The organism is Streptomyces sp. NRRL S-37, from assembly GCF_000721605.1.
Lineage (GTDB): Bacteria > Actinomycetota > Actinomycetes > Streptomycetales > Streptomycetaceae > Streptomyces.
The window spans coordinates 1-57,671 of the sequence record NZ_JOIZ01000028.1 but is presented as its reverse complement, the minus strand read 5'-3'; the positions used below and the strand labels follow the sequence as shown (position 1 = coordinate 57,671).

Here is a 57,671-nt window from a genome sequence, read left to right as displayed (position 1 = left end):
GGTGGCAGGAACTGTGGCGCCGCCACGCGCACATCACGACGCCGCTGCGAGCGCGCGGCCTGGAGTGCGACGTCGAGTTCGGTCACAGTGCCTACGTCGTGCGCGTCGCGCTCCCCGACGACAGCTACCTGCTCATCAGTCCGCCGCAGGAACCGTCTTCCGAGCGCCCGCCCGGAGATCCCGAGGGCTGGATCGTGACCCGCGAGCACCCCGACGACCAGACGCTGTTCGAGGTTCTCTACGACTCGGCCCCCACTGAGGACACCGGTACGCGCCAGCGCCCCGAAGCCGGCCACGGCGGCAGCGCCCCACCCCTGATCGAGGCGATCGACCAGCGCCTTGCCCAGCTCGGGCTGCTACCACGCCCCGCCCTGCCCCAGGAAAGCCCCCACGTGCACCCCGCTCGCACCACGGCTCAGCCCCACCCGGATGCCCCCGGCCCGCCTGACCGTGCCACCGTCTACGTCTACGGCGACGCGCTGCGCGCTCTGACCGACCGGCTCAACGGAGCCGAGTCCCACACGGATGCCGCTGCCCTGCTGCACCAAGTTCTGGATCCGATCAACGGCCTGCTGGCGCAGCTCGGCGACTTCTTCGAAGCAGCCGGGGAGAAGGCCAAGGAAGCCGAGGAGGACGACGGCTTCGACCTGTCCTACGACCTCGCCGATGCCGCCTCCGAAGTCCGCAACCTCGGGGAGGTCCTGCACGTGGCCGAGGACCGGATGCGGGCCCTCACCCCGCTCGCACCCGCGCCGCGGCTGTCCTCCACTCCGGCCCGTGCACCGTCCCTTCCGCCGCAAGCCCTCCCGCCGGCACCACCGCGGCACACGCGCTGACGTCCCGCCCCGCCGACCTCCAGGAACACATGCCCTCACCCCGCACCGACCTGGCCGCCTTCGCTACCAGTCTCGCCGACCGCCTGCCGGGCCTCTGGACCAGCGACTATCAGCGCCACGCGCAGCATGCGGACCAGTTCCCCCGAACCGAGCAGCTCTGGGACTCCGGTCACGTCGAGTACATCGTCAGCCAGTACGTCCTCACCCACGACGCCGTGCTCCACGGGCCGTCCGACCAGCGGCTGTACGTCACCGACCGGCCCCGCTACCCCCACCAGTTCGTCGTCGCGCCGCTCGCCCCCGCCCGCCCGCACATCAAGCCGCACCACTTCGCCACAGTCGAAGTACCCCACGGCATCGCGGTTCCCAGAGATCCCGTCCGGACGGCGGTACGAGTCGCCCGGCGATTGCTGCCCCGCTACGAGCATGCCCTTCAGCAAGTGCTCACGAACGCAGCCAACCAGCCCGAGCCTCCGCACCGACCCGGCCCGCCCCAGGTTGAACAGGTCCTCACCCTGACCCTGTACAGCGACGGAGCCCTCGGCGCACCGTACGAGAGCGTGCCGGTGGATGCACGTATGACGCTGTACGCCCACGGTTTCCAGTACCACCCGCACCAAGCGGCGCTTCTCCTTCCCACCGCGTACGGAGACAGCGGTCGCGCACTTCGCGTCCACGGCGTGGTCCAGCAGCTCACGGCCAAGGGCATCGGCGTCAACCTCCGCCACTCGGCGCCCACCACGCGCTCGGCCCTTCCGCCGACATCACCGAAGACCGCGTCCACGGCCAGCCGTACGCGCTGATCCCCCTTTCGCCCAGCAGATCCTTGGAGCCCCCTATCCGCACCGCCCGCCGTTCCCTGCCGCTGTTCACCGGCGCCGTCTGCCTGACCCTGGCCCTCACCGGCTGCGCCGGCGAAGACGCCCCCGCCCCGGCCCGTAAGACGCCCAGCGCCGACACTGCCGCGAAGCCCGTGCCCGCTCTCAGCGTCGCCCAGGCCCGCGACGTCATCACCCGCTATTCGAAGATCAACAACGAGGCCAACGCCGACCGGAACCGGCGCCTGCTCAACACGGTCGAAGACGGCCCGCTGTACGCGATGTCTGTCTCCGACTACACCTAGACCGAAGGGCTCCCCGCCAAGGACCGCGAGCCGTACAAGGCGTGGTCCTACGACGTAGCGAACGCCAAGCTGTACATCCCCCGCCTGGCTGCCGGGCAGGAACGCTGGTTCGCTGCCGCCCTCTCCAGCGAGAAGAGCAAGGCCCCCTCGCGGCTGGCTGTGTTCGCCGAACGGCCCCAGCACGAGCGCTGGGAGATGGTCTCGGTCGTCGACCTGGACAGCCAGAAGCTGCCCGACGTCGCCCTCGACCACGAGGGGTACGCGACGGCCGTCGCCGCCACCGACAACAAGCAGCTGGCCGCCGACGCCGACATGCTGCGTACTGCCGTGCTGGACAACTTCGCCACCGGAGGCACGAACACCGGGACGAAGGTGTTCGCGTCGACCGAGGCCAGCAAGCGGCAGATCAAGGTCCACAGCGATGCCGCTACACGCTTCGGCGACAAGGGCACCAGCGTCTTCGACGGAGCCGACAACCGCTTCACGGACGCCTACGCCCTCAAGACGGCAGACGGCGGCGCGCTGATTCTCTTCTCCCACACGCACACCCAGACCGACGCCGTCGCGCACTCCGGGTTGCAGATCAACCCCGGCAAGGGTGACCGGGCCTGGCTCCACGGCGTGCCCCGCACCTCCATCCGGTACACGTTCGTGTGCAACGACGCCGCCACCGTCCCCGCGAAGGCCGAACCTTCCCGCCTGATCGGCTACACCTGCGCCCGCACCGACGCCTCCGGCCCCCCGGTCGCCTCCTGGTCGCATCGCGCGTAGCCACACCCGCCGCCACTTCGACAGCCGCCGGACATCCCTCTGCTCGCTCCGGAGAACTCCCTGTCCACACACTCCTTCATCGCCCGACCCACCATCGGCACGGGGTACAGCGGCATCCACATCCAGCTCGACGGCGTGCCCAGCCATCACCTCCCGCTCCTCCTGGCCACCTACCAGTACAAGTTCGGGCGTGACGTCGAGGCCATGGCCCAGCACCTCATCGACGACATCGCCGTCGGCTGGGACGAACTCGGCACCGATCTCCTCGACGACGCCCCACTCGCGCTCGTGGCCGCGCTGACCGGCGGCGAACACTGGCCCAGCCGAACCCTCGATCACCTGGTCACTCCGGACGGCTCGCCCCCGGAACGCATGACGGTCACCGACACAACCGCAGGCGAACTGGGCATGCCGTGGGGCTACATCCTGCATCCGCAGGGCATCGAAGTGATCAGCATGGCTCACACAGGCACGGGCCCCCTCGTGGCCTGGGACACCGACCCCAGCACCCCCTTCAGCGATCACCGGCGCACTGGCCCGCCATCACCACATGCCGGACGCCCACCACCTCGCGCGCCACGCGCTCGCCGCGGCCCGCTGCCGGTGCAGCGCCGACCGGGCCCCGCACGGCTGCCCGCCGCTGACCCGTACCGCCCCTCATTGCCGGAGACTTCCCTGACAGCTCCCCTGATTACGGTCGTCATCGCCACCCGCCTGCGCGACGACCGCCTCGACTACCTGACCGCCATGCACGCCAGCCTCACTCGGCAGTCCGTGCCGTGGGAGGCCGTGATCGCGCTCGACGGCACCACACCCGAACGCCTGCCGGCCCCGCTCGCGCAGGACGCCCGCATCCGCACACTGACGCTGCCCCGGCCGGTCGGCGCCGCCTGCGCCAGGAACCTGGCCCTCACCCACGTGCGCACCCCCTACGTCAACTGGGCTGATGACGACGATGAGTTCACCGACAACGCCATGTCCGTACGGCTGAACACCCTGGAATCCACCGGGGTCGGCTGGTGCGCGGGCTGGAGCGAGGACCAGCACCCCGACGGCTCGACCACCCTGTGGCGCTGCCCTGCCCCGCCCGGCCGGCACGAGGCCGGCGACGTGTGGACCTATTGGAAGTCGCCGACGGACACGATCCCCATCGGGCCGACCACGATCCTCGCCCGCACCGACCTCGTGCGCGCCGCGCCGATGGGCGGTCTCGTCCAGGGCGAGGACTACTGCGCGGCCCTCGGCGTCACCGCGCTCGCGCCCGGAATCCTGCTGCCGCTGCCCGTGTACCGGTACCGCAAATGGGGCGGGCAGATGACAGCCCAGGTCGGATACGACCAGCTGGAAGCGGCGGCCCGGGAGCACGCCTGGGCCTACGGACGCAGCCTGCGCGCCCTCGCGCGCGGCGGCGGAGGGGCGGTCGATGGCTGAGGCACAGATCGTCCTGTCCCACAGCCGGGGATCGGGGATCGTCGCCATCGCGACGGGCGAGCAGTACCCCTGGGCGCACACCGCCCTCGCACAGAGCGGCTTCCAGCGAGACGACGACAGCGTCTGGCACCTGCCTGCGCACGCCCCGGAGACCACCGTGGTCGACCTGGTCACGTGCGCCAAGCGCCACCGCACCAGCGTGCACACAAGCAGCCGCCGGTTCATCGGCGACGCCGCCCGCGGCCTCGCGCGCCTCCTGCCTGGCCAGTGGCACACCTCGATCGAGATCTATGCGCACCCTGCCTGGCAGGAAGACCTGGTGCCCTGGATCTGGGACAGCGGCGAACTCGGCCGCATCCTCCAGAACGAGCGCGTTCCCTACGCTGCGACGCTCACCGACACGGTGCAGGGCACCACGCTGCTGTTCATCGAGCGCCCCGGCCGCCAACTCGACTACCTGTTGGGTGCCTTCGTTCCAAAGCAACTCGAAGAGGGCTACGGCGATACCCACGCCCCGCACAGCATCGTCCTGCCGCCGTTCGCCGGGCGCGCGGCCCAAGCCGTCACGGACCGGTACTTGCCTGCCTACGAGCAGGCGGTCCACGCCCGCCGGACCGCCGCCATCGCCGCCGCACTCGGGGACGTCCGCTCTGAGCACGACACTTGGCAGGCCATGATCACCTCCGGCCGCTACAGCGACGCCACCCCGCTGAATGCCGCCGCCCTTGGCTCCATGACCGAGGAGTTCCTCGACCACGCCTGGCGCCGTTTCCTCACCGTCGTCGACCACGCCCCGACGCTGATCGACCGGCCGACAGCCCGTGGCCTGAGGATGCGGCGGCACTCTCCCGCCTGGCCGATGCCCTGAGCGATGCCGAGACCCTGCTCGACGAGGAAGTCGACGGCAGTCCTGCGCCGACCCAGGAGCGCCGTGCCCGGGCGTGGCCGGCCATCGAGACCTGGCTCGCCGAGGACGAGATCTTCCTGCGCCAGGCCCGCGTGAGCGCGCCCCACCGCCGCCCGGCCCTGGCCATCTCCGCACCGGTCCGGCCCCTTACCGCGCACCGCAGCCACTGACCGCCCCGCCCCGACAACGTCAGGAGAACCCCTCCCCCTTGCAACCCGGCATCCACTTCTCCTTCGGCGACCACAAGGAACACGGCTTCGTCGCCTCCTTCACCTCCTCGATTCCCCAGCACCTCGCCCACTGGTTCCTGGAACGCGAGCAGTTCGAGCCCGTCCCCGGTGAACCCGGGCTGTACCGGCTCAGCGAGCCCGAGCGCGACGGTCCCCGCCGGACCCGCCAGGCTGTCCACGATCTGCGCCGCAGGGGCTATACCGTGCAGGCCGACATCCGCCTCAACTCGGCCGACACCGCCAGCCCACCACGCCCGGTCCGCCCGAACGGACTCCAGGAGCGCCGCAGCCGGCTCGCCCAGGCCGCCGTCGGCCGAACCACTCAGCGGGCCATACTCCCCACTACCTCCCCGCCTTCTGCCCGGCCGATCCCGCCGAAGCCCACCTACGCTCCCACCGTTCACCTGACGGCCGCGGCCGGCGGACGGTCCCGGTGACCCACAGCAGCAGTCCGGCCCCCGACAGCCCCTTGCCGACAGCACCCACACTGGCCAGCAAGGCACGCGACTTCCGGCTGCGGATGGCAGTCATCGACTGCGAGACCGATGCCGCCCTCAACATGACACGCGACCGCTACGGCCGCACCGTCCACGCAGACGCCGCCGCAGCCGCACGAGCCCACCGTGACAAGGCGGCGCTGGAGGCGTACGCCACCCACCTCGCTCCCCACGCCGAGGCCCTCCTCGATGCCGCCCGACTCGCGCTCGACGAGTTGCCGCCCGCCCGGCACCTGAGCGGGTGGCGGGCCGTCCTGGACGGCCTGGCTGCCTCCGCCGCCGAGATCCGCCGGGCCCTCGACCGGCCGGCCACGCCCGGCTCCCCCGCCGAACGCGCTCAGCACGCGGCCCTGTGGCCGCACCTCACCGCCTGGGCGGACCACAGCGCAATCGCCAGTAACCTCGCCGACCAGCGCGACGGCCAGCACCACCAGGCTCCGCTGAGCGACGAGGAACAGCAGCTGTGGACCGACAGGGCCCGGGCCGCACAGACGCGTGGCGAGCTGGAGCTGACCGAGTCGTGGTATGCCGCCGACGGACAGCCGATCACCCTCGCTTACCTGGTCGAAGACGACGACTCCACGGTGGTCGCGCTGCGCGGCGACCCGAGCGTACCGGGCTGGCAGGTGATCGGGCATTTCGCCCACGAGTACGAGGCGGGCAAGGCCCTGCCCGCTCCAGTCCCGCCCGGCGTGCTGCGCTCGGACATCTCCCGGTTCAACCGGCCGGCACCGGCCCCGGAGCTGTCCCTGCAGGACCTCATCCGCGACGTCGTCGAAGGCCACAGTGCCGGTGACGCCTCGAACGCTCTCCTGGGAGCCGTCCAGCGCGGCTACGCCGCCGGCCCGATGGTCCGCCTGCAGGAACTTCTGGAGACGAGCAGCCAGTTCGCCAGCGCCCTTGAGACCGTGCAAGGCCGCCAGATCGCCGCCCGCCTCTCAGCGCTGGGCCGGCAGATCGAGTTCCTCACCCGCGAAGTCGAAGAGGCAGCCGAAGACCTCGGGGCGACCGTCGCCGTCCTGCCCCCGCACCGCACCCCCGTGCTGCGCACCCGCCCGCGCCCGGCCGTGGACACCACACCGCCCGCGCCGCCGCCCCGCGCCAGCATGACCGCCCGCCACCGCTAGGAGATCCGCTTTGTCCGAAGCACCAGCAGAGCCGTTCATGACGATCCGGCACACCATCACCGGCGAGATCACCACCACCGGCTACAACGCCGCCGCCCGGCGGATCCTGCTCCAGGCCGGCTTCGAAGAGACGCCAGGCTGTGCCTGCCGAGCGACGGAACCCGGTACGGAGCGGACGCACGGGCCTGCTCGGCAGCCAGCGAGCTGCTCGTTGCCGGCCATCCCGTGCACCTGGACCGAGCCCACGGTCGGCCGGTGAGCGCCGACGGTACGCCCCGGTTGGCCCGGTCGCCGATGTCGGCACAGTCCGTGATCCGCTCCGAGAGCAGCCAGCCTCTCCAGCGCATCGCCCACCCCGTCCCCACCCACACCTGTTGAAGGGGTCTCGTTTTGACCACACCCGGGCCTACCAGACCAGCGCGCACCAAGGGCGGTGAACTACGGGCCAAGGTGGCCCGACTGCTGGCCGACCGGCCGGCGGACAAGCTCACCATCGGGGACATGGCCAGGCAGCTGGGCCACTCCCACGGCGCCGTCCGCAACGCCGCCCTCACTCTGGTGCGACGCGGCGAGGCCGAGCAAAGCGGAACCGGACAACCGGAGTTCCGCGCGAACGCGAAAACCGCCGCAGCCGCGCAGACCGCTGTGATCAGCCCACCGGGCACCCACTCTCCCCGCGCCCAGGTGGCCACGGCCCGTACGACCTACACCGCCGCAGCCGCGCCCAGGCAGAGCGGCCCGATCCGCCGCGCGGGGGGCCAGCTCTACCACCCCCGGGAGCTGGCCGATCTGCCTGACGTCGAGGCGTTGAATCGCTTGCGCGACGCCGACGTGCCGGTGCTGCTCTACGGCCCTCCGGGCACCGGCAAGACGAGTCTGGTCGAGGCGGCGTTCCCGGACCTGCTCACGGTCGCCGGTGACGGCGACACCACGGTCGGCGACTTGATCGGCGAGTACACACAGGACGACGCGGGAGCCTACGTCTTCCAGTACGGTCCGCTGGTCACCGCGATGACCGAGGGCCGCGCCCTGCTGATCGATGATGCCACCTTGATCTCACCGAAGGTCCTGGCGGCGCTGTATCCCGCGATGGACGGGCGCAGGCAGATCCAGGTCAAGGCCCACAAGGGCGAGACCATCAAGGCCGAGCCGGGCTTCTACGTGGTGGCGGGCCACAATCCCGGCGTCCACGGAGCGGTTTTGACGGAGGCGCTATCGAGCCGGTTCAGCGTGCAGATCCAGATCGGCACGGACTATGACCTCGCCCTGGCCTTGAGGATCGATGCCCGGGTGGTCCGGGTCGCCCGACACCTCTCCCGCCAGGTCGAACTCGGCGAGCTGGGCTGGGCCCCCCAACTGCGGGAACTGCTCAGCTACCAGAAGACCGAGGCCGTCCTCGGCACCAAAGCCGCGCTCGCGAACCTCGTCGGCATCGCTCCTGTGGAGGATCGCGACGCCGTCGCCGCCGCCGTCATCAAGGCTGTCGGCGTCAAGGAGGTCGCGCCCCTCACCCTCGGCAAGCAGCTTTCCGCCTCGGCCGTCCGGCAACCCCCGGGCAGCACCGGCTCCGCACACCGGGGCCGCTCGCGATGAGCGCCCACCACCACGTCCAGTTGCCCGCCACCACGCCGGACGACGACGCCGACCTCGCGCGCTGGGACGACGACGGCGCCCCGCCCGCGCAACCCCGCTCCTCCCCGACCGCGTGGCTGCGCGTGGGAGCCGAACTCGGCGATCGGCTGGTCGACCTCTCCGGCCGCCAGGACCTCCTCGTCACCTGCCGCCCCGGCACGCGCAGCGGCGCACCGGCCGCGTTCTTCCCCACTCTGGGCGAGGTCGAGTTCGACGCCGGCCTGTTCGCCCCGCTCCAGCCCCACGAGATCCATCCGCGGATCGTGGGCGACGAGGAGCGGTATCCCGCCGCCTGGGGAGTGTTCGTCCACGAGGCCGCGCACGCGGCCCACTCCGTCTGGACACAGACGGCCGGAGCGAACCCCCGTGTCGTCGAGGCCGCGCTCCTGCTGGAGGAGAGCCGCGTCGAAGGCGCACACCTGATCACGCGACCCACGGACCGCACGTACCTGCGCACCAGTGCCCGAACCCTGGTCATGCCCGACATCGCCCACCCCACCCTCCAGGGCATCGAGCAGGCCGCCGCCGTGGCGGCCCTGATCCTCGGCCGCCGTGACGTCGGCATCCTGGACGCCGGCGAGACCCGGGCCGTCGCCGATCTGTGCGAAAAGGTGCTGGGCGCAGACCTGCTGACCACCCTCACCCGCATCTGGACCGCAGCTCACCAGTGCGCCGACCACGACGCCACGACCATGCTCGCACGCGGTCAAGAATGGTGCGACGCTCTGGACGCCGCGGCCCCCGCCCTGCCCGTGCCGGAGGGCCTCTCCGATCTGCTGTCCGGCGCGGTGGGGGTCGTCATGGACAGCACGGCAGCCACCGACGCGGCCGACCTCGCGGCACAGGACGCAGCGGCCAACGCCATGGCGTCACGGTCCAAGGCGCAGGCTCAGGACCGCGCCCAGCGAGTCGCTCAGCGACGCAAAGCCGCCGCCACCGCCAAGTCGGTGTTCAACGCCCGTAGCACCACCGTCAACCCCGACGGCACACCGGCGCCCTCCGGCAACCCGGTTACCGGCACCCGCAGGCCCACCGCCGCCGAGCAGAGCGCCGCCGCGCGCCTGAGCCGCGCCCTGCGTGCCGCCGCCTACCGTGAGCGGACCGAGGAGCGGACCACCAGCCCCACCCCGCCCGGCCGCCTCAACATGCGCGCGGCCCTCGCCCGCGACGCTCAGCGCGCGGCCGGGTCGGTCCCCACCGCAGAACCGTTCACCCACACCCGCCGCCGGAACTCCCCCACCCCACCACTGCGTGTGGGTATCGCCGTCGACGTCTCCGGCTCCATGCGTGCCGCCTGCGCGCCCGTCGCGTCCGCTGCCTGGATCGTGGCACGCGCAGCAGCCCTGACCGACCCAGACTCCCGTACCGCCACCATCGCCTACGACAGGCACCTGACCGCACTGACCCGTCCCACCCACCGAGCACCAGAGCGCGTGACGACGTTCGATGCCACCGGCGGCCACCACAACCTCGGCGACGCCATCGACGCACTCGACCACGGCCTCGAACTCAGCCGCCCCGGCGCCGGCCGCCTCCTCGTGATCGTCACCGACGCCCGGTACGGCAGCGACGAAACCGCTCAAGCCGTCACCCGCGTCAAGCAGCTCACGACCGCCGGCTGCGCCGTACTACAGCTCACCCTCACCGCGGAATCCCGCCACTTGCCGGGGACCACCTTGCTGCACCTGTCCCAGCCCTCCAGCGCTCCCGTCGCCATCGCCACGGCGGCCACAGACGCCATCCGCAGGACCCGCTGAGACGACGCAGAAGGCGGAAACGTCCCCGAGACCACCACCAAGCACTCCAGACCACCTCCGCCCGCCGCATGAATCGTGCAACCCCAACCGTCAACGAAAGGCACTCGATTTGAAGCCCCAGACCAGCAGCCCGACCTCGAACGTAATGCCCATCAAACGGAATTCCCCGGGGGTGAGTACGCACTGGACCGTGGAGCACGCCTGCTCCCACCGGGTAGATCATGACCTGTCCAACCGCCCCGCCGACAAGCGGGCCGGCTTCGCCCGTTGGCTCGCGTCGAAGGACTGCACCGACTGCTGGAAGGCGGCGCGCGACGCCGACTCCGAGTCCAAGGAAAAGTGGCTCGCGGAGAAGCGCGCCGAGGAGCAGGAGGCAGCGGCCACCTGGGCTAAGCAGTTCGACATGCCGCAGCTGGAGGGCCCGGAGAAGGCCCTGGACTGGGGTGAGCGCTCCCGCCATCAGCTGATGACGGCCGCGCACACCGCCCTGGTTGTCGAGGGCAGTTGGGACGAGGCGGACTGGGCGGAGCTGGAGGAGAAGGCCCGCTCGATCACCCGTGCCGGTTGGTGGATCGACCAGCGCGACGCCGAAGGCACTGACCTGCTCGAACTCCTCGACGCAGCCACCGAGGCGGACCGCGGGACGGAGAACCCGTTCCGCTGACGACGGGGCAACATAGCCGGGAAACGCCGGTTAGCCAAACCGGCGTTCCTCCGGACTATTGATGCTCCCACCCCGACAGCAACCGCGTGGAAGGAACCGCGTGCTCCCTCCGTCCTGGGACCATCAACCCACCCCGGTCACCGCCCTCACCCCCGACCCGCTCACTCCCACCCGAGATATCACCCACGCCCACTTTCAGGCCGGAGACACCGTCGTCGTCCTCAAGGGGGTGGCCGGCGGAGAACTGTGGGGAGATTCCATGCGCATCGTCGCCCCCTCCTGGCACACCCCCACCGACGAGGACGGATGGCGACTGCGTGATCCCACCGGCGGTGCCCAGTCCTACGTCACCGCTCACCCCCGCTACCTCGTGCACCTCTCGCGCCGCTGCCCGGACTGCCTGATCTACCTGCGGGCCATGGAAGACGCCCTCCTCGCACGGTTCGCCGGCCGCGACGAGCTGATCGACTGCGGCTGGTACACCACCACCGCCCTGGGCCAGCTCGTACACACCGCAGACACCAGGGGCGGCCGGTGACTCCCCCCACGAACCGCCCCGACCGTGCCGCTGCGCTCCACAAGGCCAGGGCCCGAGCCACCGCAACTCCGGACGATCCTTCCTGGCCGCTGCACCTGGCCGAAGACCTCCGCGACATCCGGGCCGGCTGGAAGACCTCAGCCGAGGTGTGCGCGGATGCCGCCTGGTCGGCACGGTCAGCCGGCCGCAGCGTCCTGGGGCTGCTGTCCCCGGAGGATGTCCTCGCAACGGACCGTGATCCGATCACCGCACGCGCCTTGGCGCATCTGTACCTGAGCGCCCTTCGGTTCGACTTCCGCTGTCCCACCCTCCAGCGCCTCGTCGAGCACCTCGCGGAGACCGCGCGCCAGCCGCTCGACTGCTACACCCGTGCCCTGTACGCATTCGCGCTGCTGGGCCAGTCCCGGCCTGAGGGCCTGATGGTCATGGACGAGGTCCTCACCGAGGCCGAGGAGCACCCCAAGACACTGCATGTCCTGCTGCACGGACTGTGGCTCGGCCAGGACCTGGACCGGGGCGCGGAGCGTCTCCTGGCCCTCAGCTCCCGGCCGGCCCTCGCCACCGGCACCGGCACCGATCCGATCATCCTCTTCCGCGTGGCCGGTGCCCTGCGCCGGCTGGCTCGGTACGACGAGGGGTTGAGCGCCGTCGACAGGGCGATCGACTGTCTTCCGCCGGGAGATATCGCGGTTCATGCCGACCTGGTCCGCGAGCGCTCCCTGATCTGTGCGGCCCGCGACCTTCACCAGCATCAGTCGCACACCCGCACGTCGAGCGGGGTGCCGTCATGATCCCCCGCCTGCACGCAAGGGCCCACTCGCCGCGCGAACCGCTCGCCGAGGCGCTCGGGCGGCCCCTTTCCTCGAACGAGGGCCTGACGGAGTACACCGTCGTCGCCCACTGGCCGGGCCTGGGCTACTACACCCCGGACGACGAACAGAAGACCTGGACATCCGTGGAGTGGGCCGAGCACCTCGAAGATCCCTACCTGGAGCATCTGTTCGCTGCCAGCCCGGACGACGGCCGGCACGCGATCCTCCACCTCGACGTCCGACTCCACCCGGACGACCGGGAGCTGACCGGCCCCGAGTGGGCCGAAACCGCCCACCGGTTCGCGCGGGCCGCCGGTATCGAGGTACCCGGCTCCGCGGAGCACGGCTGGCGGTGGATCGCCGTCCAAGCCCAACCCGGACGCCTCGACCTGATCGCCAACCTCATCCACGTCGACGGCACCTGGCGTACCCCGCCCGCCGACATCCTGCAGCGTCTTGCAGGTGAAGCGCGCCGCATCGAGCAGGACCTGAACCTGATCCCCGTCCGCACCGGCACCACGCCGCGGTCCGCTGCCCGTACGGTCCCCTCCGCATCGGCGCAGCTCGCGGGCGTCCTCACGCAGCTCGCCGACGAACAGGTCGGCCCGCTGGCCACGGTCCGCGGACTGGTCGAGCACACCGCTTACCGGATCGCCCTCCAGCCGGGGGCTGCCGGCACGGACACGGCTCATCGTCTGGAGCTGATCGCCCGCCGCCTTCATGCGATTCAGCAGGACCTGGACACCACTGCGGCCCACCTGGCCCAGCCAGGCGTCGCCGCACCGGCCGCGCCCCGGCGCACCGCCCACAGATCTCTGTAGGAGAAACGTCTCCTTGCCCGCACCACCGACCGCTTCCTGGACATCCGCCGTGACCCGCACTCTGACGAACTCCTCGCCCTCGGCGGCGACCTTGAGGCACACAGCATTCTCCAACGAGCGGGTTTCGTCGCTGTCGTTCGCCTCCACGAGACCTACCACCGCGCCCCCGCCGGCCTCTCCGAGGACGACGAGTCCCGTCTCGCCACCGATGCCGTAGGGCGCCTGCGGACCGTCGGGTACCACGTCGACTGCGACGAGCCTTTCGACACCGAAGCCCGCCCCGCGGCCTATCCCACGCTCGGCGCCTCGGTCTCCCACCTCGCTGAACGCCTCCGCGAGGCCACCGACACCGCCGAGGCAGCCGGCATCCTCACCGAACTCACCGCGCCCCACGACGGCATCCTCGCCGGGTTCGAGGAAACCCTCGGCGCCCTGGCGGAGTTCGTCGCCGGCCTCGGCGACGCGAGCGATCCGTACACCGCACGGCGCCTGCGCTACCTCGCCGACGAATACGTCCGCGTCATCCACTCCGACCTCGCGCACACCCGCGAACGGCTGGCCGACCGGCACGCCCCTCACCCCGGCCGCCGCGCCTGCGCCGAGCAGGTTCCCGACCACGAGCCCGAACGCTCCGCGGTGTGCGCCTGCACACCCCCGCTGCGTGCACTGCCGGCCCCGGCACCGCCGCCCGTCGGTGCCAGCCGCCTGCGCCGCTGAGCCCCTGCAACTGCCCCAAGGACACCATGCACGACCACGACACCTCCGAGCGCCTCGCCTCCTACGCCGACGTCCTCGCCGGCGAACTCCCCGACACCTGGGTCAGCTCACATCTGACGGCCGACGACAAGGACGACCTTGCCGAACTCACCGACCACATCTGGGACCTGGACCTGGTAGCCGCCTCGCTCGCCGAACACCCCCTGCAGCAGGCAGCCGTCCTCAGCCGCCCTGACGGCGCCCAGCTCATTCTGATCGACCGGCACGACGAACGCGACGGCTTCCTCCTGGCCGCCATCGCCCCTCGCGCCCTGCCCGACGAGGCGTACCGGGCCGTTCCCGAGCCCAACGGCATCGCTCTGGCGGACGACCCCTTCCTGAGTGCCGAGCAGGTCGCCGGCGATCTCCTCGCCCGCTACGACCGTGCACTCGCCCAGGTCCGGCACAACGCCCTGGGCGGTATCCAGCCCTCCCAGCCGGACCGGGTCGTCCTGACCTGGCAGCCAGACGGCAGCGTCGCCACCGCCCCCGCCGACGACCGGGCCGGCACCATCCTCGTCGCCCACGGCTTCGTCCAGGACCCGCACAGCGGCATATACCGCCTGGGGGGCGACGACACCCAGGCTCAGGCCCGCGCGCTGCGCGAGATCGGCCCGCAGCTCGACGCGCTCGGTATCGGCACCGCCCTCCAGCACCCCGCCGGACGTCACGCGCCCACCTCCGCCCCGGCATCCAAGCCGCCGGTACCGGCCAGCAGCCGCACGCCGACCTCCAGGGCTCGATGAACCAGACGGAACCCGACTTCTGGGTCCTGGAGTACGTCACCATCACCAAGGACCCCCGCACCGGCCTGGTCGTGGCCATCGGCGGCACCGAGCAGGCAGCGGACATCCTCCAGCGGGCGGGTGGCTTCGTCACCGCTCCTGGGCTCGCGGGGACTACCACCGTCTTCCGCACGGCCTGCCAATCGAGCAGCAGCGCCTGAAGGCGACCACCGCCTCGCACGCCCTGCTCGCCGCCGGACACAACGTCCACCTCGACCCCACCCTGAACATGCTGGCCACCCCCGACGGCGACCGTGACGCAGCCCTGCGCTACCTCACCCAACTCGCCGAGCGGGCCTCGGCCGCCGAGACCAGCAGCGCGGTGGCCGAGGTCCTGACCGAGGTCGCTGCGCCCGTGCACGGGCTGCTGCCCCTGACCAGAGAAGTGATCGTCCGATCCTGGATCGCCTCCAGTGATCTCCAAGGCGCCGCGCCCAGCGAGGAACCCAAGCCCATCGCACGGCTCGGCAGCACCGCCAACTCCCTGAGCGAAGCCGCCCGCGTCATCCTGCACGCCCGCAACCACGCCGCCCGCCCGACGCAGCCGCCGACCACCGCACCGGCACCGGGCCGCGCACAGTCCCCGGTATCCCGCCGCCGCTGACCCCGGAGAGAAACGTATGGCCAATCTGGCCGACGAGTACGGCACAGACGTCGAGATCTACATCAAGGCCCTGACGACCACCATCCACGCCGACACCTCCACCGGCGCCCCCGCCGGCCTTCACGACCTGCTGGAACAACTCGGCCTCGAACGCCACGAATACCCCACGGACGCACCGCTCTACATCTGGCACACCGTGCCCGACCACCTCAGTGCCGACGAGCAGAAACGCCTGGCGAACCGCGCCATCCCCGCCCTGCTCCTGGCCGGATACACGGTCAACTGCGACCCCGAGGTCTTTGACGAGGCCCTCTACCAGCAGGCCGCGCACGAAGTCCTGACCAACAAGCCCAAGGCCGCGCCGCAGCACCTGACACCCGTTCCCGCGCCGCCCCCTGCGCCCTCCCGCCGCGCCCTGTGAACCTCGCCCAGCAGCCGCGGTACCACCCACATGCCTTCGTTCCCGACCCGCCGGAGGAATGCCGTAGCACCCCGCACACCGCCACCGATCAGCCATCGGCTCAAGCCCCGCCTCGCCACGGCCCTGTTTCGCCGCTATCTGCGCGCCTGCATTCCGACCGGCCCCGACCGCGCCGCTCCGCTGGCCGGTGCCCGCCCGGAGGCCATCCTCACCGAGACACAGCGCGTCGGGCAGCGCCACCACCACTGACCGTCCACGGACCCGGAGGAGCATGTCCCACCCCGCCCCCTACCCGGTGAGACTGGCCGACGAGATCACCCGCCAGCTCGGCCAGCTCGCCGATCACCTCTCGCAGCTTCCCCCGCCTCAGGCCGCGCAGGTCATCGCCCGCGTCCTCGACCCGGACAAGGGTGTCCTCGGCGGTGTCACTCACCTCGTCATCACCGGCAGCCACTTCGCCAAGAGCGAGGCGGAACGAGGCGCCCTGCCAGCGGAGGTGTGGCTCGCCTTGGGCCGTGCCGCCAACGAACTGCACGACATCAGCCTGGACCTGGACGAACACCAGGACCTCCTCCAGTACCTCGGCACCCGACCGGCCACCAGCGCGGCGAAGCCTCCGGCTCCCGCCCCGCTCGTCGTACGGCGGCGCCGGTGAAGAAGAGGCAGTGGCAGGGCTGGGGGCCGGGCGAGCAGGCCGAGCAGCACTACCTCGTCCAGCCCCGTGCCCTGGCCGGCGGCGGTGACGTCCGGCACGTCTCGGAGTTCCTGCGCGCCTCGGGCTGGCGGGACAAGTCCAAGACGGGCGGCCCGCTGCTCATGGAGAGCCCGGACCGCACCGTCCGCGTCGCCTACGACCCCTACATCCTGCCTGGCGGGTGGACCATCCACGGCCAGGCCGGCGCGAACGGCGAGTGGTCTGCGCACCTGGGTCGGCAGACTCCGGTGGAGATCGTCGCCGGTCTGACCGACGCCCTCACCCGTCCCCGCTCCGCCCACGCACCCAGCATCTGGGCGCCGTTGCAGGAGCAGAACTGGCACACGCGTTTCGAGGGCCAGGATTACACGGCCACGAGCCCCGACGGCACCGCGTGGATGCAGTACCGCCAGGGCGCCGACGGCTCGGCCTTGTGGTGGACCGGGGCGCAGGACAAGCAGGGCAACGGCTGGACGGCCTACTTCACGCCGGACACACCGATGTACCTGGTGCAAGCCTTTTCCGCCGAACTCGCTGGCCCTGACCCCGTGATGCGCCCACGCGGACGCGTTCCGCACAGCGCACAGATCCGTACCTGGTCGGTCTCCGTCAAGCCCTCCCAACTCGGCGCGTGGCAGCAGGCCCGGATCACAGCCGCCCGCGCCGCCACCTGGGCCCGCAACAGCGCCCGAAGCACACGGCCACGCACCACCGCCCGCCCCTACACCCCCACCGGCGGCGCCCGAACCCGCCGTTGATCCCCATCCCCGTCTCAAGGAGCCCGATGCCCGCCCCCACCCCGGAAACTCTGCGCACCCTGACCGAGACGCTGTCGGACGTCACCGAGTACCTGCGCGAGAACCCCGACCCCGCCGAAGCCCTCGCCCTCGTCGAGCCGCTCCTCGACGAGTACACGGGCCTGCCCGTCCAGCTCGCCGACACCCTGCGTGCCCTCGCCCGCACCGTGCAGGAGCACCAGGCCATCCCGCGCACCGCGCATGTCAACCTCCTGATCGCCGAGCTGCGCTCCGCCGCCTGGGAGCAGACCGACCAGCACACCCTCCACTACATCCTGGACGAGCTGCGCGCGCTGCACGACGATGCCGAGAGCGGGCAGGGGTGCAGCCGGTGCCGTTGAGCGAACGCCAGCTCGACGCCTTCGCCGACCAGCACGCCGGGCAGATCCCGTTCGACACCAGCCCCCGCCACCTCGCCGGTCCGGGAGACGCCCGTCACGTCACCCACGGCCTGGCCGCGGCCGGATGGGCCACGGTCTCCGACCCGCTCAGCGCCGAGATCGTGATGGCCAGCCCCGATCACCGCTACCGCCTCCAGTTCGACCCGCAGTCCGCCACCTCCGCGTGGTGGCGGCTGCGGGCCGCCCCCGGCGACAACGAACGCGGCTGGTACGCCGAGTTCGGTGAACTCGTGCCGGCCGAGGTCCTCGCTGGCCTGACCGACGCCCTCATCGCACCCGCCTCGCCGCAGCCGGACCCCTGGCAGTCGGTGAGCAGCGCGGGCTGGCGGCGCGACGAGGCCGGGGCGGCGCACTCGCCGGACGCGATGTGCCATATCGAACGGCGTCCGATGAGCGAGTTCCATGACCGGCCGTCCTGGCATATCGAGGTGCGCGACGCCCGCGACGCACAGTTCCCCGGCCCGCGCATCTGGCACGGCTATCTCGACGAGCACGTCCCCGATCACCTCGCCGGCGCCTTCCTGGGCGCGCTGACCGACCAGAGCCCGCTGCAGCGCGGCATGTTCGACCGCACCGCCCACTACAGCACCGTACAGGAGCCGAGCCCGCTGCGCCCACAGCAGGTAGTCGACGCCCACACCGCCCGGGTGAAGGCGATCCGAGCACAGGCCGGCGCCGTGCGCCGTCAGCAGGCCGCCCCCGCGACGCCCCCGGGGCCTACCACCGCCGTCCACCCGGCCGCTCGCCGCTGAACCGGAAGGACTTCTCCGATCTCCCGCACCGTGAACCACCGCCGCACCTCGCTGCGGCGTCTCAACCGCTACGTGCGCCACAGCGAACGGATCCTGGCGTCCTGGGACGCCTTTACCGAGTTCAACACGGACCTGGACGGCTGGCCCTTCGACGAGGACGCCTACGGCCGCCGGGCCGCCGTCCGTGACGCAGACACCGCTGCGGCGTTCACCAGCATTCGCTCCGGCACCCGTCAACTGCTGGCCACCGCCCGGCTCCAGCTCCAGCACCTGCCCGCCCACCTGGCGCGGGACAGCTGGCCCGGGCAACTGACCATCCTGGAGGAGGCGCTGCGCTGCCTCGACGCCCTGGACAAGCAGTGGCAACAGACCCGCGCCCAGCTCCCCGCGGACGCCGGGCCGGGCACCGAGGCGTACATCGACGCACTGGACGAGCACCACGCCGAGTGCTGGAGCTACCTGGATGACTGGGCCTGCCACGGCCACGCCATCCTCGACATCCAGGCCGCCACCAGTCGGGCAGCAACCCAGCCCAAGCGTCCGCAGCTTCCCCCCGTGAAGCCCCGGCACGGCGGCTACCGCGCAACGAGGCGGTGACCATGCCCTCCGGAACTGACACCGTCGAGGTCGACTTCATCACCCCACGCCACCTCGCCGGCGGGGGCAACCCCGCCTGGATCACCGTCCCCCTGCACCGAGCCTGCGGCTGGAGCCACGGCCACGACCCCCTGATGCCGCGCGTCCTGCTCTCCAGCCCAGACCAGAAGGCCCTCCTGCGCCTGGAGCCCGATCCCAACGGCCAGTGGTGGACGCTCACCCACACTCGAGAATCGGGCCGCCCCGCCTGGTACGCCAGCTTCGGCGCCCGCACCCCGGTCGAGCTGATCGCCGCCGTCACCGACGCCCTCACCGACCCGGCCCCGGCAGCGACCGCACCGTCGGACCCGTACGAACCGCTCCAGCAACTCGCCTGGACGCCGCCCGCCATCGGGGCCGACGGCCTCGTGTCACCGGACGGCACCGTGTACGTCCAGCGCTTGGGAAGCACGCAGGAGCCGCGCCCTTGGTTCGTCACCGCGAAGCTGGGCCGGGACCGGCCGATGTGGCAGGCCCGCTTCGACGCGCACACACCACCACGTCTGATCACCGCGTTCACCACCGCACTGGCCGATCCGCACCCCATAGCGCGCATCGACGGCTTGCGCAGTCTGCCGACACTCGATCCGAACATCGTGACTCGCGAGTCCACGAACGTCCTCGCTGTGCGCGTCGCCACCGCACTGGAAGACCGCGTCCGCTCCCTTGCCGCCCGCCGTGCCAGCCCACCGACGAGCCCGGTCGCCTCCCGGCAGCCGCCAGCCAAGAACAACCGCCGCCGCTGATCCTCCCGTCTCCGCCTGGAAGCACCTAGCCCTTGCCCCCTTCCTCCTCCAACAGCAACACCGACGGGTACGACCTCGTCCTGCGCTTCTTGCTCGGTGTGCTCGCTGTCGTCGTCCCCCTGTCCCACCTCGCCTGGCTGTCCGGCAACATCACCGCCTACCTCACCGGAGCCCGCTGGGCGCCCCACCAGCCCACCGCCGCCCTGCTCCACCCCGAGCAAGTCTGGCCCACTGTGGGAGAAACATCCCTGCTCTTCGGCGCCCGCATCGTGCCCGTCATCCTGCTCCTGGCCCTCGCCGCGATGATCGGTCTGGTGTGGGCCCGGCGCAAGAGCCAGGGTGGTGGCCGCAAGAAGATCACCGACATGGCCAAGGCCAGGGACATCGAGCCCCTGATGGCCAAGGCGATTACCGACAAGGCCCGCTCGCTGCGGCCGAACCTGAAGGATGCCAAGCACATCGATGCGAAGGAAACCGGCATCCTTCTCGGCAACCTGCAGGGCAGCCGCCACGAGGTGAGGATGGGGTTCGAGGACGTCGCGGTCGCGATCATGGCGCCCCGCTCGGGCAAGACGACCTCGCTGGCCATCCCGTCCATGCTCGGCGCGCCCGGTCCGGTCCTGTTGACGTCGAACAAGGCCGCCGGTGATGCCTTCACCACTGCCTACGAAGCCAGGGCCCGGGCGGGGACGGTGTGGACCATGGACCCGCAGCAGATCGCGCACGCTGACCGCGAGATGTGGTGGAACCCTCTGGCCGGCGCCAGAACGCTGGACGGGGCGAACCGGCTGGCCGGACACTTCCTCGCCGCTTCGGTGGACGCCTCCCAGCAGGGCGACTTCTGGTCCAAGGCCGGCAGCAACATCCTCTCCCAGCTGCTGTTGGCCGCAGCGCTCGACGAGCGGCCGATCACCGACATCATGCAGTGGCTCGCCTTCCCCGCCGACCGCACCCCGCTCGACGTCCTGCGCGACCACGACTTCGCCGCCGTCGCTGCCCAGCTCAAGGGCACCGTCGAGGGGCCACCGGAGACCCGCGACGGCATCTACGAGACCGCCCGCCAGTACGCCGCCGCCCTGCTGAACTCCGAGATCGCGGCCTGGGTGACCCCGCAGAAGGACGTCCCTGAGTTCCGACCGGAGCAGTTCGTCACCTCCACCGACACACTGTTCCTGCTCAGCAAGGACGGCGGAGGCGGAGCCTCGGCGCTGATCGCCGCATGCGCGGACTCGGTCATGCGGGCCGCGACCGCACAGGCCGAACGCGCCGGCGGACGCCTCGACCCGCCCATGCTGGCGATCCTGGACGAGGCCGCCAACGTGTGCAAGATCAGCGACTTGCCGGACCTGTACTCCCACCTCGGCTCCCGCGGGATCATCCCGATCACGATCCTTCAGTCCTACCGCCAGGGCCAGAAGGTCTGGGGGGACGCGGGCATGGACGCCATGTGGTCCGCCGCGACCGTCAAGGTCATCGGCTCCGGCATCGACGACCCCGACTTCGCGGACAAGCTCTCCCGCCTGATCGGCGACCACGACGTAGAGACCACGTCCACGTCGCACTCGGAGTCCGGGAAGTCGACCTCGGTCAGCATGCGGCAAGAGCGGATCCTGCCGGCCGACGCGATCCGTGCCCTGCCCAAGGGCACCGCGCTGTGCTTCGCCACCGGCATGCGCGCCGCCATGCTCGACCTGCGGCCCTGGTACCGGGAGCCAGGATCGGCAGAGTTGTCCGCGGCGTCCGCACGCGCCTCGAAGGCGATCACCGCACGCGCCGTCGCGAAGCACGCGCCGACACAGTCCGACTTCGGGAAGGCCGCGTAAGCAACAATCAGCTGCACCTGGTGCCGGTCCGCTCCCGTGGGGCGAACTTCGTGGACCTGGCACCGCCACCACCCGCCGCCCGCAGGACAGATCTTCGCCGTCAGAGCCGCCGACGAGACCGGCATCCTGCGTGCCGTGGCCATCGTCGACCGACCGCTTGCCCGTCACCTGGACGACGGCGCCACTCTCGAAGTCACCCAGACCGCCAGCGACGGCACCCGCAACGCCAACTCCCTTCCGTACGGCGTGGCGTGACGGGCGGCGAAGGTCCTCGGCTACCGACGACTGGTCACCTACACACAGGAGGGCGATAGTGGCGCATCACTGCGCGGCGCCCGTGTGACGCGTCATAGCCAGCCGGTCGCCCCGTGCCAGATGGCACACCGCCTCCCACCCACGCGCCGACCACGGCAACTACCACGTCACCCGCCTGCTGTGGCAAGCCCCTTGACCGGTACCGCTCATGCACGGTGACGGACCAACCACCATCATTCTTCCCGTACTGCGCACGCCCCCGGAGTTGCTCTGCACACCGTCGACTTGACCGAACACACCCGCCTTCTCGGCGAGGTGGCCCCCACCCTGGAGCAGTTGTCCGCGGAGACAACACGGATCCGGGAAGGCGAGATCGCCAAGCCCTTCCGAGAAATCGCCCCCCTGAGCTTGCAGGTGCACGACCTCGCGATGAAGTGCACGCGGCAGGTCCACGACCTGTCAGTCAGCCAGTATCCCGCGATGAAAGACGGCGCCGACAACCTGGCGCACCTCGCCGGCGCCTGCGCCCAGATCTCACTCGCCGCCACACTGTGTAACCTCGCCATCCACCACCGCACCGAAATCCTGCTGTACGAGGACGCCGACTCCACTCCCGCGACCAGCCGTGATCAACTCCGCCGTGCCGGGGCCGAGATGCAGCGAGCGTCCACCACCTATCGTGCCGTGGCACGACGGCTCTCCCGCCGCCTCGCCTCATTCTCGCAGCGGGCTGAGGACCAGCAGCTCATCTCCGCCGCCCAGCAGCACAGCCCGCAGCAGGCCCCCTCCTCACCGGTCCCCGCTATCCGGCGCCGCGTATGACGACACCGCCCGAGGGCCTCCTGTTCGACGTGGCCGCCCCTCCGACGCCGGTTGAACGGCTGCTGTTGCTCGCAGACCAGTACGTGCAGCACAACGACATGCTCGACCGTCTCCTGCGGGCCAGTTCCCGACCCGAGCCCGACGCCCACGTCACCTCCGCTCAGCGACTCGCCTCCGCTACCCGCACCGCCCTCAAAGCGGTCACTGACGAACGCCTCTTCCAGAGCCACGACCTATCCAACGCAGTGGTCCGCCTCCAGCAGCTCGCCTTCTTGAGCAGTGCCTCCGCGGACCAGCAGCTACCGATGGCACGCACCCTGACCGCCCTGGCGCCCGAAGCGGCGATGGGCTGCGCCGACACCCTCGCCCACGAGATCCGACGCCGCGGGTGGACCGCGAGCGACGATCCAGACCACAGCCTGACCGCCGCGCACCACACCGCCCTGTGGGAAATCGCCTGCGGAAACGTCGTGGCCACCAGCTCCATGGGACGGCAGTACGTCCACTACCGCGACGAGCGCGTGGTCATCGGCACACTCCGGGCGCTGGAGGCACACGGGCTCGCGGAACGCGTCCCGAAATCCGCACCCTCCGCGTACGTGGGCGGCCCGCTCCAAGACCGTGTCCGTCTCACCCCCGCCGGTACCACCGCCCTGGCCACCGCCATCAGCAGCCCGCCCGTCCGCAGGGCGCCCGGCACGACACCTGCTTCCGCACCCGCCGCTGCGACTACGGCGACCCGCGGCCGTTGACTGATCCACTGGAGCCACGCCAGCCCATGACCTCGCACGCCCCGCAGAACACCGCTGCTCCCTGTGACGCCAGTTCCAAGCCGTGCACGCACACGCCCGAGATGTTTCCTCCACAAGCCCTGGCGACGGCGCTCGCGGAAGTCACCCCCACGCCGCCTGCGGTACATGGAGCCCTGCGGTGACGCCCTTCGAACCGCAGGCCCGCGTCCTGGCCCCCCGCGCTATCTGGCGGGAGCGGGCGTCGACCGGCTCGCCGACGCGATCGGCCCGCTGATCCACCTCTTCGGCTGGCCGAGCGAGCACGATCGCGCGAGCGGCATCTGCGTCAGCAGCCCCGACGGCAGCCTGTTCGTGACCTTCAACTCCCGTCACACCCGCGGCCACTGGTGGTCCATCCCGAACCACGAGCCGTACTGGGAAGCCCGGTTCACCAGGCAGCCCCCGATCGAGTTCATCGTCGCCGTCACCCAGGCTCTGCCCCAGCTGCTCGGCGACGACCAGCGCATCGAACGCATTCCGCTCACCACCGCCCCCCTCGCGCAGATCGCCTACCTGAATCACTGGCACCGCGAGGACAACACGTCGCGCAGATCGCCAAGGCCGCCCAGGACGCCGTCGCCGAACTGACCGCTGCCCTTGCCCGCGGCGTGGAGAATCAGCGCCGCCAGGCCGCCGCCACATCACGGCGGGTCGTCCTAATCGGACCTACACCGCAGCAGTTCATCGAGTCGGCCGCCGACCTCCTCGACCGCATCCCCGCCCTGTGCGACGCCGTATCCCGCGGCCGGCCGGAATCCCCCTGCCGCTGACGCGACAGCAGCGATGCGAGCACACCCTCCCTTTCCCTACACCCAGGACAAGCCATTTCAAATCAGCCTCGATTTCGCGCTCTCTCCCTCGGCGCGGGAGTTCAGTCCAGCACTCTCCTCTCCCTGTCAGCCGAGGGAATTCTTCCTAAGGTCGACTACGCGATTTTCGCCGACACCGGCTGGGAACCCGAAGCGGTTTATGCGCACCTTGACCGACTGGAAGAGGAGATAGCCGCACCCGCCGGGATACCCGTACTTCGCGTGTCGGCCGGCAATATCCGCGACGACGCTCTGAACCCGGATCACCGATTCGCCTCCATGCCGCTGCACATCCTCAATCAGGACGGGCGACCTGGAATGACTCGGCGGCAGTGCACGGGCGAGTATAAGGTGAAGCCGATTAAACAGAAGGTGCGCGAACTGCTCGGTTCCCCCTACCCGGCACGCATTCCGAAGGGTGTTTTCGTCGAGCAGTGGGTAGGAATCTCCACGGATGAATTCCATCGCGCGAAGGACGCGGACGTCAAGTACATGCGTAACCGACATCCCCTTCTGGACATGTCCTGGAGCAGGGCCGACTGCGTGCGCTACCTGACTTCGCTCGGTCTCGCCGATACACCGAAGTCGAGTTGCCTGGGATGCCTTATGTGGAATCGGACAGGTCTAGGCTGCAGCCATGGCCCCGATCCCGTGGGGCAAGTTCCCCACTGTCGCAGAGCATCAACTGGCTCACCGGTGGCTGCAGTTCACGGCGAACATCGGCCGGGCCCCCAACACAATCGACGCGTACGGACGGGCGGTCGAGGATCACCTGCGGTTCTGCGCCGTGCACGGCACGGATCCATTACTTGCCCGCGCGGACACCGTCGCAGCCTGGATCAGGGACATGCTGGATCGGCCCCTCCGGCGTCCTGCGAAGGGGCCACGACGGTCCGATGCCGGACTTGCGAACGCGACCATCCAACAGCGCCTGGTGGCTGTCCGATCCTTCTACGAGTACCTGGTGGAAGACGGGCTGCGTGAACAGAACCCGGTACGGCGAGGGCAGGCGAGCCGTGGTGGTCGCAGACCCCGCCAGGGCCTCGTACGACGCGTCGAACAGGCCCCTTGGATCCCCAACGAGGAGATCTGGCAACGGATCTTGACCGCCTCGGGCGAGGAACCACTGCGCAACCGGCTGATGGTCACGCTCGCCTACGACGGTGCACTACGCCGCGAAGAACTCGTCCAACTCGACGTCGAGGACTTCGAACCCGCACACCGGCTGATCCACCTTCGGGCAGAGACCACCAAATCCCAGCGAGCCCGGGAAGTAGCCTTCGGCACCACCTCGTCCCAGCTGTTCGTGGCCTACCTCGCCGAGCGTCGCACGATGTTCGGTCGGATCGACGGACCGCTGTTCCGCTCCGTCTCGAACCGCAACTACGGCGCCCCACTGGGTCCTTCGATCTGGTCGAAGACCGTCGAACGCATCGCCCGCAAAGCTGGAGCTGCCCGGTTGTCCACCCACACCCTTCGACATCTGCGGCTGACCGACCTGGCCCGCGCCGACTGGACCATCGACCAGATCGCCCAGTACGCCGGCCACCGCGATCTCGCCACCACTATGCGCTACATCCACCTGTCCGGCCGCGAACTGGCCGCCCGCTTCCACCGCACGAACACCACCATCCAAGCCGACCGTGAGCGACTGCTCGCCGCACTGCTGGAGGAGCGATGACCACGACCGATCCCAACAACGCCGCTGGCGACGCGATGCCGCGCGAGGCTCTGCTGGAGCTGATGCGGCCGGTCGACGAGGCAGTCCGGGCCTGGTCCCCCAAGACCGCCCGCGCCGCACGCAACCGCATCCTTGACGAGGTACGTGTCCGCGGCCTCTCCTACCGTTCATGGGACGAGGCCGCCTGGGCTGAGATATCCCTCACCGCCGGCCCCGCCCGTCTGCACATCGCGGCTCTCGGTCACCTGCTCGGTGGGCATCACCGCTTGCACCACACGGCCGGGATCAATCAGCTCCGCAGGCTCGCCGACCTGGTCTTCGGCCCCGGCGCCACCCAGCCCGCGCTGGACGAGATCGAACAGGTCCTGAGTTCCTGGCAGACCTCCCCTCATCTGCTGGAATGGCAGGTCGGCAATGCGGTCCTCGACGCCCTCCTCAGCGCGGGCAGCCCCCGCCTGGAAGACCTCACCGACGACCTCGTACGCCGACTCGTCGACGACTACAAGGCGGCCGGTCTGACCAGTCGGCGTCGCGGGCTGATCAAGATCTCGCGGGTGCTCGCGGACAAGGGCATCCTCCCGGCCCCGCTGCACGCCAACGAGGACAAGGCCGGGCCCCGCTCCGACATGCTCTCCACCGTTCCACCCGAGTGGGCCGAGTGGGCCCTGCGCTGGCGGAAGTTCTCCACCCACGAGCCCGGCACCATCCGTTCGATGTTCTCCGTCATCCTCATCGGCGGACGCTGGGCAGCGGAGAAGCACCCGGACGTCATCTCGCCGGATCAGTGGACCCGGGATATGGCGGCCGAGTACATCGCCGACACCATGAAGGCCACTGTTGGTCAGTGGGCCGGCCACAACCGCAACCGCAGCCGCTTCGGTCAGCCCATCTCCGCAGGCGGACGGGCAGCACGGATCGACAGCATACGTGGGTTCTTCTGCGACCTCATCGAATGGGAGTGGATCAAGCCCCGGTTCGACCCGCGCCGCGTGATGAGCATGCCGCTCTCCCTGCGCGCCCAGATGGGGCCGAACCCCAGGAACATCGACGACGCATCATGGGCCAAGCTCATGGCCGCCGGGCTCACGCTAAACGCCGAGGACCTCATGCCCTACGGCTCTGGTCGAGCCCGAAAGGCCGGTTGGAAGGCGACCTACTACCCGGTCGAGATGGTCCGGGCCATGGTGGCGGTCTGGCTGTTCGGCGGCTGCCGTGTCGACGAGATCCGCCGCCTCGAACTGGACTGCGTCACCTGGGACGAGGGCACCGACAACACCAGCGGAGAGCCCTTCACCATCTGTCTGCTGCACATCCCGCAGAACAAGACGTCCCGGCCGTTCAACAAGCCGGTCGACCCCGTCGTCGGCCAGCTCATCGACGCCTGGAAACTCGTCCGGCCACCGCAGCCCGACTTGGCCGATCGCAAGACCGGCGAGAAGCGGCAGCACCTGTTCTGCCACCGGGGCCAGCTCGTCGGAAAGGACTACCTCAACCACAACATTCTCCCGGCTCTCTGCCGCAAGTCCGGCGTCCCGCAGACCGACTCCCGCGGCGCCCTGACCAGTCACCGGGCCCGCGCCACCATCGCCACCCAACTCCTCAACGCCCGCGAGCCACTAACCCTCAACGACCTGCAGCAATGGCTCGGCCACAAACATCCAGCCAGCACCCGCTACTACGCGGCGATCCTGCAGCGCACCCTCACCGCGGCCTACAAGAAGGCCGACTACTTCGCCCGCAACGTCCGCACCATCCAGGTCCTCATCGACCGCGAGTCCATCCTCACCGGAGCCGCCGCCGGCGGCGAACAGCCCTGGAAGTACTACGACCTGGGCGAGGGCTACTGCAGCTACGACTTCTTCGCCAAGTGCCCACACCGGTTGGCCTGCGCACGCTGCCCCTTCTACGTCCCCAAGCAGTCCTCGCAGGGGAAACTCCTGGCCGTCAAGGACGGCATCGACCAGATGCTCGAGCGCCTGGACCTGACCGATGACGAACGGGAAGCCCTCGAAGGAGACCGCGAAGCGGTCACCGCTCTCGCCGAGCGTCTCGCGGACACACCGACCCCAGGCGGCCCCACGCCACGTGAACTCGGGACCACCGACGGCTTCGTCCCCCTGACCCAACTCATGAGCACCGTTCCGGCGCAGAAGCCGGATCCGCACGACAAGCGAGATATCGATCGAAAACCGCCTGGCTATCAGGAGTGAAGGTCCACTGCTGCAGAGCCCGCCGCAGCTCGGACTCAGTCAGCCACCCGTGCCAAGCCACCTCTTCCGGATCAGGGGCGACGATCTCCGGAAGCACGGCGTCACAGACCGCAAGCCAATGAGGGCTGAGCCCGCCCCTGTTGAGGAACTTGAACCGAAGGCGCGCTGTCGCCCGCACTCCCATCTCCTCACCGACCTCGCGAGCAGCTGCCTGCTCATAGGACTCACCGACTCCCGCAGCACCCCCGACCCCGAATTCGTAGTGCCCTGGGAAACGGGACAGGTGCTCAGCCCGCCGATGGACGAGAAAACGGCCCTGCCTATCGCGGCACACCACCACGCCAACCCGGTGCAGCCAACCCTCCCGAACAGCGTCCCGCCGACTGACTACCCCCAGCACATGTCGGCGTCGGGTGAATCGTGACCCACTTTGGGCGGTTGAAAATGGACCCAGTTGTGGTGGTTCAGTCGTTGTCTTTGTCGGTGGGGACGCGTCCGAGTTCACGGCCGCGCATGCGGTAGGAGTCGCCTTTGAGGGGGTGGACCTCGGCGTGGTGGACGAGGCGGTCGATCATGGCGGCGGCCACGGTCTCGTCGCCGAAGACCTCTCCCCAGCGCCCGAAGGGTTTGTTGCTGGTGACGATCACGGACGCGCGTTCGTAGCGGTTCGAGATCAGTTGGAAGAACAGGTTCGCGGCCTCCGATTCGAAGGGGATGTAGCCGACCTCGTCCACGATGATCAGCGGATAGCGGCCGAGGCGGGTGAGCTCGGTGGCGAGGTTGCCGGCCTGGTGGGCGGCGGCGAGGCGGTCGACCCATTCGGCGGCGGTGGCGAAGGCGACGCGGTGGCCGGCCTGACAGGCGCGGACTCCCAGGCCGATGGCCAGGTGCGTCTTGCCGGTGCCGGGCGGGCCGAGGAAGAGGACGTTCTCCTTGCCGTCGATGAAGTCCAGGGTGCCCAGGTGGGCCAGCTGCTCGCGCGTCAGGCCGCGCAGATGGGCGACGTCGAGTTCCTCGAGCGTCTTGATCGCGGGGAAGCGGGCGGCGCGTACTCGTGCTTCACCGCCGTGGGACTCCCGGGCGGAGACCTCCCGCTGGAGACAGGCGACGAGGTATTCGGCATGCGTCCAGGACTCCTTGCGGGCCCGTTCGGCGAGCCGGTCGGCGGCGTCCAGCAGGGCCGGTGCCTTCAGTGCCCGGGCCAGGAAGGCCAGCTCGGAGTTGGTCTGCTGGCTGGTGCGGCGGCCGGCGGCCGGGGCCTTGTCGACGGGCTGGGCGAGGGCGGCCTCGCCGTCTGCGGTGGTGGCGGCCGGGGGCATTTAGATGGCCTCCTTGTCGGCGCCGCCGTCGATGACGGTGAACAGGCGGTCATAGGTGTCGAGCTCGCGTTGTTCGACTTCGACCATCGGGCCGCCGCCGCAGCCGACGGCCTGGATGTGACCCGTGGGCCGGCGGCGGGCTTGGTGGCGCATCATCGCTCCTGCCTCGGCGTGTTCGGGATCGGTGATGGTCTGGTGGCGGGCCCAGCAGCGGACGTGCTGGGCGACGATCTCGCCGCCGGTGGTCAGGACGATGACCTGGTCGTTGTCGGTCAGCACGGTGACGTGGTGGCCGACGGCGGCGGGGTCGACGGAGTAGTCGCAGGTGTCGACGCGGACATAGTGGTCCCGGCCGAGGCGGGTGGAAAACCGCCACCAGGTCGGCGGGTCGACCGCGGGCAGGGTGAGCATCCCGGCCCGGTCGGCTTCCCACCGGTCGGCCGGACGGGCGCCCAGGGTGCGGTGAACGCGCCGGTTGGCGACCTTGAGCCAGGCATCGAGCTGGGTGTTGAAGTCGTCCGGACCGCTGAAGTGCCGGCCCGGCAGGAACGACGTCTCCAGATAGCCGTTGGCCCGCTCCACCAGCCCTTTCGCCTCCGGATCCCGCGGCCGGCACAAGTAGATCTTGGTGGCGAGCAGGCCCGCGAACGCAGCGAACTCGGACGTCGGACGGCCGCGGCCGATGCCGGCCTCGTTGTCCCAGACCAGCGTCTTGGGGACGGCGTCCCACTGCGACAGCAGCCGCCAGTGGCCGTCGATCAGGTCGCCCGTCCTCCTGGAGGGAAGCATCCGTGCGGCGATCACCCGCGAATAGCCCGAGACCATCACCAGCACCGGCGGCCGGCCGGTCTGCCCATAGCCCAGCGGGATCTGGGCGTCGGGAAACCACAGGTCGCACTGGGCCAGCTCGCCGGGCCGGTAGTTCGTCCGGGAGACCGGATCGACCGGCAGATAGGCCGGGCGAAGCTCACGGATCCGGTCCTTCAACACCGTCATCCCGCGTTCCCAGCCGATCCGCTCGGCGATCACCGTCGCGGGCATCGTCGGTGTCTCCCGCAGCAACTCGCGGATCTGCACCTCCACCGCGTCGACCGCCGAGCCCTTCGCCGGCCGCTCGTACTTCGGCGGCCGGTCGTTGGCCAGGGCTCGCTTCACGGTGTTCTTCGAGATACCGAGATGTCGTGCGATCGCACGGATCGGCATCTGTTCCGCCCGGTGCAGACGGCGGATCTCTGCCCAGTCTTCCACGAGGATCACCCTTCCCTCCTGACCTTGATCAGCAAGGTCAGAATGAGATGAAAATCCACAAGTGGGTCAGTATTGACACGCCGTCAAAGGGTCAGAGTTCGACCGTCGCCGACAGCACACGGTCCTGCGCGTCAACACATTCCACGAGTTCATCCACGCCGCACACGATCGCAGGCACCACTGACACCCGCCCGGAATGACCGGACCGTCACACAGCCAGCGGCCCCTCACACCGACCTCACGCCACCGAGCGAAGGATCACGACCCTGTCTCAATTCTCAATAACTTGCCCGTTCCACGGAAATGCGCAATGGCGGCACATCAGGAACACCTCTCCGTCCGAGTGGGCGGACGTCGTCGAATTCGACGCGGCCATCCGGCAGGGCAATGCCCGCGCCAACGCCACCGGCAGCAGGCTGCTCGGCGAGGCGTTCCTGCACCGCTCCCGCGTCCCGCTCAGCGAAGCCCCCATCGATCACGTCACGGCTGCCGAGCGGGCCGCCCTGCGGATCAGCGCGGACGAGGCCGACGTGCTGGAGAAGGGTGTCGAGGACGGCTGCTCGCCCTGGGCGTGCCGCGGCGACGCCGACGCGCTGACGCAGGACGACTTCGGGCTGGCCACGTGATACTCGACCTCTTCGCGGGGCCGGGCGGCTGGAGCAGAGCACTGCACATCCTGGGCGTGCGCGACATCGGGCTGGAATGGGATCAATGGGCGTGCAAGACCCGGGCTGCGGCCGGTCAGTTGACCATCCGGTGCGACGTGGCGAGGTACCCGACCTGGCCGTTCATCGGCCGCACCCGCGGCGTGATCGCCTCGCCACCGTGTCAGGCGTGGAGCATGGCCGGCAAGCGCCTCGGCCTTCTCGACCAGCCGCTGGTACACGCGGCGGTCGAGGACCTGGCCGCCGGGCGCGACACCCGCGAACGCCTCCTCGCCGCCTGCCGTGACGAGCGCTCCCTTCTCGCCGCCGAACCGATGCGCTACCTGTACGCGCTGAACACGGTCGGCGAGCCCGACTGGGTCGCCATGGAGGAAGTACCGGACGTGCTGCCCTTGTGGAAGCAGTACGCGGCCGTCCTGCGCGGGTGGGGGTTCTCCGTCTGGTACGGAATCCTCAACGCCGCCGACTTCGGCGTCCCGCAGACCAGGAAGCGAGCGATCCTCCTGGCCTCCCGCGTCCGCACGGCGCAGCCGCCCACGCCCACACACGCCCAGCTCGCCGAGCCGGAATCGCTGTTCGGCCCCGGCCGCGCCCGCTGGGTCAGCATGGCCGAAGCCCTGGGATGGGGCGCGACCGACCGGCCCGTCCCCACCGTCTGCGCAGGCGGCGGGCCCGGCGGCGGCCCCGAACCGTTCCCGTCGGGCTCCCGCAAGACGCTGTCCAACGCCCGGGAGCGCGGCACCTGGATGCCCCGGCCGGACAGAGTGGTCCTGCAGTCCCGCCGCGAAGGCGCCGGATGGACGGCCTGGCACGGCACCCGCGACAACCGTGCCGCCGACGCTCCGGCGCCCACGTTCACCGCCGAAGCCCACCGCTGGTCCTGGTCCCTGCGCAGCAACAACCAGGCCAACGCCACCGTCCGTCCACTGTCCGAGCCGGCAGGCACGCTGTTCTTCGGGCACCGCGCGAACGAGTGCACCTGGATCGCAGAACCCGGCACACCCTCGGCCACGGACACCGATACGCCGGCCGTTCCCGAGCCGATCCGGATCACCGCTCGCGAGGCCGGCCTCCTGCAGACCTTCCCCGCCGACTACCCCTGGGCCGGTAACAAGGGCCAGCAGTTCTCCCAGATCGGCAACGCCGTGCCCCCGCTGCTCGCCGGCCACCTCCTTGCCCCGCACCTCGGCGTCACCCTCGACCCCAACAACTTCACCCTCGCCGCCTGATGCCCCACGCCCCCGAACCAGACGAAGACGACCTCGACGCCCTCGCACCGCCCCAGCCGGTGTTCCACGTCGAGCAGGCCCTCCTCGGGGCCCTGCTCCTCGACCCGCACCGCCTGGACGACGTGAGCGGCATCACCGCCGACTCGTTCTCCACCGCCGCGCACGCCGCCCTGTACGCCGCGATCAGCACCCTGCCACCGCCCGACCCCGCCGAGCACGCCAAGAACACCAAGTGGCTCGACCACGTGCTCGCCACAGGACGCGAGCAGGCACGCGGACTGACCGCCTCCTACCTGCACACCCTCGTCCAGGTCTGCCCCTGGCCCAGCCACGCCCCTGCCTACGCCCGGATGGTCGAGGCGGAACACGCCCGCCGCCGCCTGCACACGGCCGCCGAGCACCTCATTCAAACCGTCCACGACCGCTCCCTCCCGCACCCCGTCCAGACGGCGCTTGCCGAGGCCGACGCGCTCGCCGCGGTCGTGGACGACATCGCGAACCGCTTCCCTCCACGCGCCGGCGCGCTGCCCCGGACCACGGCACCGCCGCCGCCCGCCGCGCCCGACCATACGGAAGCCATCGAGGAGGAGCAGCTGCTGCTCGCCACCGCCACGGCCTACCCCGCCGACATCGACGCCGTCCGGTGGTTGCTTCCCGACGACCTTGCCTTGCCCTTGCACGCCGGCCTGTGGCAGTGCCTGACCGCCCTGGCTCGCCGCCGCGAGCCCGTTGACCCCGTCACCGTCCTGTGGGAGGCACAACAGCGCGGTCTGTTGGACGACGGCCATGAACCGGCCGAGGTACTCCGCCTGCTGGCCGAACCGGCCGGTTCCGTCGAGCACTGGGGCGAGCGCGCCCTGCGGCGTTCCCTCCTTGCCACGGCCGAGCACACCGGCCGGCGTATCGAGGCGTACACCGCGGATCCGGCGAACACCCCGTTCCAACTCGTCGTCGGCGCCCGCCGGTCCCTCGCCGACGTCGCCGCCGTTCGTACCCGCTGGCAGCACGCCACCGGAGCGGTCCCCACCCCACGACCGCGGCCCGCGCCCACCACCCGTGCCGGTCCGCCGACCACCACGGCCGCGCACACCGCCCGCGCCACGCGCGCACCCCGATAAGACCCCGCATACGCCGGTGGCCGGACCCGAAGGCCCGGCCACCGGCAGAAGAGACGACACCTCCACGTGACTGACTCCATCGACGCCCACGTCCGCCTCGATACCCACCCCACCCATCCCAGCGCCGTGACCGCCGTCCTGGCCGGCGCCCAGGCCCGCGTTGATACCGAGCGCTCCGCCGTCGAAGCCCGCGCCACCTTGGACCTCGGCGCAGCGAAGCCCGGATCTCCCGGCCAGGAGCCGGAGACCGTCCCCGTCTACCTGGCCGATACCGGCGACCACGACGCCCTCCTCGACGCCTTCCTCGACGCACACGGCGAGTTCGAGAAGTGGCGGACCTGGTCGGACGATACAACCCACGCCATCCACGAGTCGCAGACCTTGCGCATCGAGCGCGTGCACGAGGCCCATCCCCGCGACAACGCCTGGACCGTGGCCGCGTACGAGACGCCCGTCTCCGACCGCCTGTGGCACCTCACCATGACCGGTACCACTCCAGCCCCCGTACTCCAGACTCTGTTGGACCGTCTCGCCGAGGGAGAGGTCTGGGATTTCGCCATCGGCGACCTTGCTACCGGGAGGGCCATCGCCCAGGCCACCTGCGCCCTCACCGACGCCGGCTGGCAGAACACCGTGGACGGACGGTGGATCCGCTGGGAGACTACCCAGGGTGACGCGGGAGTCCAGTTCGACGCCTTCGCCGCCCGGCAGACCGCTGGCACCCTCTCCACCTGGACCCTGTGGGCCGGCCCCGGCATCGACCGGCCCGCCTGGGCCGTGAACGCCTCCGCCCATACGCCTGTCTCGTTGATCGCCGACCTCACCGAGGAACTCGCCCACGGCATCGGGACACGCTGTCAGCGCCCCCGGCTCGCCAGCGCACCGCCCGCCGTCGCCCCAGTCCTTCCCGAAACGCGACCGAGCCCCCGCCGCTGACACTGACCGGTGCCGACACGTCGGCAGACACATCTCACGATCACGCCTGCTCCCCTCGAATCGGCCCCCATGAACCGGTTCGCCCCCATCCGTGCGAGCCATTGCCCCGGTCCACACCGAAAGCCTGGACATGGTTCTGGGCTCTCGAAGTAGACGGCATGGGGAGTCGGCGATACTGGTGCTTGGTGATCCCTCGGGCGGGTTGCGAGTGCCGCGCCGGGCGCGGTCACCATCCGGCAATGACGGCGTTGGTGAAGGAGTCTGCCCAAGTGGCGACCGCTACGGAGCACCCACAGGGATCGGCGAGCAGTACCGCGAGCGCGACGGCCCTTCCACCGGTCCCGGAGCCCGGGCAGGTCGTCAAGGTGCGGGGCTCCACCTGGGCCGTGTCCGATATCCAGAAGCAGGGCCTTCCCCGCAGTCCCGCCGACGAGGGCACACCGGGCCTTACCCATGTGATCAGCCTGCAGTCGCTGGACGAGGACCGGCTCGGGCAGGAGCTGACGGTGGTCTGGGAGCTGGAGGTCGGGCACACCGTCGCCCCGAACCAAGGGCTGCCAGAGACCGTGCGGGCGGAGGCGTTCGACGATCCGAACACCCTCGCCGCGTTCGTGGACGCGGTCCGCTGGGGTGCAGTCACCTCGGCAGACGCCGACTCCTATCAGGCTCCCTTCCGCAGCGGCGCGAACGTGGAGGCGTACCAGCTGGTGCCACTGAGCCGGGCCCTTCAGTCGTCGCGTACGAACCTGCTGCTCGCGGACGACGTCGGCCTGGGCAAGACCATCGAAGCCGGGCTCGTCGTGCAGGAGCTGCTGCTGCGGCACCGCGCGCGGTCCGTGGTGATCGTATGCCCGCCGAGCCTGTCGCTGAAGTGGCAGGACGAGATGCGGGAGAAGTTCGGCCTCGACTTCGTCATCGTCAACAGCGAGCTGATGGCAAAGGTGCGGCGGAGCCACGGGCTGAACGCCAACCCGTTCCGGCTCTTCCCACGCGTGATCGTGAGCATGGCCTGGCTGCCCTCACTGCGGGCGCAGCGCCTGCTGCGCGACGTGCTGGCCGATGTACGCAGCGCGGGCACGGCCAGGCGGTATGCGTTCGACGTACTGGTGGTCGACGAGGCGCACCATGTGGCGCCGGCCAGCCCGACGACGGCGCCGGGGCAGCGCGGCTACGCGGTGGACAGCAAGCGGACGACGGCGACGATGCGGCTCGCGGAAGCGTGCGAGCACCGGCTGTTCCTGAGTGCGACGCCGCACAACGGCTATTCGGAGTCGTTCACGGCCCTCTTGGAGATGATCGACGGTCGCCGGTTCACCCGCGGCGCGAGCATCGACGAGCAGGCACTGAAGGAGGTGATGGTGCGGTGGCTGAAGACCGACCTTCCGGACAAGGGGTTCAAGACCCGGAAGCTGGGGACCCTCTCGTTCACGCCGTCGGAGGAGGAGCAGCAGCAGTTCGCGCGGCTGGAGCGGCTGCTGGCGGACAGTGCCCGGGCGAACGGCAAGGGCTCGGGCGGCGACATCGTCGCGATGCTGTTGAAAAAGCGCTTCCTGTCCAGCCCGTGGTCCTTCGCCCGCACCCTTGAGCTGTACGAGGGCTCGGACGGCGGTGACCGGCAGCTTCGAATGGACGACGAAGACCAGTACTACACGGAGGTGCTGGGCAGCGGCCAGTCCGACGAGGAGGAGGGCGCGGCTGAACACCCCGAGTTCACCGCACTGCGCCAGTCCAAGGGCTCGGACCCCCTGGTTGCGGCCACCAGCAGCGAGATCGCCTCGCTCATCGAGTGGGGGCGCCGCTACGAGCACAAGCCGGACTCCCGGCTGGAAGAACTGCTGACCTTCCTCGCCGCGGTCTGCCGACCGGACGGCACCCACTGGACCAATGAACGCGTCGTGGTGTTCACGGAGTACGCGGCTACCCTCGAATGGATCGAGCGCGTCCTGCGGCAACGCGGCTACGACGACGTGCTGGAGGTCATCCAGGGCTCGACCCCGACCGAGGAGCGGGAGAAGATCCGCGCCCGTTTCACCGAGAGCCCGGACAAGCACCCGGTCCGCGTCCTGCTCGCCACCGACTCCGCTGGCGAGGGCATCGACCTGCAGACCCACTGCCACCGCCTGGTCAACTTCGACATTCCCTTCAACCCGTCCCGTCTGGAGCAGCGCATCGGCCGGATCGACCGGTACGGGCAGACGAAGCACCCGGAGATCTTCCACTTCGTGCCGGTCTCCGGCTCCACGACGTACGACGCGGACATGAAGTTCATGGGGATCATCGCGACCAAGGTCGGACAGGCCACCGAGGACCTCGGCAAGGTCAACCAGGTCATCGACGCCGAGGTGCAAGAACACTTCACCCCCACCCGCACGGTGCGCAAGGCCCGGCTGACCGCGCCGGACGACGGCAACGAGGTAATCACCCGCGTGCTGGCCGGCGGAATGGAGCTGAACCGCCGGCTCACCAAGCTCTCCGAGACGTACCACGAGAGCAAGGCCGCCATGCATCTCACGCCCGCGAACGCCCGCCGGGTGGTGGACACGGCGCTCACGCTGACCTCGCAGCCCCCGCTCGTCGAGATCGGCGACGACCGCACCGAAGCACAGGTCTTCGAGATCCCGAACCTCAGCCGCTCCTGGCAGCCGGTCCTGCGTGGCCTGGACACCCGCCTGGAGCCGGGTGTCCCGCGCCCCATCACCTTCGACGACCAGGCCGCGCAACACCGCACCGACCTGGTCCACATCCATCTCGGGCACGCCCTCATGCAGCGCGCCACCCGCACCCTGCGCTCCGCGCTGTTCAGCACGGACTCCCCGGTCAACCGGGTCACCGCCGTCATCGCCCCCGGCCTTCCCGAGTCCTGTGTCGCCGCCGTCTCCCGGCTCGTCCTGGTCGGACGCGGCGGGCTGCGCCTGCACGAGGAGGTGTTCCTCACGGGCGTCCGGCTGCGTGGTCAGGCCCTTGCCGAGTCCAAGGTCGAGCAGGTCCTCGACGAGACCCTCGACTCCGCCGATCTGCTCCTCGCCGATGAGAAGGTGCGTGCTCACCTCGCCGAGCAGTGGAACGACGACGGTTCCCGGCTGCGCACACGCCTGCTGACCGCGATGGAACGCAAGAGCGCCAGCCGTCAGGAGAAGGTCACCGAGGCGCTCACCCAGCGCCGGGACGCCGACATCAAGCGCGCCCACGAGATCTTCGGCGCCTTCCGGCTCAACCTGCGCGAGTCCCGTGACCGCCTGGAGCAGGCCATCCGCGCCGAGGAAGAGCTGCTGTTCACCGACGACCAGCAGAAGCAGCGACGCCGGGACCTGCACCACATGAACGAGCGCCTGGACAGCCTGGACGACGAGGAGGCGCGCGAGATCGCCTCGATCCAGGAGCGCTACAGCGACATCAGGCCCTACGTATCCGCCGCCGCGGTCGTGTTCGCCCTCACCCCCGAAGACGCGAAGAACGGAATGGTCAAGGCATGAGCCGCCGCTACCCCCCGACCGCCGCCAACTTGCACCGCGCCTGGCTCGAACTCGTCGACGCCGACGGCCCCTTCCTCGCCGTCCCCGCCCTGGAACGCGTCTACCACCAGGGCATCCCCCAGCCCGACTCCCGGGCGCTCGACGCCATCAAGGACGCCAAGCCTGCCTTCGAGAAGGCATGGGAGAACTGGGACGAGCACCCGGGCGACGAAGCCGCCCTCGACCTGTACCGCGAGGCCCGCGACACCTGGGTCGACCTCGTCCTGCGCCAGGGCCTGCGCTGGGGCGCCTCCTACACCGTGCCCGCTCCGGCAGCCGCCGAGGTCCGCTCACCCGACTACGCCGTCACCGTGCGCGCCGACGGCGCCCTCGTCCACGGCGACACCACCGGCGCCCTCGTCCTGATCACCGATCCCACGGACTCCCTTCGCGACCCGCTCACCGACGGCTGGTCGGCCAGCCCCATCGACCGCATGGAAGAGCTGCTGCGTGCCTCCGGCGTCCCCATCGGCGTGGTCACCGACGGCCGCTGGTGGGCGATCGTCAGCGCCCGCCCGCAGACCATGGTCGCCTCCGGCATCGTCGACGCCCAGACCTGGATCGAAGAGCCCCAAACCCGTAACGCCTTCATCGAACTCCTCCAGCGCCGCCGCCTGGTCGGCGGCAAACAGCAGGACCGGCTGACCGAGCTCTTCGGCGAGTCCGTCACCGCCGCCGAGAAGATCACCGAAGCGCTCGGCACCCAGGTCCGCCGCGCGGTCGAACTCATCGTCCAGGCCCTGTCCGAAGGCGCCCTTGACGCACAGCGACGCGGCGAGCCCGACCCACTGCCGGCGGCAAGGGGCGAGGTCTACGAGGCCGCCGTGACCGTCATGATGCGCGTCGTCTTCCTCCTCTTCGCCGAAGAACGCGGACTGCTGCCCCAGAGCCGCCTCTTCGCGATGGGATACGGCATCAGCGACGAACTCGACCTCCTCGACGCCCGCGAGAAGGAGGAAGGCGAACAGGCCCTTGACGCCACGTTCCTGACCTGGCACCGGCTCCTTGCCACCTCCCAGGCCCTGTACCGGGGCGCAAGCTTCGAGGACCTGCGCCTGCCCGAGTACGGCGGCTCCCTCTTCGACCCAGCCCGCTTTCGCTTCCTCACCGCCTGCGACTCCCAGGACACCCTGGCCATCACGGTCAGCGACCGCGTCATGCTCGAAGTCCTGCGCGCCGTCCAGATCGCCCAACTGCCCGGCGGAGCACGACGGATCTCCTTCCGCGACATCGACGTCGAACAGATCGGCTACATCTACGAGGGCCTGCTCGGCTACTCCTGCGAACCCGCCGAAGAGATCATCGTCGGCCTGAACGGCAGCGCGGGATCCGAACCCGAGATCCCCCTCGCCACCCTCGAAGAACTCAGCCAGGCCAAGCGCACCGAGACCGCGCTGGCCGAAGCGATCCTCGCCTGGATCAAGCAGAACCAGCCGGCCGCGAAGCCGTCCAGCAAAGCCGCCCTCACCAAGGCCCTCAAGGCGGGCGACACCCTCGACGACACCGAGATCGCCCTGCGCGACGTCACCGACGACCCGGACCTGCGCGACCGGCTCCGCCCGTTCATCGGCATCATCCGCCGCGACCTGCGCAACCGGCCGCTGGTGGTCGAGCCCGGCGGGGTTCTGCTGGTGGAGACCCCCTCGCGCGCCTCGGCCGGCGCGCACTACACGCCCCGCTCTCTGGCCGAGGAAGTCGTCCGGTACGCGCTGGAACCTCTCGTCTACTCACCCGGACCACACCAGACCGCCAACCAGGACACGTGGCGGCCCATCGACTCCGACCAGATCCTCGACCTACGCATCGCCGACATCGCCTGCGGCTCAGGCGCCTTCCTCGTCGCCGCGGCACGGTACCTCGCCGACCGGCTCGTCGAGGCATGGCAGCGCGAGGGCGTGGCGTACGGGAGGACACCGCACGACCTGCACGTCCATGCCATAAGGACCGTCGTCGCGACTTGCCTGTACGGCGCCGACATCAACGGCATGGCCGTGGAGATGTGCAAGCTGTCGCTGTGGCTGGTGTCCCTGGACCCGAAGCTCCCGTTCTCCTTCGTTGACGACAAGGTCCTGCACGGCAACGCCCTGCTCGGCCTGACCCATGCCGACCAACTGCGCCGCCTCCACATCGACCCCGCCGCGGCCGGTAACCAGTTCAGCATCTTCGCCCTGGACGTGGACGACATCCTGGCCCAGGCCAGCCGTCTGCGCCGCCAGCTCGCCACCGAGGTCGACGACAGCGACCCGCAGCGCTCGGCCGCTACGAAACGGCGGCAGTGGCGCCGGTATCAAGAGCTGACGGCACAGCTTGCCGATGTTGCGGATGGGGTCATCGCGGCTGGGCTGCGGTGGGGTGGTAAGCCCAGCAAACAATTGAAGGTGGCCTACGAGAATCTGCGCCTCGCGGTGGAGAAGGCGTACCCCGCCGATGGTGGGGATCCGGACCGGACGATGCTCGACGGCATCAAGGAAGTCGGGCTCACCCCGACGGTGACCACGGACTACGTGCGGTGGAAACCGCTGCACTGGATCCTGGCCGTGCCGGATGTGATGGAACGGGGCGGATTCGACGCGGTCATCGGTAACCCGCCGTTTCTGGGCGGCCAGAAGCTCACTGGTTCGATGGGCACCAACGTCCGCGACTGGTTCGTCAACACGCTCGCGGCTGGGAGGAAGGGGAGCGCGGACCTGGTGGCTTACTTCTTCTTGCGTGCCTACGGACTCCTCTCGCGGCAGGGAGGGCTCGGGCTAATCGCGACGAACACCGTCGCCCAGGGAGACACCCGGCAGGTCGGCCTCGACCAGATGGTCTCGAAGGACTTCACAATCACCCGTGCGATCCAGAGCCGGTCGTGGCCTGCCGCCAGCGCCAACCTGGAGTACGCGGCGGTGTGGGGCAGCCGAGAGCCAGTAGCCCCAGTGGTACCCCGATTTGCCGACGACGTCGAAGTTGCACGAATTTCCACTCTTCTGGAAGCAGGAGGACGAGTAGACGGCAACCCGCTGAGGCTAGCGGAGAACGCCGGAGTTGCGTTCATGGGCTGCTATGTACTGGGGATGGGATTCATCCTGGAGCCTGAAGAGGCGGAATCTTGGATCGAGCTCGACCCGAGGAACAGGGATGTCTTGTTTCCATACCTCAATGGCGAGGATCTCAACAAGAGCCCTGACTGCTCGCCTTCTCGCTGGGTCGTCGACTTCAACGACCGGTCTGAACAGCAGGCGAGGGACTACGAGCTGCCCTACCGGCGCGTACTGGAGCAAGTGAAGCCTGAACGCGCCAAGAATAAGCGCAAACCTCGACGTGAGAGATGGTGGCAGTTTGCCGAAAACGCTCCCGCAATGCGGAGGGCAGTTGCCGACCTGACCGAGGTAGTGGTTATTGCGCAGACAAGCAATACCTTGATGCCGGTGAGGGTTTCCACGCGAAACGCATTCAGCATTATGATCGTGGTTTTCGCTTCAGACTCCTTCGCGGACTTGGCGACTTTGTCTTCGAGTCCTCATCAGGTCTGGGCGCTCGCATACGGGGCAAAGATGCGCAACGATGCTAGATACATGCCGTCAGATGTATTTGACACGTTTCCTCGCCCTTGTTCGACTGACAATCTTGCCACGATTGGCCGGACGCTTGATGTTGAACGCCGCGAAATCATGCTTCGCCGAAGTCTCGGACTCACCAAGGTCTACAATCTGGTCAACGATCCCGACATCTCCGAGTCCGCTGACCCCGACGTAGCTCGCCTCCGCGAGATCCACGTCGAACTGGACCGGACCGTCATGGCCGCCTACGGCTGGGACGACATCTCCCTGGACCACGGGTTCCACACCTACCGTCAGACACAACGCTGGACGGTGAGCCCTGCCGCCCGGGTGGAGATCCTCGACCGGCTCCTCGAAGAGAACCATCGTCGTGCCGCCTCGCAGGGCGTTGTCAGTCCCACCGGCAACAATGAGGCCACTGAGGAAGAGGAGGGCGACGAGTGACCACCCCCCGGCGCAACGGCGCCCAGCCCGCAGTGGCATCCGGAGGCCCCCAGGCCCCGGCCTACCGTCTTGCCCTCGAACCCGACGACCGTTCCTGGACCGCCCGCGAGAACCTGGTCGACATCCTGGAGCGTGAGCTCCTCGGCCCGGCGAACGGCCCGGACGAGATCCTCGACGGTGTCCCCGACTCGGCGTACCTGATCGGCCGGATAGCGCCCGTGCGGCTCACCGCTGGCAAGGACGACCCCGGCGAGGCTGGATCTGACGACGCCGCGACCGACGTGGGCGACGCTGTGGATGCCGCCGAGAGCCGGGGCGTGCCGCTCACCGCCGTCGATGACAGCAGCGCGAGTTCGGACGAGGATGCGGTCGAGGACCAGCCGCAGAAGCGTGGGCTGATGATCCCGGCGTCGATGGGGCTGCGTTTCCAGATCCCTGACGATCTGGACGAGTTCACGGTGACCGCGTCGTGGGGCACGTACGAGCCGGTGAAGGAGAAGAGCGGAGAGGGCACCGAGGACGCCAGGGGTGAGGGTGCGGCACCTGCTCCGGCTCTCCGTCGTTTCCAGCGCACCCCGCACGCCATCGCGAAGACGATCAAGATTGCCGACCTGAATCCGTCCCGTACGACCGAGATCGTACTCAAGGACAAGATCCTGCTCCGGGTTGATCGTTACGACGACTCCGAGCGTGGCTGTCGACTGATCGAGGTGGCGCTGTGCAACGACCAGGAGACCCCCCGCAAGATCCCGGTTGAAGCGTGGTTGTACCAGACCAAGCTGTCGGTGTCGGCCGGCGGCGTTGAAGTGTTCCTGCCGGTCAATGACGTACTCCTGGACACGCGCGAGGAGCCGGACGACGAGCTGCGACGACTGCGGCTTCAGTACCGCAACCGTCTGGAGTTCGCCCACGGCCGGACCTGCTCCGTGGACTGGAAGGTAGCCGAGGGAGCGCGCAGGGCCAGCGAGGTCTGGACGACGTGGCTGCCGGTGAGCGAGACACCGCAGACGGCCGCCGAGGAGATCGGCGCGGCCCTGCTGGACATGCGCAAGCTCCAGGAGGCATCGACCGACGAGCTGCGTACGGGCCTTGAACCGATCGTCGCGGGTTACACGGCCTGGCTGGACGGCGAGGAGCAGCGGGCCAAGGCCCTTCCGGAGCATCTGCGGTCCGAAGGGCTGGACGCGGTCACCGAGGCGCGCCGGGTGCAACGCCAGCTTGAGGAGGGTCTGAAGCATCTCCTCGGGGACGAGGAGGCGTTGCGCTGCTTCCGGTTCATGAACCGGGTAATGGCTGATCAGCGTGTGCAGTCGCAGGTCGCGGAGCGGCGGGCGAGCCGGCCGGAGGAGAGCATCGATGAGGCCCGTGAGTCGATCCTCGAGGAGAAGGGGGCCCTGGCGCATTCGTGGCGTACCTTCCAGCTCGCTTTTGTGCTCATGCAGTTGCCGTTGCTGTCCGACCCGGCGGCCGAGAAACGATCGGGGGATCTGGCCAAGGCGCAGCTGCTGTTCTTCCCGACCGGTGGTGGCAAGACGGAGGCGTATCTGGGTCTGGCCGCGTACACGTTCGCGATCCGTCGCCGCCAGGGCGTCGTGGACGCTTTCGACGGTCCGTTGGACGGGCGGTCCGGGGTGGCCGTCCTCATGCGGTACACGCTGCGCCTGCTCACCGCCCAGCAGTTCCAGCGCGCCACCGCCCTGGTGTGCGCGGCGGAGCTGGCGCGCCGCGATGATGAGGCTACGTGGGGCGACGAGCCGTTCCGGATCGGGCTGTGGGTCGGTACCGATGTAAGCCCGAAGCGGTACGACGAGGCCGCCGAGCAGCTGCAGAAGGCCCATGGGGGCCGTGGCTATCGGCTGACGGTGCTGCAGATCCAGCGCTGTCCGTGGTGCGGCACGCGGGTTGAGGCGCGTGATGTGCGCACGGAGCCCGCGCTGCGCCGGGTGTACGTGTACTGCGGGGACGAGCTGGCCGACTGCCCGTTCGCCGACGGCGGAGAGGTCCCGGACGGGCTGCCGGTGCTCACGGTGGATGAGGAGATCTACCGGCTCGCGCCGGCGTTCGTCATCGCCACCGTGGACAAGTTCGCCCGCCTGGCGCGGGAGGGCGAGGCCGCCTCGCTGTTCGGGCACGTCTCGCGACGCTGTGAACGGCACGGCTTCGTGCATCCCGACTATCAGCAGTGCGACATCAAGGACGGCAGTAAGCATCCCAAGAAGGACCGCTGGCCGGCGGCCCCCGTTCACCCGGCCACGCGGCTGCGGCCCCCGGATCTGATCATCCAGGACGAGTTGCACTTGATCACCGGGGCACTCGGCACGACGGTGGGCCTGTTCGAGGTGGCCATCGATGTGATGACCGACTGGCGGACGAAGGACGGACGCCCGGTGCGTCCGCTGCTCGTCGCCTCCACGGCCACCGCCCGTAACGCTTCGGAGCAGGTGCGTGCGCTGTACGGGCGTGACGTCACCATCTTCCCGCCGCAGGTCCTGGACGCCGGGACCACGTACTTCTCCAAGGAGATCCCGGTCTCCGAGAAGAACCCGGGTCGCCGGTACGTCGGGATCAGCACGACCGGGGTGCGCTTGACCACGGCGGAGATCCGTGTCGCCGAGGTGCTCCTAGCCGGCGGGCAGTTGCTTCTCGACCGCTCCGGCCGCGTGGCCGATCCGTATATGAGCCTGGTCGGCTACTTCAGCGCCACCCGTGAACTCGCCGGCATGGCCCGATACATGAGCGACGACATCCAGACCGCGCTCGCCAAGGGCCGCCCCTGGTCGAAGCTCCCCCGCCGCACCGGCACCGACTACGGTTCGCTGCACGTCGCCGAGCTGACCTCGCGCGTGGCCAGCGCGGACATCACCGCCACCCTGGACCAGATGGCGACGGCGTTCGACCCGGGCTTCGACTCCACCGCGGGCAAACGCAACCGGCGCGCGCTCAGGGAGGCGAAGAAGCCGGAACCCACGCGTGAGGTCAATCCGTACGACGTGGTCCTGGCCACCTCCATGCTCCAGGTGGGCGTGGATGTGACCCGACTCGGCTTGATGCTCGTGGTCGGACAGCCGAAGAACACTGCGGAGTACATCCAGGCGTCCTCCCGTGTCGGCCGTACCGCGGACCGGCCGGGTCTGGTGGTCGCCCTCGGGAACTGGGCGCGGCCGAGGGACCTTGCCCATTTCGAGCAGTTCCGCCACTACCACGAGACGTTCTACGCCCAGGTCGAGGCGCTGTCGGTGACCCCGTTCTCGGTGACCTCGCTGGAGCGCGGCCTGGACGGCGTGCTGGTCAGCGCCGCCCGTGTCCTGCAGGCAGCCAAGGCTGGCCACGGCCAAGGGCTGTCCCCGGAGGACGGGGCGGCCCGTATCGAGGCCGAGCAGCACTTCGCGGGCGACCTCGTTGACGCCCTCGTGCGTCGCGTCGCGCGGGCCGGCGATGAGGACGCGGCCACCCGGGCCCGCCTGCGCCTGGAGAACCGGCTCGACCAGTGGGGCAAGCGACGCAAGAGCCTCATGGAGGACCGCAAGTCGCTGGTGTACGAGAGGGTTCTGGACGACGGTCGGCACGACGCTCTGATGATGAGCGCGGAGAACGCCAAGGCGGGCATCGACACCCGCGACGCCGCGCCGTTCATCGTGGCGAACTCAATGCGCGAGGTGCAGCCGGAGATCAACCTCTTGGTGAGCCCGATCAAGGAGCGACTGGTGTACCGCGCACCCGACCATGCCCCTCAGTGGAAGATGCCGGAGGACAACTCGTGAGTGACGAGACGCGCTTCGTCTACGACGTTGCCCGCGCCGTCGACCCGCTGGGCGACCTGGAGCAAGAGGCGGAGAAGGCGACCAAGCACAACCGTGCCAAGGTCGGTTCGGCCCGCCCCTCCTCCCTGCTGTACACCTATGGTCCCGGCGCGATCATGGACTTGCCGCAGTTCACGATCATGCCCACCGGCCTGGACGACTGGGACCGCATCTGGCGGCGCCGCGACTCCGCACCCCCGCAGATCCACGCCCCCCGCCTGCGTGACGTGGTCCGGATGATGCTGCGTTCGCCCGACGTGCAGCTGCGGCCGTACCCCTGGCAGCCGAAGAAGCACAGCCGGTCCGCCGAAGGCAACGACCTCGGAGTGCCCTCCCGGGTCTTCCCGCAGTGGATGCGGTGCACGGGCTGCGACATGCTCGGACTGCTCACCCAGTTCGACTACCGCAACACGCACCCGTTCCGCACCGACCTGGCCGTTTTCGAGCACGCCAAGTGCACGGGCCGCGCGGGCGCCGGCACCCGCAAGCCGATGCGCCGCACCGCCATCCCGGCCCGGTATTTGCTGGCCTGCGTCGACGGACACCTGGACGAGTTCCCGTACGACCTGTGGGTGCACCGCGGACAGCGGTGCACCCAGGCGGAGATGCCCGCCCTGAAGATGGTCGACCGGACTGCCGGCAAGGGAGCCTCGGCCGTGATCCACTGCGCGTCCTGCGACATGCGGCGGCCCATGAACGAGGCCCAGGGTGAGGCCGGCAGGGCGAAGTTGCCGCAGTGCCGAGGACGCCACCCCCACTTGGACGCCTTCGAGCCCAAGGGCTGCCGCAACGAGACCCGGCTGATGCTGGTCGGCGCCTCCAACCTGTGGTTCCCGGCCACCCAGTCGATCATCGTGATGCCGGAGTCCCAGGAAGAGGAGGCCAGCGACCTGGCCGACCGGGTCCGCACCGCGCTCGGCGACAAGCTCGCCAAGTACCGCGAAAACCTGGACCTGATCCGGGATCTCCTCGGCATGAACGGCGGCGTTGACGTCACCGGCCTGTCCGACCACGACCTGGAGCAGGTCCTGCAGACGGCCTCCGCCCCCACCGACACCCCGGAGGAACAGGAGGAGAAGCTCCGCGACTGGGACCCGGTCGACCTCCTCGTCCCCGAGTGGCGTTACCTGCTGCGTGACATCGTCGGCACCCGCGTCGAGGACCCCAAGAGCGGCCTCACCCTCGCCACCCGCGACCGGGGCGACGCCCTGCGGCCTGAGATCACCCGCGTGCTCGCGGTCGAACGCCTCCGCAAGGTGAACGCCCTGGTCGGCTTCACCCGCATCGACGACATGGACCGCGTCGGCGACCTCCCACGCCGCTTGGCCCCACTGACGCGCACGTCCCGGCCGAGCTGGACCGTGGCCACCGAGGACCGCGGCGAAGGTATCTTCCTCCAGCTCGACGAGAACGCCGTCGCCGCATGGGAGAAGCGCGTCCTGGACACCGACCTGTGGAAACTCCACCGAGAGGCACACCGCAGAAACTTCGAGCGCCGCTTCTCCGACACGGCGGGCCAGATCAACCCCGACAGCCGGCTGAAGCCCCCGCGCTACTGGCTCGTCCACACCTTTGCCCACATCCTTATCCGCGAACTTGCCCTGACCTGCGGCTACTCGGCCGCCAGCCTCAGCGAACGCCTGTACGCGTGGCCCGCCGCCGAAGGTCGCGACCCCGCCGCCGGCCTTCTCATCTGTACCACCGCCTCTGACAGTGACGGCACCCTCGGCGGGCTCGTACAGCTCAGCGAGCCAACACGCCTCCAGCGGGTCGTCGGCAGCGCACTGCGCAAGGCCGCACGCTGCTCCTCCGACCCCATCTGCTCCAAGCGCACCCCCCAGGATCCCGAGGACTTCCTCCACGGCGCTGCCTGCCACTGCTGCGTCATGGCCTCGGAGACCTCCTGCGAGCGCGCCAACCGGTTTCTCGACCGTCGTTTCCTCCTCGACCTGCCCGGCAGCGACCTCGGCTTCTTCCACACCCATGAGTGATGCGGACGCACCGCGTCGGCTCGGTCGGCTCCTGACCGGAACCGAGGCCAAGGACATAGCGGACCGCCTGGCCGACGGCGATACCTTGACCACCGCGCTCAAGGTCGTCGCGGTCGGCCAGCGGACAGAGGTCCGGCGCCTGCTGGAGGCAGCCGGCGGCGGCCCCGGAGCGGCGCCCCAACAGATCCTGGTCCTGAGGGCGATCGAGGGGGCACGGGCGCTTCCGACCACACTGTCACCGCTGTGGACCATGCCCGGACACCTCGTCCAGAGCGGACCACTCACCACCTCGGTCACCCGCCTCGTGGACAGCGCCCGCCATGCGATCACCTGTTCCACCTTCAACTTCCAGCGCAGCTCGGCACTCTGGACGTCACTGCGGACAGCCGCGCAGCGCGACGGCGTCGCTGTCCGCGTCTACATGGACACCCGGGCCGCCGACGGCAGCGGACAGCACCGGGCCCCCTCAACCAGAGAGGTAGCCACGCACCTGGCCCCGGCAGAGGTCTGGCGCACCAAGGAGTTCGACGGCGGCTACGTCCGCAATCACGCCAAGTTCCTCGCCATCGACCACCACCTCCTCCTAGTCACCAGCGCGAACTTCTCCTGGAGCGCGGAGAACAACAACGTCGAGTTCGGCGTCCTCATCGACAACCCGAACCTCACCGAAGCCGTCGAGCGCGAGCTGGCGGAAGCCGAGGAAGTCCTGTACGAACGCATGTGACGTCGGCTCCCCGCCGGTCGGCCGACGTGCTCACCGCACCAACCCGGGCCGCGACGCCTGCCGGGAAGCACCCTCGGGACCGGCGCAGGACAGGCCCGCCGCAGCCGATGAGCGAGCCTCCGCCATCTTAATTTCGGCTGGTCGGGGGCCCTGGCGTGATGGGGGCTGCTCAAGCCGGTAGTGGGGCAGTGAAGCCGTACGAGAGGAACCAGTGCCTGAATCTCGTAACACTTCCCCCAGCTCGAATCTGGCGGATCTGGGCCGACCCGAGGTCCTCGACGGTTGCCTCACCGGCACCGACCTACGCAAACCACCATGACGACACCACGCATTGAAGGTCAGTAGGATGCCTTCTGTGGCGCAAATACTTCCTGGATCCTTGGGTCTCGATCTTCGATCTAAAACTCCACGGGCATGTGGCCTCTGCGGCGACGTCCGACAGCTCTCTAAAGCACACGTGCCACCGCAGGCTGCGGGAAATCGAGGTCGAGTCACAAGCGCCGTATCTCGAATTGTGGAAGGTCATCGCACGAGCGGACGCCCTTATACTGGCGGAATGTGGCTGCGTGGTCTATGCGGCGAATGTAACAGCCTCGCTGGAGGTCGTTACGACGCCGCTTACGGAGACTTCGCACGGCGCCTTCGGACTTATGCCCAAGTCGCGAGTAGAACCAGCTTGCCTGATCCATTTTCCGCTCCTGCGGTTTCTGTCGCGCCTGGATTAGTAGCGCGTTCTGTCATGTTCGGGATGTTTGCCATCAGCCCGCATTTGCGCGTCCTCGCCCCGGAACTTGCCGAAGATCTGCGAAGTGGACGTACTCACATTCCGATGCCGGATGGATTTTCTCTGCGCTTTGCCCTATACCCGCTTCGCACTGCGCGCCTCACTGGACCCGTTTATTCACAACGCATACTCAAGCAGCGACAGCATTACAACACGTTCGCTGAGGTCTTCTTTGCACCTCTCGCTTGGGTGTTGACGCCAGGAAAAAGAAGTACAGCACTAGAAACGACTGAAAGCGTTCTGGATGCACAGGGATGGGCGTGTGCTGACGAGTGGCTGCATTACGGAGATGATGTCACATCCGTAGATTTGAGGAACCTCTGCCGAAAAGTGCCGATCGTAGGCCATCCCATGGGAAGGCGCGACGAATGGTTCGAAATGTTCAGTGACGACGTCACCCCTTTCCTTGAGGGGTATATTCCATCCGGGGTGGAATAGACTTGCTCGACAACGCTGGCGCTCATCCATGGTTCACAGGAGTGCGCAGGTTCTGGGACAGGTGCCAGGCACGCAGAGAGGTGCGCGATGATGGACGTCGACAGAAGGATGACGGCCACTTTTCTACACCCAGGAGAGCTTGAGCACTTGCGCAGGCTGCGTGCGCCGTTGAAGGCTGCTGCCAGGTCAACGACCGTACGTTCCATCAGCTGCAGATCTGCCGGAAGCTGCGCCATAGCAGCACTAACGCAGGCCAAAGCAGACTTGGCGCCCGAACTGAAGACTGTCCCGGTCGGGGATGGGAGCGTCGTAAGAAGTCAACGTGTTCGGAACCATCGTCGCTTGACTGTAGGGATCTCTACAGGCGCATTCGCACGCTCTGGTGCCACGGGGGCGTGCACGTGCACGGGGGAGTTGTCTCCTGACGAGACGTAGATGTTTTGGACGGTCCTGTGTACTTGCATGACAGTGGGCACTTCGGCACCTGGTGGCATTTGCGAACGAAGATCCGCAATGAATTCGATCAGCCGATTCCTGACCTACTCCAGAATGTCCTGGAGGGCTGATACATGGACTGCCCAGTAGAGGGATTCAACGATAACCCTCTCGTCTCGCCGTTCGTAACTCATCACGCGAGCCAACTCGGGAGCGGCCGGTAATTGAAGTTTGATCGTCTCGTTTTCGCCGTGGCCTGTGATGAGGCTCTGAATTTTTGCTACGCTATACCGCACCGGGAAGACCTCGTCAAGATCTTCCTGCGCAAATTTCGGCAGATCGAAGACGCTAATTATTTGATTACGCATCTCCCAGAATGGGCTTCGCGAATCTGCCTGAATAGGTGCCCCGACGGTTCGGTACTGCGGAATCTCTTCCAGCGGCCCGTTGTACCCACGAAGCTCATTCAGTGCCCATTTCCGGAGCGGTTGCGAGAACGCCCGACCTCCCAGCACTACTACTGTTTTCAGCAAACTTTGAGTTGCAATAGATTCATCGAGAACGTCTTCTTCGAGACGATCAATGGATGTTCGCTTACTCCTGCCCATCCTTTACCGCACCCCTACTCAGCCGTGCTCTTACTGATCTTGCGGTGCGAGTGCCGAGCCGATCGTCGCCGTGGCGTCTTTATCAGCGACGGCTACCGGCGCGGTCACATAGACTGGGGAGTTGTCGCCAACCTTAATATTGATGGTTGAAAAGGCTTTCTGGACGACTTCGGCGGTTGGCTGGTCAGTTCCCGGAGGCATCACTGTTCGCATCTCGGCGATGAATTCCGTGAGCTGAGTGCGTACCTGATCAAGAACTCCGGTCAAGACTGCCGTCGCGACCGACCAATACACCGCCTTTACAGCAACGAAGGGACTTTGATACAGCTCTCTCTGTTGCTGCGTCATCAGCTTCGCCAACTCGGTCATATATGGCCCGGACAGCCTGACGTGTGTGTCCTCGATCGAATCAACGGTGGCCTGGATTTCCGTGACCCCCCAGGGCACGGAAACCACGTCAGGAAAATGTTCCCGCACACTTTCCGGAAGATCCGACCTCCCAATTTCATGCCTGAATTGCTGGGGGCCAGCGGTGACGTCCATCACCAACTGGGCAGTCAGGTTGCGATATTGGGGAACTGCTACTTCCGTACCGCTGTACCCCTTCAATTCACTCAAGGCCCACGCCCGCAGGCCGTCTGATGATGACTGACCACCGAGAATGAGGACCTGCCGCAGCAGGGATCCGAGAGTCACCGATTCATCAAGCACATCCCGTTCCAGACGGCTGATGCTGCCTCCTTCGTTCACCGTTCCCCTACTTGATGATGGCCACAACGACTGCGGCGATAGCGGCGAGGGAACCAACAGCAGTCCACACGACCGAAGCCCGGCTCCACCAAGGAGTGGGCGCGGGCGCTGGCGGGGGAGGAGTCGTACTGGCGCTCGCTGTGCCACCGGGGGCAGCGTGAGAGAAGGGAGCGTTGACGCTGATTGGAGAGTTATCTCCGCTTGTAACGTCAATGTGCTGGCCTACGCGCTGTGGGTCACTGGGACCGCCGGCTGCCGGAGGTGTGGACGAACTGACCATGCCGCCTCATCTCGTCGTAGAGCCCACTCTGGGCTCTGTTGCTCTGTGTGCTCTCGCGCCGCACTGATTGTCGGAACGTAGTCCTTCGTGTCGGGGCGTGAAAACTGGCAACCCACAGTCTTCCTCACGGCACTGACAATGCAGGTCTCAGGCAGCGAATCCAGCGTTGGTTGCGTACTCGTACTGGCCCCGCTGGTAGCCATGAGCTGCACTGATCTTCATGGAGTCCTTGAATCCTGGGTTCCGCTTCCAGGCGTAAGAAGAACCACGCAGTGCCAGCACCCCGTAGTACCCCGATGAACTCCATGAGCGCGCCGTCCGCAAGGTCCGCTCGACCGGACGTCCCGTGGCCCATGTCGCTCGCGACCTCGGCGTCCGCAAGGAAGCCCTGCGCTCGTGGGTCCGCCAGGCCGAGGCCGACGCCAGCGAGCGTGACGACCGTCTCACCACCGCCGAACGCGACAAGCTGAAGGAACTCCGCAAGGAGAACGCCGAGTTGAAGCGAGCCAACGAGATCCTGAAAGCCGCATCGGTGTTGTTGCCCAGGAGATCGACCGTCCCCGGACGAGGCCGCGCAGGTGATCGACTACCTGCGCGACGAGGGCCTCGGGGTCGATCTCGTCTGCCGGATGCTGGACCTCTCGCTATCGACGTACTTCGCCCGCAAGACGCGCCCGAAGTCGGCCCGCCGCCTGAGTGACGAGGAACTGATTGCCCTGGTCACAGCTGTGTGGGAGGAGTTCGGCCGTGCCTACGGCGCCCGCCGGGTCACTCGTGCGCTGGTCCGCGCGGGGCATCGGGTGGCGCGCTGCACCGTCGAGCGGCTGATGCGTGAGCTCGGCATCGAGGGCGTCATCCGCGGTCAGCGGCGCCGCACGACGGTCCCGGAGCCGGCCGCCCCGAGGCCGCCCGACCTGGTCAACCGCCACTTCGTCGCCGAGCGACCGAACCAGTTGTGGCTGGCCGACCTGACCTACATCCGAATCTGGTCGGGCTGGGTCTACGTGGCGTTCGTCCTAGACGCGTACTCCCGCCGGATCGTGGGCTGGCAGGTCGCCACCCACATGCGCACCGACCTGCCGCTGGACACGCTGGAAATGGCACTGTGGCGGCAGAAGATCAGGAAAGACGCCGGCCTGATCCACCACAGCGACCGTGGGTCGCAACACGTCTCCATTCGCTACACAGAGTGACTGCCGGAGGTCGGCGCCTCTGCATCCGTCGGCTCGGTCGCGGACCCGTACGACAACGCGATGGCCGAGGCCCCGAACTGCACGTCCAAGGCGGAACTGATCGAGCATCAGAGACCGTGGCGCGCCTTCGACGAGGTCGAGGAAGTCGGGGCAGCTCAGTACGACTTGAGCGACGTGCCGGGCAGGCCGGCTTGTGGCGGCACCGGGATGAGCCGAGCAGGCTCGCAAGGTAATCGTTCGCACTACGCTCCGACCGTGGCCTACATCGTGACGCTGCCAGCGAGGCAGATGAAAAAGATCCACGAGCAACTGCGCTTGCAGCTCCGCCTGACCAAGGTCCTCGCAGCGCAAGATCAGCCAGCTGGGCCGAATCTAGGCCCGCCCATGGCCTTGGTGATCAGCGAAGACACGGAGAGCAGCGTCGACCGGCGATCCCGACGTCTGATCTGGATGGGCAACGTGGCCCGACACAACACTCCCGGCACTGTCGACAAGAGCATCACCATCGACCCCCTGCGGGAGTGCATGGAGGATGTGCCCATCGACGGGGAGGACGGCCTTCTCGCCCTTTTGGACGCCGACTTGCGGAACGAATTCGAGCAAGCAAGTCTCATCGGCACCGCCAGATGGTGCAGCCATAAAGTCTGGCAGGCGCTTGAGGCAGGGCTCCGCGCCAGGTTTCCCCGTCTCATCCCACTGATCGACTGGCTGCTCGCCCAGGCCAATCCGCCCGCACTTGATAGTCGTGACAAAGCAGATCAGGCGTGGCAAGAACAGCAAGATGCGGTCCGGAGCGTCTTGCGGATCGCCAATTTTCCCCTGCCTTCGCTGAACGCCTGGAAGCGTCCCGAATCCCGCGAGGCGCCCTACACCGCAGGCATCATCCCGCAGCCCTCGGAGAACAGCCTGATTGACTATGACGTGCGCGCCGCAGGCCGGGCATTCGGCCTCGACAGCGACTGGGTGAACGGGAACGGAGCCAGATGCGACATCAACGTTCTATGGGATTCCAGCGGGCGGCGACGGCTCGAGGTGACCAACGTCAACGCCCTTCCACTGGAGTCCCGGACCGGAACCGACATGATCTACTATCACGTCCCCACCAAAAGTTTCACGCTCGTTCAATACAAACGCCTAGATCCACGCAGGCGGGAGATGCGGGTCGACGAACGGCTGCGAAGCCAGCTTGACCGACTCGAAAAAGTAGCACAGCTGAACAGTCCGCCCACGCAACCGCATGAATGGCGCCTAGGAAGCGACCCCTGCTTCCTCAAGCTCGCCTACTGGCCCGAGGACACTTCCAAGCATCCAGTCGAGGGACTCGCTCACGGAATGTACCTTCCGATTTCCTACGTGCGTATGCTGCTTGAAAACGACTGCACGCTCAGCTCCCAGAAAGGCAGTCAAGCTCGGCTGCTGGGCTATGACCGAGTCGAACGTCACCTTGTGGGAGCACAATTTGTCGAACTGGTCAAGGAAGGGCTGGTCGGCACGATCGGCACCACGCGAGAGCAGTTGTGGTCCATGGTCAAGCGTCGCGTCAGCGAAGGTCAGAATGTCCTCGTCGCCGAGGAAAGCAGTAGCGAGTCCGTCCGAGACCGACAAAAACGCAATCGGACTCGAACCTCCAAAGACAATTCGTACGTGCATCAGGTATACCGGCAAGAATCACTCTTCGGTCCCGAATCCGAACAGTAAACACCTGGCTGGCCTGTTGCCAAGGCCAGCAGAGTTCGCCTACCCGGCCAGGGCAAGGACGAGCGGGAGTACCTCGTCGGCTCCGGCCTGACGCAGGAGGCGTGTACCGACGGCCAGGGTCCAGCCGGAGTCGGTGTAGTCGTCGACGAGCAGGACCGGGCCGGGGGTGTCGGCCAGGGCGGCGGCAAGTTCACCGGGCACGGTGAACGAGTCGGCCAAGGCGCACAGCCGCTGGGCGGAGTTGCTGCGGTGCGCAGCGTGCTCGTCGGCTTGGGGGGTGTAGGCCAGGCTGCCGAGCAACGGGAGCCTGCCAACCCTTGCCACGCCCTCGGCCAAGGATGCGACCAGCTGGGGGCGGGTACGGGAGGGCATGGCGATGATCCCCACCGGCCGTGCCACTGCGTCGGGGGAGCCGCTGGCCCAGCCTCCCGGCGAGCGGGCCCAGTCCGCCAGCACGGTCACGACGGCGTTCAGCACGTCGTCCGGGCCCGGACCGTCCGGCGCCTGCGCCGCCAGGATCGGCCGCAGCCGGTTGCCCCAGCCGATGTCCGACAGCCTGCCCAGCGCCCGCCCAGTGCTTGCCTGCTGGCCTGCGGGGATGCGTCCCTTGAGATCCATGCCGACCGCGGCCAGCCCTGTCGGCCACATCTTGCGGGGCTCGACCTCGACACCGGGCCGATCCAGCTCACCCGCTGCCGCCGCGAGGGCCTCGGGAGAGACGGCCGCCTCCAGCCAAGGGCCGGCGCAGTTGTCACAACGACCGCACGGGGCCGCCTTCTCGTCGTCGAGCTGCCGCTGCAAGAACTCCATCCGGCACCCCGTGGTCGCCACGTAGTCCCGCATGGCCTGCTGCTCCGCCGCCCGCTGCTTCGCGACCCACGCATACCGCTCCGCGTCGTACGCCCACGGCTGCCCCGTAGCGGCCCATCCTCCCTTCACGCGCCTCACCGCGCCGTCCACGTCCAGGACCTTCAGCATCGTCTCCAGGCGCGAGCGTCGAAGATCCACCAGTGGCTCCAGCGCCGGCAGCGACAACGGACGGCCCGCCTCCTCCAGCACCGTCAGGGTGCGGCGGACCTGCTCCTCGGGCGGGAAGCCCACCGAAGCGAAGTATGCCCAGATCGCCTCGTCCTCCCGCCCCGGCAACAGCAGCACGTCCGCGTGGTCCACGCCACGCCCCGCGCGTCCCACCTGCTGGTAGTAGGCGATCGGCGACGACGGCGACCCCAGATGCACCACGAATCCCAGGTCGGGCTTGTCGAAGCCCATACCGAGCGCGGAGGTGGCGACCAGCGCCTTCACCCGATTGCCCAGCAGGTCCTCCTCCGCCTGCAGCCGGTCGGCGTTCTCCGTCTTCCCCGTGTAGGAAGCCACCGGATACCCGCGCTGCCGCAGGAACGCCGTAACCTCCTCCGCCGCCGCCACCGTCAACGTGTAGATGATCCCCGAACCCGGCAGATCACCCAGCCGCTCCCCCAGCCACGCCAGCCGGTGCGCCGCATCCGGCAACTCCAACACACCCAACCGAAGACTCTCCCGGTCCAGCGGCCCCCGCAGCACCAAGGCATCCCCAGCACCTGTGCCCAACTGCTCAGCAACGTCCGCGGTCACCCGCGCATTCGCAGTCGCCGTCGTGGCCAGCACCGGCACCCCCGCCGGCAACTCCGCCAGCATCGTCCGCAGCCGCCGGTAGTCGGGCCGGAAATCATGCCCCCAGTCCGAGATGCAGTGCGCCTCATCGACCACCAGCAGACCGGTCGTGGCCGCAAGCTTGGGCAGCACCTGATCGCGGAAATCCACGGAATTAAGACGTTCTGGGCTTACGAGGAGAACATCAGTCTCACCACGCTCGACCTCTCCGTAGATCGTCTCCCACTCCTCCGGGTTGGCCGAGTTGATCGTGCGCGCCCGGATCCCGGCCCGCTCCGCAGCATCGACCTGGTTCCGCATCAACGCCAGCAACGGCGAAATGATCACCGTCGGGCCCGAGCCACACCTGCGCAACAAAGCGGTGGCCACGAAGTACACCGCCGACTTGCCCCAGCCAGTGCGCTGCACCACCAGAGCACGCCGGCGCTCCTCCACCAGGGCCGACACCGCCTGCCACTGATCCTCCCGCAGCCGCGCCGATCCCCCAGGGGCACCGACGAGCTCAGCAAGGATGGCATCGGCTTCAGCGCGGAGCTCCAGGTTGTCCATGCCCCCATGCAACCCGATCCCACTGACAATCGGCGAATCCGCCCAGCACGGCCAAGGGCTCACGACAGGGTGCCCTGCCGTGCACGGATCGAGGACAGCCAGAGCTGAGGAGCCGATCACCGCCCCATCCGATCGACACGTTTACGCAGGTCACGGCTCTATCTCTGCCTGGAATTTGAATGCCTTCCCAGTTCCGTAGCCCGGAACCGCTGGCTTCTCCAAACTTGAGCTCCTCACGTTGTTCAGAGGACTCCGCCAACGAGAGCCACTCGCCGACACCGGAAGCCATACACGCGCCCACAGCGAGAGAACCCTGCCGCACAGGGGCGTGAAACGACGGGCGCTCCTGGCGCGGGTGATCATGTCCCGTACGGTTCCGGTGTGCCGGGCTCCCCCTCGTTCCACGGCCGACAGCGGTAGTCGCGCTGACTGTGTACGGTCAACACCTGCGCCGGGGCAGCCCTGTGCCATGAGTCATCCCAGAGGCAGTCAACAAGGGCGGGACTGTTCAAACGTTGTCCGCATGTGGGCTAAGCTTGACGTTTAACCTTGCTGGGCTTGGTGTTCCTTGATCGATTCGGCGCGTTTGACGGTCTTGCCGACGTCGTGGTGCCTGGCCCGTTGTTTGT

Annotated in this window: 49 protein-coding genes and 4 pseudogenes (1 of these 53 running past the window's edge); 47 read left to right on the top strand and 6 right to left on the bottom strand. The window is 68.7% G+C overall.

Annotation, left to right across the window (positions count from 1 at the left end; genetic code table 11):
* From IH50_RS0132480 to IH50_RS38125, 34 genes and pseudogenes are all read left to right on the top strand, one after another.
* Positions 1-836 carry the 3' portion of a hypothetical protein gene (locus IH50_RS0132480; RefSeq protein ID WP_234328284.1) on the top strand. It extends 13 nt beyond the left edge of the window, so the window shows 836 of its 849 coding nt (coding positions 14-849); the start codon falls outside the window, past its left edge; its stop codon occupies positions 834-836.
* A gap of 29 nt (positions 837-865) precedes the next feature.
* Entirely contained in the window at positions 866-1,639 is a 774-nt protein-coding gene (locus IH50_RS0132475) for a hypothetical protein (RefSeq protein WP_030870514.1), read from the top strand.
* A gap of 23 nt (positions 1,640-1,662) precedes the next feature.
* Complete coding sequence (locus IH50_RS42880; RefSeq protein WP_234328283.1) at positions 1,663-1,959, top strand: hypothetical protein; 297 nt, start codon at positions 1,663-1,665, stop codon at positions 1,957-1,959.
* A gap of 159 nt (positions 1,960-2,118) precedes the next feature.
* Complete coding sequence (locus IH50_RS42875) at positions 2,119-2,730, top strand: hypothetical protein (RefSeq protein ID WP_234328282.1); 612 nt, start codon at positions 2,119-2,121, stop codon at positions 2,728-2,730.
* 687 nt (positions 2,731-3,417) lie between these two features.
* Entirely contained in the window at positions 3,418-4,161 is a 744-nt protein-coding gene (locus IH50_RS0132465) for a glycosyltransferase family 2 protein (protein WP_030870512.1), read from the top strand.
* Positions 4,154-5,029: a hypothetical protein gene (locus IH50_RS38145; RefSeq protein ID WP_234328281.1), complete on the top strand. Its 876-nt coding sequence runs from the start codon at positions 4,154-4,156 to the stop codon at positions 5,027-5,029. Before IH50_RS0132465 ends, IH50_RS38145 begins: the two co-directional genes overlap by 8 nt.
* A gap of 247 nt (positions 5,030-5,276) precedes the next feature.
* Positions 5,277-5,735, top strand: coding sequence for a hypothetical protein (locus IH50_RS0132455; RefSeq protein ID WP_030870509.1), 459 nt, complete (start codon positions 5,277-5,279; stop codon positions 5,733-5,735).
* Positions 5,732-6,922, top strand: coding sequence for a hypothetical protein (locus IH50_RS0132450; protein ID WP_030870506.1), 1,191 nt, complete (start codon positions 5,732-5,734; stop codon positions 6,920-6,922). Before IH50_RS0132455 ends, IH50_RS0132450 begins: the two co-directional genes overlap by 4 nt.
* A gap of 37 nt (positions 6,923-6,959) precedes the next feature.
* Positions 6,960-7,181 carry a hypothetical protein gene (locus IH50_RS0132445; RefSeq protein WP_030870503.1) on the top strand — a complete coding sequence of 74 codons (222 nt, stop codon included), beginning with the start codon at positions 6,960-6,962 and terminating at the stop codon, positions 7,179-7,181.
* Between the two features lie 191 nt (positions 7,182-7,372).
* Complete coding sequence (locus IH50_RS0132440) at positions 7,373-8,515, top strand: AAA family ATPase (protein WP_030870499.1); 1,143 nt, start codon at positions 7,373-7,375, stop codon at positions 8,513-8,515.
* A complete protein-coding gene (locus tag IH50_RS0132435) occupies positions 8,512-10,311 on the top strand; it encodes a hypothetical protein (protein ID WP_030870495.1) in 1,800 nt (599 codons plus the stop codon). The genes IH50_RS0132440 and IH50_RS0132435 overlap by 4 nt, the downstream gene beginning before the upstream one ends.
* 145 nt (positions 10,312-10,456) lie before the next feature.
* Positions 10,457-10,975 (top strand): hypothetical protein, encoded by a 519-nt coding sequence (locus tag IH50_RS0132430; RefSeq protein ID WP_234328280.1) that lies wholly within the window; start codon positions 10,457-10,459, stop codon positions 10,973-10,975.
* A 100-nt stretch (positions 10,976-11,075) separates the two neighbouring features.
* A complete protein-coding gene (locus tag IH50_RS0132425) occupies positions 11,076-11,513 on the top strand; it encodes a hypothetical protein (RefSeq protein ID WP_030870489.1) in 438 nt (145 codons plus the stop codon).
* Entirely contained in the window at positions 11,510-12,304 is a 795-nt protein-coding gene (locus IH50_RS0132420) for a hypothetical protein (protein ID WP_051767531.1), read from the top strand. Before IH50_RS0132425 ends, IH50_RS0132420 begins: the two co-directional genes overlap by 4 nt.
* Positions 12,301-13,146: a hypothetical protein gene (locus tag IH50_RS0132415; RefSeq protein ID WP_030870484.1), complete on the top strand. Its 846-nt coding sequence runs from the start codon at positions 12,301-12,303 to the stop codon at positions 13,144-13,146. Before IH50_RS0132420 ends, IH50_RS0132415 begins: the two co-directional genes overlap by 4 nt.
* Before the next feature lie 743 nt (positions 13,147-13,889).
* Complete coding sequence (locus tag IH50_RS0132410) at positions 13,890-14,648, top strand: hypothetical protein (protein ID WP_030870482.1); 759 nt, start codon at positions 13,890-13,892, stop codon at positions 14,646-14,648.
* Positions 14,645-14,848 carry a hypothetical protein gene (locus IH50_RS42870; protein ID WP_234328279.1) on the top strand — a complete coding sequence of 68 codons (204 nt, stop codon included), beginning with the start codon at positions 14,645-14,647 and terminating at the stop codon, positions 14,846-14,848. Before IH50_RS0132410 ends, IH50_RS42870 begins: the two co-directional genes overlap by 4 nt.
* Positions 14,849-14,916: 68 nt before the next feature.
* Positions 14,917-15,291, top strand: a complete 375-nt coding sequence (locus IH50_RS42865; protein ID WP_234328278.1) for a hypothetical protein — start codon at positions 14,917-14,919, stop codon at positions 15,289-15,291.
* A gap of 16 nt (positions 15,292-15,307) precedes the next feature.
* Positions 15,308-15,712, top strand: a complete 405-nt coding sequence (locus IH50_RS0132400; protein WP_030870479.1) for a hypothetical protein — start codon at positions 15,308-15,310, stop codon at positions 15,710-15,712.
* Between the two features lie 30 nt (positions 15,713-15,742).
* Entirely contained in the window at positions 15,743-15,961 is a 219-nt protein-coding gene (locus IH50_RS41790; RefSeq protein WP_158801347.1) for a hypothetical protein, read from the top strand.
* Between the two features lie 22 nt (positions 15,962-15,983).
* A complete protein-coding gene (locus IH50_RS0132395; protein WP_030870476.1) occupies positions 15,984-16,367 on the top strand; it encodes a hypothetical protein in 384 nt (127 codons plus the stop codon).
* Complete coding sequence (locus IH50_RS0132390) at positions 16,364-17,164, top strand: DUF317 domain-containing protein (RefSeq protein ID WP_030870473.1); 801 nt, start codon at positions 16,364-16,366, stop codon at positions 17,162-17,164. The genes IH50_RS0132395 and IH50_RS0132390 overlap by 4 nt, the downstream gene beginning before the upstream one ends.
* Positions 17,165-17,190: 26 nt before the next feature.
* On the top strand, positions 17,191-17,544 hold the full coding sequence (locus IH50_RS42185) for a hypothetical protein (RefSeq protein WP_030870466.1): 354 nt from the start codon (positions 17,191-17,193) through the stop codon (positions 17,542-17,544).
* A complete protein-coding gene (locus IH50_RS0132380) occupies positions 17,535-18,356 on the top strand; it encodes a DUF317 domain-containing protein (protein WP_030870463.1) in 822 nt (273 codons plus the stop codon). Before IH50_RS42185 ends, IH50_RS0132380 begins: the two co-directional genes overlap by 10 nt.
* Positions 18,357-18,386: 30 nt before the next feature.
* A complete protein-coding gene (locus IH50_RS0132375; protein ID WP_030870461.1) occupies positions 18,387-18,953 on the top strand; it encodes a hypothetical protein in 567 nt (188 codons plus the stop codon).
* A 2-nt stretch (positions 18,954-18,955) separates the two neighbouring features.
* Entirely contained in the window at positions 18,956-19,738 is a 783-nt protein-coding gene (locus tag IH50_RS0132370; RefSeq protein ID WP_030870457.1) for a DUF317 domain-containing protein, read from the top strand.
* Positions 19,739-19,770: 32 nt separating this feature from the next.
* Positions 19,771-21,561 (top strand): type IV secretory system conjugative DNA transfer family protein, encoded by a 1,791-nt coding sequence (locus IH50_RS0132365; protein WP_030870455.1) that lies wholly within the window; start codon positions 19,771-19,773, stop codon positions 21,559-21,561.
* A gap of 36 nt (positions 21,562-21,597) precedes the next feature.
* Complete coding sequence (locus tag IH50_RS42860) at positions 21,598-21,816, top strand: XF1762 family protein (protein WP_234328277.1); 219 nt, start codon at positions 21,598-21,600, stop codon at positions 21,814-21,816.
* 285 nt (positions 21,817-22,101) lie between these two features.
* Complete coding sequence (locus tag IH50_RS41275) at positions 22,102-22,638, top strand: hypothetical protein (protein ID WP_107062204.1); 537 nt, start codon at positions 22,102-22,104, stop codon at positions 22,636-22,638.
* On the top strand, positions 22,635-23,390 hold the full coding sequence (locus tag IH50_RS0132350; protein WP_030870451.1) for a hypothetical protein: 756 nt from the start codon (positions 22,635-22,637) through the stop codon (positions 23,388-23,390). Before IH50_RS41275 ends, IH50_RS0132350 begins: the two co-directional genes overlap by 4 nt.
* 165 nt (positions 23,391-23,555) lie before the next feature.
* On the top strand, positions 23,556-24,017 hold the full coding sequence (locus IH50_RS38130) for a DUF317 domain-containing protein (RefSeq protein WP_051767530.1): 462 nt from the start codon (positions 23,556-23,558) through the stop codon (positions 24,015-24,017).
* A 236-nt stretch (positions 24,018-24,253) separates the two neighbouring features.
* Positions 24,254-24,841: pseudogene (locus IH50_RS42855) on the top strand (hypothetical protein); the annotation flags it as partial.
* A gap of 34 nt (positions 24,842-24,875) precedes the next feature.
* Entirely contained in the window at positions 24,876-25,919 is a 1,044-nt protein-coding gene (locus tag IH50_RS39175; protein ID WP_030870449.1) for a tyrosine-type recombinase/integrase, read from the top strand.
* A complete protein-coding gene (locus tag IH50_RS38125) occupies positions 25,916-28,129 on the top strand; it encodes a tyrosine-type recombinase/integrase (RefSeq protein ID WP_078914170.1) in 2,214 nt (737 codons plus the stop codon). The genes IH50_RS39175 and IH50_RS38125 overlap by 4 nt, the downstream gene beginning before the upstream one ends.
* Here the strand turns inward: IH50_RS38125 and IH50_RS40295 are convergent.
* The 3 genes from IH50_RS40295 to istA are packed head-to-tail and all read right to left on the bottom strand — an operon-like array spanning position 28,047 to position 30,705.
* Positions 28,047-28,583 (bottom strand): NUDIX domain-containing protein, encoded by a 537-nt coding sequence (locus IH50_RS40295; RefSeq protein ID WP_078914178.1) that lies wholly within the window; start codon positions 28,581-28,583, stop codon positions 28,047-28,049. The genes IH50_RS38125 and IH50_RS40295 overlap by 83 nt on opposite strands.
* Positions 28,584-28,593: 10 nt before the next feature.
* Entirely contained in the window at positions 28,594-29,448 is an 855-nt protein-coding gene (gene istB / locus IH50_RS0132320; protein WP_030870441.1) for an IS21-like element helper ATPase IstB, read from the bottom strand.
* Positions 29,449-30,705, bottom strand: a complete 1,257-nt coding sequence (gene istA, locus IH50_RS0132315) for an IS21 family transposase (protein WP_030870439.1) — start codon at positions 30,703-30,705, stop codon at positions 29,449-29,451.
* A 278-nt stretch (positions 30,706-30,983) separates the two neighbouring features.
* Here istA and IH50_RS0132310 point away from each other — a divergent pair.
* From IH50_RS0132310 to IH50_RS41785, 10 genes and pseudogenes are all read left to right on the top strand, one after another.
* Positions 30,984-31,322, top strand: a pseudogene (locus tag IH50_RS0132310) (hypothetical protein); the annotation flags it as partial.
* Positions 31,319-32,590: a DNA cytosine methyltransferase gene (locus IH50_RS0132305; protein ID WP_030870432.1), complete on the top strand. Its 1,272-nt coding sequence runs from the start codon at positions 31,319-31,321 to the stop codon at positions 32,588-32,590. The pseudogene IH50_RS0132310 and the gene IH50_RS0132305, both read left to right, overlap by 4 nt.
* Positions 32,590-33,708, top strand: coding sequence for a DnaB-like helicase N-terminal domain-containing protein (locus tag IH50_RS0132300; RefSeq protein WP_030870429.1), 1,119 nt, complete (start codon positions 32,590-32,592; stop codon positions 33,706-33,708). The genes IH50_RS0132305 and IH50_RS0132300 overlap by 1 nt, the downstream gene beginning before the upstream one ends.
* 66 nt (positions 33,709-33,774) lie before the next feature.
* Positions 33,775-34,644 carry a DUF317 domain-containing protein gene (locus IH50_RS0132295; RefSeq protein ID WP_051767528.1) on the top strand — a complete coding sequence of 290 codons (870 nt, stop codon included), beginning with the start codon at positions 33,775-33,777 and terminating at the stop codon, positions 34,642-34,644.
* Between the two features lie 269 nt (positions 34,645-34,913).
* Complete coding sequence (gene drmD, locus IH50_RS0132290) at positions 34,914-38,117, top strand: DISARM system SNF2-like helicase DrmD (protein WP_030870423.1); 3,204 nt, start codon at positions 34,914-34,916, stop codon at positions 38,115-38,117.
* Entirely contained in the window at positions 38,114-42,142 is a 4,029-nt protein-coding gene (locus tag IH50_RS0132285; protein WP_030870420.1) for an Eco57I restriction-modification methylase domain-containing protein, read from the top strand. The genes drmD and IH50_RS0132285 overlap by 4 nt, the downstream gene beginning before the upstream one ends.
* Positions 42,139-45,903, top strand: coding sequence for a DISARM system helicase DrmA (drmA, locus tag IH50_RS0132280; protein ID WP_030870418.1), 3,765 nt, complete (start codon positions 42,139-42,141; stop codon positions 45,901-45,903). Before IH50_RS0132285 ends, drmA begins: the two co-directional genes overlap by 4 nt.
* Positions 45,900-47,933 carry a DUF1998 domain-containing protein gene (gene drmB / locus IH50_RS0132275; protein WP_030870417.1) on the top strand — a complete coding sequence of 678 codons (2,034 nt, stop codon included), beginning with the start codon at positions 45,900-45,902 and terminating at the stop codon, positions 47,931-47,933. The genes drmA and drmB overlap by 4 nt, the downstream gene beginning before the upstream one ends.
* On the top strand, positions 47,926-48,657 hold the full coding sequence (gene drmC, locus IH50_RS0132270) for a DISARM system phospholipase D-like protein DrmC (RefSeq protein WP_030870414.1): 732 nt from the start codon (positions 47,926-47,928) through the stop codon (positions 48,655-48,657). The genes drmB and drmC overlap by 8 nt, the downstream gene beginning before the upstream one ends.
* 748 nt (positions 48,658-49,405) lie before the next feature.
* Entirely contained in the window at positions 49,406-49,879 is a 474-nt protein-coding gene (locus IH50_RS41785; protein WP_158801345.1) for a hypothetical protein, read from the top strand.
* Positions 49,880-50,418: 539 nt separating this feature from the next.
* On the opposite strand, the gene IH50_RS41780 is transcribed toward IH50_RS41785, so the two are convergent.
* A complete protein-coding gene (locus IH50_RS41780) occupies positions 50,419-50,922 on the bottom strand; it encodes a hypothetical protein (RefSeq protein WP_158801344.1) in 504 nt (167 codons plus the stop codon).
* A 30-nt stretch (positions 50,923-50,952) separates the two neighbouring features.
* Positions 50,953-51,672 (bottom strand): hypothetical protein, encoded by a 720-nt coding sequence (locus tag IH50_RS41775; RefSeq protein ID WP_158801342.1) that lies wholly within the window; start codon positions 51,670-51,672, stop codon positions 50,953-50,955.
* A 626-nt stretch (positions 51,673-52,298) separates the two neighbouring features.
* On the opposite strand from IH50_RS41775, the pseudogene IH50_RS43625 reads away from it, so the two are divergent.
* The 3 genes and pseudogenes from IH50_RS43625 to IH50_RS0132255 form a co-directional block, all read left to right on the top strand.
* A pseudogene (locus IH50_RS43625) lies at positions 52,299-52,403 on the top strand (transposase); the annotation flags it as partial.
* A gap of 121 nt (positions 52,404-52,524) precedes the next feature.
* Positions 52,525-53,145 (top strand): annotated as a pseudogene (locus IH50_RS42850) (IS3 family transposase); the annotation flags it as partial.
* Between the two features lie 60 nt (positions 53,146-53,205).
* On the top strand, positions 53,206-54,843 hold the full coding sequence (locus IH50_RS0132255) for a hypothetical protein (RefSeq protein ID WP_234328275.1): 1,638 nt from the start codon (positions 53,206-53,208) through the stop codon (positions 54,841-54,843).
* Between the two features lie 39 nt (positions 54,844-54,882).
* Here IH50_RS0132255 and IH50_RS0132250 read toward each other — a convergent pair whose 3' ends face one another.
* Positions 54,883-57,042 carry a RecQ family ATP-dependent DNA helicase gene (locus IH50_RS0132250; RefSeq protein WP_030870410.1) on the bottom strand — a complete coding sequence of 720 codons (2,160 nt, stop codon included), beginning with the start codon at positions 57,040-57,042 and terminating at the stop codon, positions 54,883-54,885.
* Between the last annotated feature and the right edge of the window lie 629 nt (positions 57,043-57,671).

Excerpts from the sequence above, each read along its gene's own strand:
- IH50_RS0132475 (WP_030870514.1), top strand. The coding sequence starts at position 866 with ATGCCCTCACCCCGCACCGACCTGGCCGCCTTCGCTACCAGTCTCGCC.
- IH50_RS38145 (WP_234328281.1), top strand. The coding sequence starts at position 4,154 with ATGGCTGAGGCACAGATCGTCCTGTCCCACAGCCGGGGATCGGGGATC.
- IH50_RS0132445 (WP_030870503.1), top strand. The coding sequence starts at position 6,960 with ATGACGATCCGGCACACCATCACCGGCGAGATCACCACCACCGGCTAC.
- IH50_RS0132435 (WP_030870495.1), top strand. The coding sequence starts at position 8,512 with ATGAGCGCCCACCACCACGTCCAGTTGCCCGCCACCACGCCGGACGAC.
- IH50_RS0132430 (WP_234328280.1), top strand. The coding sequence starts at position 10,457 with ATGCCCATCAAACGGAATTCCCCGGGGGTGAGTACGCACTGGACCGTG.
- IH50_RS0132415 (WP_030870484.1), top strand. The coding sequence starts at position 12,301 with ATGATCCCCCGCCTGCACGCAAGGGCCCACTCGCCGCGCGAACCGCTC.
- IH50_RS0132410 (WP_030870482.1), top strand. The coding sequence starts at position 13,890 with ATGCACGACCACGACACCTCCGAGCGCCTCGCCTCCTACGCCGACGTC.
- IH50_RS42870 (WP_234328279.1), top strand. The coding sequence starts at position 14,645 with ATGAACCAGACGGAACCCGACTTCTGGGTCCTGGAGTACGTCACCATC.
- IH50_RS42865 (WP_234328278.1), top strand. The coding sequence starts at position 14,917 with ATGCTGGCCACCCCCGACGGCGACCGTGACGCAGCCCTGCGCTACCTC.
- IH50_RS0132400 (WP_030870479.1), top strand. The coding sequence starts at position 15,308 with ATGGCCAATCTGGCCGACGAGTACGGCACAGACGTCGAGATCTACATC.
- IH50_RS41790 (WP_158801347.1), top strand. The coding sequence starts at position 15,743 with ATGCCTTCGTTCCCGACCCGCCGGAGGAATGCCGTAGCACCCCGCACA.
- IH50_RS0132395 (WP_030870476.1), top strand. The coding sequence starts at position 15,984 with ATGTCCCACCCCGCCCCCTACCCGGTGAGACTGGCCGACGAGATCACC.
- IH50_RS42185 (WP_030870466.1), top strand. The coding sequence starts at position 17,191 with ATGCCCGCCCCCACCCCGGAAACTCTGCGCACCCTGACCGAGACGCTG.
- IH50_RS0132370 (WP_030870457.1), top strand. The coding sequence starts at position 18,956 with ATGCCCTCCGGAACTGACACCGTCGAGGTCGACTTCATCACCCCACGC.
- IH50_RS0132350 (WP_030870451.1), top strand. The coding sequence starts at position 22,635 with ATGACGACACCGCCCGAGGGCCTCCTGTTCGACGTGGCCGCCCCTCCG.
- IH50_RS38130 (WP_051767530.1), top strand. The coding sequence starts at position 23,556 with ATGGAGCCCTGCGGTGACGCCCTTCGAACCGCAGGCCCGCGTCCTGGC.
- IH50_RS39175 (WP_030870449.1), top strand. The coding sequence starts at position 24,876 with ATGGCCCCGATCCCGTGGGGCAAGTTCCCCACTGTCGCAGAGCATCAA.
- IH50_RS38125 (WP_078914170.1), top strand. The coding sequence starts at position 25,916 with ATGACCACGACCGATCCCAACAACGCCGCTGGCGACGCGATGCCGCGC.
- istB (WP_030870441.1), bottom strand. The coding sequence starts at position 29,448 with ATGCCCCCGGCCGCCACCACCGCAGACGGCGAGGCCGCCCTCGCCCAG.
- IH50_RS0132300 (WP_030870429.1), top strand. The coding sequence starts at position 32,590 with ATGCCCCACGCCCCCGAACCAGACGAAGACGACCTCGACGCCCTCGCA.
- IH50_RS0132285 (WP_030870420.1), top strand. The coding sequence starts at position 38,114 with ATGAGCCGCCGCTACCCCCCGACCGCCGCCAACTTGCACCGCGCCTGG.
- drmC (WP_030870414.1), top strand. The coding sequence starts at position 47,926 with ATGAGTGATGCGGACGCACCGCGTCGGCTCGGTCGGCTCCTGACCGGA.
- IH50_RS41785 (WP_158801345.1), top strand. The coding sequence starts at position 49,406 with ATGTTTGCCATCAGCCCGCATTTGCGCGTCCTCGCCCCGGAACTTGCC.
- IH50_RS41780 (WP_158801344.1), bottom strand. The coding sequence starts at position 50,922 with ATGGGCAGGAGTAAGCGAACATCCATTGATCGTCTCGAAGAAGACGTT.
- IH50_RS0132255 (WP_234328275.1), top strand. The coding sequence starts at position 53,206 with ATGGCCGAGGCCCCGAACTGCACGTCCAAGGCGGAACTGATCGAGCAT.
- IH50_RS0132250 (WP_030870410.1), bottom strand. The coding sequence starts at position 57,042 with ATGGACAACCTGGAGCTCCGCGCTGAAGCCGATGCCATCCTTGCTGAG.